The sequence below is a fragment of the Sporomusa sp. 246TCP1 genome (assembly GCF_057319775.1).
Genome location: NZ_CM170492.1, coordinates 507,517 through 565,187, shown reverse-complemented (window position 1 = coordinate 565,187; position 57,671 = coordinate 507,517). Strand labels below are relative to the sequence as shown.

General features: G+C 42.3%; 51 protein-coding genes (2 of these 51 only partly in view). 7 read left to right on the top strand and 44 right to left on the bottom strand.

Going from position 1 to position 57,671, the window contains the following annotated elements:
- Positions 1 to 210 carry the start of a pyruvate:ferredoxin (flavodoxin) oxidoreductase gene (gene nifJ, locus AC1ECB_RS02770; RefSeq protein ID WP_485667358.1) on the bottom strand. It extends 3,294 nt beyond the left edge of the window, so only the first 210 of its 3,504 coding nucleotides appear in the window; it begins with the start codon at positions 208 to 210; its stop codon lies beyond the left edge, outside the window.
- A gap of 422 nt (positions 211 to 632) precedes the next feature.
- Between nifJ and AC1ECB_RS02765 the strand changes: the two genes are divergently transcribed.
- The gene (locus tag AC1ECB_RS02765) at positions 633 to 1,733 is read left to right on the top strand and encodes a sugar diacid recognition domain-containing protein (protein WP_485667357.1); all 1,101 of its coding nucleotides are present in this window, start codon (positions 633 to 635) and stop codon (positions 1,731 to 1,733) included.
- Here the strand turns inward: AC1ECB_RS02765 and AC1ECB_RS02760 are convergent.
- The 3 genes from AC1ECB_RS02760 to AC1ECB_RS02750 form a co-directional block, all read right to left on the bottom strand.
- A complete protein-coding gene (locus AC1ECB_RS02760; protein ID WP_485667356.1) occupies positions 1,723 to 3,027 on the bottom strand; it encodes a (Fe-S)-binding protein in 1,305 nt (434 codons plus the stop codon). The genes AC1ECB_RS02765 and AC1ECB_RS02760 overlap by 11 nt on opposite strands.
- A gap of 2 nt (positions 3,028 to 3,029) precedes the next feature.
- The gene (locus AC1ECB_RS02755) at positions 3,030 to 4,412 is read right to left on the bottom strand and encodes an FAD-binding oxidoreductase (RefSeq protein ID WP_485667355.1); all 1,383 of its coding nucleotides are present in this window, start codon (positions 4,410 to 4,412) and stop codon (positions 3,030 to 3,032) included.
- Positions 4,413 to 4,635: 223 nt separating this feature from the next.
- The gene (locus tag AC1ECB_RS02750; protein WP_485667354.1) at positions 4,636 to 5,292 is read right to left on the bottom strand and encodes a response regulator; all 657 of its coding nucleotides are present in this window, start codon (positions 5,290 to 5,292) and stop codon (positions 4,636 to 4,638) included.
- Positions 5,293 to 5,859: 567 nt separating this feature from the next.
- On the opposite strand from AC1ECB_RS02750, the gene AC1ECB_RS02745 reads away from it, so the two are divergent.
- On the top strand, positions 5,860 to 7,515 hold the full coding sequence (locus tag AC1ECB_RS02745; protein ID WP_485667353.1) for an L-lactate permease: 1,656 nt from the start codon (positions 5,860 to 5,862) through the stop codon (positions 7,513 to 7,515).
- 183 nt (positions 7,516 to 7,698) lie between these two features.
- Here AC1ECB_RS02745 and mutY read toward each other — a convergent pair whose 3' ends face one another.
- Entirely contained in the window at positions 7,699 to 8,751 is a 1,053-nt protein-coding gene (mutY, locus tag AC1ECB_RS02740; protein WP_485667352.1) for an A/G-specific adenine glycosylase, read from the bottom strand.
- Positions 8,752 to 8,906: 155 nt separating this feature from the next.
- Between mutY and AC1ECB_RS02735 the strand changes: the two genes are divergently transcribed.
- Complete coding sequence (locus AC1ECB_RS02735) at positions 8,907 to 9,812, top strand: RluA family pseudouridine synthase (protein WP_485667351.1); 906 nt, start codon at positions 8,907 to 8,909, stop codon at positions 9,810 to 9,812.
- A gap of 161 nt (positions 9,813 to 9,973) precedes the next feature.
- Here the strand turns inward: AC1ECB_RS02735 and AC1ECB_RS02730 are convergent, their stop codons facing one another.
- The 26 genes from AC1ECB_RS02730 to AC1ECB_RS02605 all read right to left on the bottom strand — a co-directional run bounded on the left by AC1ECB_RS02730 (position 9,974) and on the right by AC1ECB_RS02605 (position 39,028).
- Positions 9,974 to 11,134, bottom strand: coding sequence for an HD-GYP domain-containing protein (locus tag AC1ECB_RS02730; RefSeq protein ID WP_485667350.1), 1,161 nt, complete (start codon positions 11,132 to 11,134; stop codon positions 9,974 to 9,976).
- 127 nt (positions 11,135 to 11,261) lie between these two features.
- The gene (gene bioA / locus AC1ECB_RS02725; RefSeq protein WP_485667349.1) at positions 11,262 to 12,644 is read right to left on the bottom strand and encodes an adenosylmethionine--8-amino-7-oxononanoate transaminase; all 1,383 of its coding nucleotides are present in this window, start codon (positions 12,642 to 12,644) and stop codon (positions 11,262 to 11,264) included.
- Positions 12,619 to 13,383 carry a dethiobiotin synthase gene (gene bioD, locus AC1ECB_RS02720; protein WP_485667348.1) on the bottom strand — a complete coding sequence of 255 codons (765 nt, stop codon included), beginning with the start codon at positions 13,381 to 13,383 and terminating at the stop codon, positions 12,619 to 12,621. Before bioD ends, bioA begins: the two co-directional genes overlap by 26 nt.
- Positions 13,384 to 13,387: 4 nt before the next feature.
- Positions 13,388 to 14,560 (bottom strand): 8-amino-7-oxononanoate synthase, encoded by a 1,173-nt coding sequence (bioF, locus tag AC1ECB_RS02715; protein ID WP_485667347.1) that lies wholly within the window; start codon positions 14,558 to 14,560, stop codon positions 13,388 to 13,390.
- Positions 14,544 to 15,329 (bottom strand): 6-carboxyhexanoate--CoA ligase, encoded by a 786-nt coding sequence (locus tag AC1ECB_RS02710; protein ID WP_485667346.1) that lies wholly within the window; start codon positions 15,327 to 15,329, stop codon positions 14,544 to 14,546. Before AC1ECB_RS02710 ends, bioF begins: the two co-directional genes overlap by 17 nt.
- Positions 15,313 to 15,810, bottom strand: coding sequence for a hypothetical protein (locus AC1ECB_RS02705; protein WP_485667345.1), 498 nt, complete (start codon positions 15,808 to 15,810; stop codon positions 15,313 to 15,315). Before AC1ECB_RS02705 ends, AC1ECB_RS02710 begins: the two co-directional genes overlap by 17 nt.
- Positions 15,800 to 16,801 carry a biotin synthase BioB gene (gene bioB, locus AC1ECB_RS02700; protein WP_485667344.1) on the bottom strand — a complete coding sequence of 334 codons (1,002 nt, stop codon included), beginning with the start codon at positions 16,799 to 16,801 and terminating at the stop codon, positions 15,800 to 15,802. Before bioB ends, AC1ECB_RS02705 begins: the two co-directional genes overlap by 11 nt.
- Positions 16,802 to 17,047: 246 nt before the next feature.
- Complete coding sequence (locus AC1ECB_RS02695) at positions 17,048 to 17,266, bottom strand: hypothetical protein (RefSeq protein WP_485667343.1); 219 nt, start codon at positions 17,264 to 17,266, stop codon at positions 17,048 to 17,050.
- Positions 17,250 to 17,378 (bottom strand): hypothetical protein, encoded by a 129-nt coding sequence (locus AC1ECB_RS02690; RefSeq protein ID WP_021166997.1) that lies wholly within the window; start codon positions 17,376 to 17,378, stop codon positions 17,250 to 17,252. Before AC1ECB_RS02690 ends, AC1ECB_RS02695 begins: the two co-directional genes overlap by 17 nt.
- Before the next feature lie 210 nt (positions 17,379 to 17,588).
- A complete protein-coding gene (locus AC1ECB_RS02685; protein WP_485667342.1) occupies positions 17,589 to 19,529 on the bottom strand; it encodes a molybdopterin biosynthesis protein in 1,941 nt (646 codons plus the stop codon).
- A gap of 12 nt (positions 19,530 to 19,541) precedes the next feature.
- Positions 19,542 to 20,780, bottom strand: a complete 1,239-nt coding sequence (locus tag AC1ECB_RS02680; protein WP_485667341.1) for a molybdopterin molybdotransferase MoeA — start codon at positions 20,778 to 20,780, stop codon at positions 19,542 to 19,544.
- A gap of 2 nt (positions 20,781 to 20,782) precedes the next feature.
- Entirely contained in the window at positions 20,783 to 20,986 is a 204-nt protein-coding gene (locus AC1ECB_RS02675; protein ID WP_485667340.1) for a hypothetical protein, read from the bottom strand.
- Positions 20,987 to 21,490: 504 nt separating this feature from the next.
- Positions 21,491 to 22,651 (bottom strand): iron-containing alcohol dehydrogenase, encoded by a 1,161-nt coding sequence (locus AC1ECB_RS02670; protein ID WP_485667339.1) that lies wholly within the window; start codon positions 22,649 to 22,651, stop codon positions 21,491 to 21,493.
- A gap of 405 nt (positions 22,652 to 23,056) precedes the next feature.
- Positions 23,057 to 25,054 (bottom strand): sigma-54-dependent Fis family transcriptional regulator, encoded by a 1,998-nt coding sequence (locus AC1ECB_RS02665; RefSeq protein ID WP_485667338.1) that lies wholly within the window; start codon positions 25,052 to 25,054, stop codon positions 23,057 to 23,059.
- Positions 25,055 to 25,104: 50 nt separating this feature from the next.
- Positions 25,105 to 25,341, bottom strand: a complete 237-nt coding sequence (locus tag AC1ECB_RS02660) for a MoaD/ThiS family protein (protein WP_485667337.1) — start codon at positions 25,339 to 25,341, stop codon at positions 25,105 to 25,107.
- 60 nt (positions 25,342 to 25,401) lie between these two features.
- On the bottom strand, positions 25,402 to 27,141 hold the full coding sequence (locus AC1ECB_RS02655; protein ID WP_485667336.1) for an aldehyde ferredoxin oxidoreductase C-terminal domain-containing protein: 1,740 nt from the start codon (positions 27,139 to 27,141) through the stop codon (positions 25,402 to 25,404).
- 460 nt (positions 27,142 to 27,601) lie between these two features.
- Positions 27,602 to 28,801, bottom strand: coding sequence for a tungsten cofactor oxidoreductase radical SAM maturase (locus AC1ECB_RS02650; protein WP_485667335.1), 1,200 nt, complete (start codon positions 28,799 to 28,801; stop codon positions 27,602 to 27,604).
- A gap of 48 nt (positions 28,802 to 28,849) precedes the next feature.
- Positions 28,850 to 30,280 (bottom strand): ThiF family adenylyltransferase, encoded by a 1,431-nt coding sequence (locus AC1ECB_RS02645; protein ID WP_485667334.1) that lies wholly within the window; start codon positions 30,278 to 30,280, stop codon positions 28,850 to 28,852.
- A gap of 80 nt (positions 30,281 to 30,360) precedes the next feature.
- On the bottom strand, positions 30,361 to 32,100 hold the full coding sequence (locus tag AC1ECB_RS02640) for an aldehyde ferredoxin oxidoreductase C-terminal domain-containing protein (RefSeq protein ID WP_485667333.1): 1,740 nt from the start codon (positions 32,098 to 32,100) through the stop codon (positions 30,361 to 30,363).
- Positions 32,101 to 32,618: 518 nt separating this feature from the next.
- A complete protein-coding gene (locus AC1ECB_RS02635; RefSeq protein WP_485667332.1) occupies positions 32,619 to 33,896 on the bottom strand; it encodes an L-cysteine desulfidase family protein in 1,278 nt (425 codons plus the stop codon).
- A 69-nt stretch (positions 33,897 to 33,965) separates the two neighbouring features.
- The gene (locus AC1ECB_RS02630; protein WP_485667331.1) at positions 33,966 to 34,439 is read right to left on the bottom strand and encodes an L-2-amino-thiazoline-4-carboxylic acid hydrolase; all 474 of its coding nucleotides are present in this window, start codon (positions 34,437 to 34,439) and stop codon (positions 33,966 to 33,968) included.
- Between the two features lie 69 nt (positions 34,440 to 34,508).
- On the bottom strand, positions 34,509 to 35,213 hold the full coding sequence (locus AC1ECB_RS02625) for an ABC transporter ATP-binding protein (protein WP_485667330.1): 705 nt from the start codon (positions 35,211 to 35,213) through the stop codon (positions 34,509 to 34,511).
- On the bottom strand, positions 35,201 to 35,977 hold the full coding sequence (locus tag AC1ECB_RS02620; RefSeq protein WP_485667329.1) for an ABC transporter ATP-binding protein: 777 nt from the start codon (positions 35,975 to 35,977) through the stop codon (positions 35,201 to 35,203). The genes AC1ECB_RS02625 and AC1ECB_RS02620 overlap by 13 nt, the downstream gene beginning before the upstream one ends.
- Positions 35,958 to 36,959 (bottom strand): branched-chain amino acid ABC transporter permease, encoded by a 1,002-nt coding sequence (locus AC1ECB_RS02615; protein ID WP_485667328.1) that lies wholly within the window; start codon positions 36,957 to 36,959, stop codon positions 35,958 to 35,960. The genes AC1ECB_RS02620 and AC1ECB_RS02615 overlap by 20 nt, the downstream gene beginning before the upstream one ends.
- A complete protein-coding gene (locus tag AC1ECB_RS02610; protein WP_485667327.1) occupies positions 36,960 to 37,832 on the bottom strand; it encodes a branched-chain amino acid ABC transporter permease in 873 nt (290 codons plus the stop codon).
- A 65-nt stretch (positions 37,833 to 37,897) separates the two neighbouring features.
- Positions 37,898 to 39,028, bottom strand: a complete 1,131-nt coding sequence (locus AC1ECB_RS02605) for an ABC transporter substrate-binding protein (RefSeq protein ID WP_485667326.1) — start codon at positions 39,026 to 39,028, stop codon at positions 37,898 to 37,900.
- A 365-nt stretch (positions 39,029 to 39,393) separates the two neighbouring features.
- Here AC1ECB_RS02605 and AC1ECB_RS02600 point away from each other — a divergent pair, with 365 nt between their 5' ends.
- On the top strand, positions 39,394 to 39,942 hold the full coding sequence (locus AC1ECB_RS02600) for a helix-turn-helix domain-containing protein (protein ID WP_485667325.1): 549 nt from the start codon (positions 39,394 to 39,396) through the stop codon (positions 39,940 to 39,942).
- Between the two features lie 19 nt (positions 39,943 to 39,961).
- Here the strand turns inward: AC1ECB_RS02600 and AC1ECB_RS02595 are convergent, their stop codons facing one another.
- The 6 genes from AC1ECB_RS02595 to cooS form a co-directional block, all read right to left on the bottom strand.
- The gene (locus tag AC1ECB_RS02595) at positions 39,962 to 41,659 is read right to left on the bottom strand and encodes a methyl-accepting chemotaxis protein (protein ID WP_485667324.1); all 1,698 of its coding nucleotides are present in this window, start codon (positions 41,657 to 41,659) and stop codon (positions 39,962 to 39,964) included.
- 603 nt (positions 41,660 to 42,262) lie between these two features.
- Positions 42,263 to 42,385 carry a hypothetical protein gene (locus AC1ECB_RS02590; RefSeq protein ID WP_485667323.1) on the bottom strand — a complete coding sequence of 41 codons (123 nt, stop codon included), beginning with the start codon at positions 42,383 to 42,385 and terminating at the stop codon, positions 42,263 to 42,265.
- Between the two features lie 29 nt (positions 42,386 to 42,414).
- Positions 42,415 to 42,657, bottom strand: a complete 243-nt coding sequence (locus AC1ECB_RS02585) for a hypothetical protein (RefSeq protein WP_021166982.1) — start codon at positions 42,655 to 42,657, stop codon at positions 42,415 to 42,417.
- A 257-nt stretch (positions 42,658 to 42,914) separates the two neighbouring features.
- Positions 42,915 to 43,094, bottom strand: a complete 180-nt coding sequence (locus AC1ECB_RS02580; protein WP_485667322.1) for a hypothetical protein — start codon at positions 43,092 to 43,094, stop codon at positions 42,915 to 42,917.
- Positions 43,095 to 43,263: 169 nt separating this feature from the next.
- Positions 43,264 to 45,390, bottom strand: coding sequence for an acetyl-CoA decarbonylase/synthase complex subunit alpha/beta (gene acsB, locus AC1ECB_RS02575; RefSeq protein WP_485667321.1), 2,127 nt, complete (start codon positions 45,388 to 45,390; stop codon positions 43,264 to 43,266).
- A gap of 79 nt (positions 45,391 to 45,469) precedes the next feature.
- Positions 45,470 to 47,413 (bottom strand): anaerobic carbon-monoxide dehydrogenase catalytic subunit, encoded by a 1,944-nt coding sequence (cooS, locus tag AC1ECB_RS02570; protein ID WP_485667320.1) that lies wholly within the window; start codon positions 47,411 to 47,413, stop codon positions 45,470 to 45,472.
- A 1,043-nt stretch (positions 47,414 to 48,456) separates the two neighbouring features.
- Here cooS and AC1ECB_RS02565 point away from each other — a divergent pair.
- Both AC1ECB_RS02565 and AC1ECB_RS02560 read left to right on the top strand, forming a co-directional pair.
- Positions 48,457 to 50,121, top strand: a complete 1,665-nt coding sequence (locus AC1ECB_RS02565) for a c-type heme family protein (protein ID WP_485667319.1) — start codon at positions 48,457 to 48,459, stop codon at positions 50,119 to 50,121.
- A 43-nt stretch (positions 50,122 to 50,164) separates the two neighbouring features.
- Positions 50,165 to 50,854 (top strand): response regulator transcription factor, encoded by a 690-nt coding sequence (locus tag AC1ECB_RS02560; RefSeq protein ID WP_485667318.1) that lies wholly within the window; start codon positions 50,165 to 50,167, stop codon positions 50,852 to 50,854.
- Between the two features lie 185 nt (positions 50,855 to 51,039).
- Here the strand turns inward: AC1ECB_RS02560 and AC1ECB_RS02555 are convergent, their stop codons facing one another.
- The 7 genes from AC1ECB_RS02555 to AC1ECB_RS02525 all read right to left on the bottom strand — a co-directional run bounded on the left by AC1ECB_RS02555 (position 51,040) and on the right by AC1ECB_RS02525 (position 57,147).
- Positions 51,040 to 52,047, bottom strand: coding sequence for an agmatinase family protein (locus AC1ECB_RS02555; protein WP_485669260.1), 1,008 nt, complete (start codon positions 52,045 to 52,047; stop codon positions 51,040 to 51,042).
- Between the two features lie 37 nt (positions 52,048 to 52,084).
- Entirely contained in the window at positions 52,085 to 52,555 is a 471-nt protein-coding gene (locus AC1ECB_RS02550) for an L-2-amino-thiazoline-4-carboxylic acid hydrolase (protein ID WP_485667317.1), read from the bottom strand.
- 22 nt (positions 52,556 to 52,577) lie between these two features.
- Positions 52,578 to 53,285 carry an ABC transporter ATP-binding protein gene (locus tag AC1ECB_RS02545; protein ID WP_485669259.1) on the bottom strand — a complete coding sequence of 236 codons (708 nt, stop codon included), beginning with the start codon at positions 53,283 to 53,285 and terminating at the stop codon, positions 52,578 to 52,580.
- Between the two features lie 19 nt (positions 53,286 to 53,304).
- Entirely contained in the window at positions 53,305 to 54,084 is a 780-nt protein-coding gene (locus AC1ECB_RS02540; RefSeq protein WP_485667316.1) for an ABC transporter ATP-binding protein, read from the bottom strand.
- Positions 54,068 to 55,060 (bottom strand): branched-chain amino acid ABC transporter permease, encoded by a 993-nt coding sequence (locus tag AC1ECB_RS02535; RefSeq protein WP_485667315.1) that lies wholly within the window; start codon positions 55,058 to 55,060, stop codon positions 54,068 to 54,070. The genes AC1ECB_RS02540 and AC1ECB_RS02535 overlap by 17 nt, the downstream gene beginning before the upstream one ends.
- A gap of 64 nt (positions 55,061 to 55,124) precedes the next feature.
- Positions 55,125 to 56,003, bottom strand: coding sequence for a branched-chain amino acid ABC transporter permease (locus AC1ECB_RS02530; RefSeq protein ID WP_485667314.1), 879 nt, complete (start codon positions 56,001 to 56,003; stop codon positions 55,125 to 55,127).
- A gap of 19 nt (positions 56,004 to 56,022) precedes the next feature.
- Positions 56,023 to 57,147 (bottom strand): ABC transporter substrate-binding protein, encoded by a 1,125-nt coding sequence (locus tag AC1ECB_RS02525; RefSeq protein WP_485667313.1) that lies wholly within the window; start codon positions 57,145 to 57,147, stop codon positions 56,023 to 56,025.
- Positions 57,148 to 57,469: 322 nt separating this feature from the next.
- Between AC1ECB_RS02525 and AC1ECB_RS02520 the strand changes: the two genes are divergently transcribed.
- A protein-coding gene (locus AC1ECB_RS02520) for an IclR family transcriptional regulator (RefSeq protein WP_485667312.1) crosses the window boundary here: on the top strand, positions 57,470 to 57,671 show its 5' end (the start). The gene runs 569 nt beyond the window's last position; only the first 202 of its 771 coding nucleotides appear in the window; its start codon is at positions 57,470 to 57,472; the stop codon falls past the right edge of the window.

Below are 57,671 nucleotides of genomic sequence, written 5' to 3'. Positions count from 1 at the left end.
CACTGCACCGGCAGCACCACCCTCAGATTGCATTTCTACTACTTTGACAGGTTGCCCAAAAATATTCTTTCTGCCTTCCGCAACCCACTCATCAACGTGCTCAGCCATTGGCGAGGACGGTGTAATCGGGTAGATAGCGGCGACTTCAGTAAATGCGTAAGAAATATGAGCTGCAGCAGTATTTCCATCCATTGTTTTCATTTTTGCCATCGGGATATCCCTTCCTTTACATATAAAAATATATTAGAAATAGTAATTACTAGTTCTTAATGACCTAATAACCACAAATGAGCCACGCAAAATTGAAATTCTTAACATTACTGTTTTATACATTCTTTTTAAAAAAGCAGAATCCTGCTTTTAAAGTATTTTTTGTGCAAAAATACTTATTTTTTTTTGTTTTTCAACGTTTCACAATTGCAATTGTTTGTTGATTTCATAATTGAAATATGATACAATGTATTCTGATTATTTAAAATTAATGTTATCTTTATTTATGTGAAATTTTTCTTTATTTTTATCCCCTCCATTTCATCCTAAAAGACATTACCAACTATATTTTATAAAGTTTTTATCCTGCGATTTATAGCATGGTGGGTGCGCCACGGAATCAACAAGGAGGAACTCTCTCATTGAAAAAAGATAACTACCATGTTCTTGATTCAACCTTTGCTCAATCGCTTACAAACATTATTGCAGCCGAACTTAACCAAAACATAATTATTTGTGACCACCACGGCGTAATTATTGCGGCTTTTGACAGAAAGCGCATATCCCAGGTGCATGAAGGTGCCGCTAACATGTTAAGTTCAGGTAATATCCGCGAATTTTCGATTAGCTCTACTGATGAAAAGCTCTTAAAAAATGTGCGTAGAGGATATGACGTGCCTATTGTAGTCGAAGGACGTTGCATCGGTGTTATCGGGGTTACTGGTGAGCCGGAAAAAGTGGCACTTTATGCCCGATTGGCGGCTCGCTTTGTACAAGCAACCTTAGAATCTAATTCCCGCCAGCAAAAGTTAGTCCAGGCCTTAAAAGAGAAAGAAGAATTGCAGTCAATTTTGCTATATAAAATGATCGATGTACAGGAAGAAGAGCGCAAAAAGATTTCCCGCGAACTGCATGATGAGATTAGCCAGTCACTTACCTCAATTATCGTTGGTCTCAGAGTACTTTCTGAGCAGGTCTGTGGCTCTAAGGAACAAAAATTCGTACTGGAGATGCGGGATGTTGTATCCAAAACACTAGATAATGCACACCGGCTGGCGGTAGAGTTGCGTCCGGCACTACTTGACGACCTTGGGCTGGTTGCCGCAGCCCAACGTTATATCGAAAATTATTCCCGCCAATATGGCATTACGGCGGACATCAATTTTTCCGGGTTGTCGCGCGAACGGTTCAGGCCTGAAATTGAGATTACGCTATACCGAATTTTGCAGGAAACGCTGACTAATATTGCCAAACATGCTCAAGCTACCAACGTTAAGGTAGGTCTGAAAAAAACGCGCCTGGAGATCCATTTTAGTATCACTGATGACGGCATCGGCTTTACTCCTAAGTCCTTGCGAACAGCCTGTGAAAACAGCAGTCTCGGTATATACGGCATGCGTGAACGCGTTGCTTTACTTGCCGGTAAGTTCACCATTCAATCATCAGAAGGAGCCGGAACGACTGTTACAGTTGTGATTCCACTCAAAGACACAAGAGACAATACCATCAGCATCAATAGCTAACACTTTTTTTGTTAGTACCAGCTTGATAGGCTTTATCCAGCAATTGTACGACATGGAAACACTCCTGTTGCATGCTGTTTTGTACCAGGCCATCGGTTATATGCATCCGGCAAGAACCGCAGCTGGTGGCAACGGTATCAGCATTAGTGGTCTTAATATCAGCAATTTTCCGGTCATTAATTTTTCGTGAAATTTCATAATTCGCCAGACTGAACGAACCACCGGCCCCACAACAACGGGCCGGTTCTTTCATTTCCACGAGTTTTAGGCCGGGGATGGCCTTGAGGATTTCCCGTGGCTGCCTGGTAACCTTTAGGCCTCTTGCCATATGGCAGGGATCATGCACAGTTACGGTGGAGTTGACAGCTCCCAGGTTGTCTGTACGAAAATGAAGTACATCAGTAAGAAATTCACTAATTTCATAGGCTTTAGCCGCTATATTTTTGGCTTGTTCATACACAGCCGGATCGTCATGAAACATTTCAGGATATTCGAGCTTGAACGCCTCGGCGCATGAACCACAGGCTGCTACGATATAGTCCGCGCCGGTTTGCGCGAAAGTCTCAATGTTATGCTTAGCAAAGGCTCTCGCCATTTCCACATCACCTGCCATATAAACCGGTGTTCCGCAGCAGTGCTGCAATGCAGGCAATATAACCTCCACATCATTAGCTTTGAGAACATTAATAACAGATTGTCCAATATCGGTATAGACATAATTTATGGTACAACCGGCAAAAAAGGCCACTTTCATTTTGGGATTAGATACTTTTACCGTTGTAGGAAACTGCCCCAGGAGCGGCGTAGCGGCAAAGGGAGCTAAGACACGCTTTCGGTCAAGGCCAGGTACTGGAAAGCGAGCTATAACAGCCATCCTTCTGGGTAATTTTTTCATCTGTAATGGACCGAATAGCCCTGCCATACGCAAAGTGAAGTCAAATAGTTTTCGATTAGATAATAACTTGAATATATTTTTTTTGATCGGGTGCAGACCGCGTGCTTTTACAGCAGCCTGACGGCCACGCAGGATTAATTCGTCAGCTTTGACACCACAGGGACACTTATCTGCACAGGCCTTACAAGACAAACACATTGCCATGCGTTTATCAAAACCATCTGAAATATCAGCCTTACCTGTTAAGACCGCCTCTATAAGGGCCAATTTTCCCCGGGCTACTTGTGACTCAAGGTTTAGCTCCTTATAGACGGGACACACTTCCATGCAGTTGCCGCACTTCATGCAATTGGCAATAGCATCTTGAATATCTGTCAGCAATTCTTTATCCTCAGTCATCTCTAACACTCCCCGACAAGTTTTCCTGAATTAAGGATACAGTTGGGATCAAGTGCCTTTTTGATGGTTTGCATCACATTCATACCGTCAGCACCAAACTGGTCTTTCATGTATGGAAGCTTACCAAGACCGATTCCATGCTCACCGCTTAATGTGCCACCAAGGGCAATCGCAGCAGCAAAAATATCGTCCATGGCCTTGTGAACACGGATCATTTCTTCTTGGTTTCGCAAATCACAGACAATTGTCGGGTGCATATTACCATCTCCGGCATGACCGAAGGTGCCAATAGTTACCTTATGCTTAACAGCAGCGTTGTTTACCGCCCGAATCATATCAGGCACTTTGCTGCGGGGAACAGTAGCATCCTCGACGAAAGTAGTTGGCCGCAGTTTGGCCAATGCTGGCAAAGCAGCACGACGGGCAGCCCAGATTCTGTCACGCTGGACAGCATCCTTGGCAACCTGAATATCGTCAGCTTTATTGGCTTTTAGTACTTCAATAACTTTTGCAGCTTCCTTTTCCACTACTTCGGCAATTCCATCGACTTCAATAAGCAGTACAGCTTCTGCCTTCACAGGAAGACCAACATGGGCGTAGTCTTCTACTGTGCGAATAGTGGCGTTATCCATAATTTCCAGGGTAGCCGGGATTACCTTGCTGGCAATAATCGCTGATATGGCGTTGCCGGCATTTTCTAGCTTAGAGAAAATCGCCATCATTGCCTTTTTAGCCTCAGGAGCCGGAACAAGTTTGACAGTAATTTTAGTAATAACCCCCAATGTCCCCTCGGCACCAGTAAACAATTTCGTCAGATCATAACCAGCTACGTCTTTAACATTTTTACCACCGCAGTGAATTACTCTGCCATCGGCAAGAACAACTTCCAATCCCATGACATAGTGTTTGGAAACGCCATACTTGAGACCGCGCAGCCCCCCAGCATTCTCGGATACTGTCCCACCAAGGGTGGCAGTGGCCACAGTGCCAGGATCAGGCGGATAAATAAGACCAAATTCTTCAACAGCCTTATTCAAATTGCTGACCACTACTCCAGGTTCGGCTACTGCTACCAGGTTGGCAGCATCAATTTCGATAATGTCCCGGAAGCGGGTCATAAGTAAGACTATGCCGCCCTTCATGGGAACAGTACCAGCACTCAGGTTAGTACCTGAGCCGCGGGGGTAAACTGGAATTTTCTCCTTGTTGGCCAAAGCCAACACTTTGGAAACCTCCTCTGTGTTGCCTGGAGATATGACCACGTCCGGCATATGCGAATAACCTGGGGTTGCATCATATGAATAGCATAAAAGATCTTCCTTGTTTGTCAGGACATGTTCGTCACCAACAATTTTTTTAAAAGCAACGATAAGTTGATTTTTCATTATCTCTCCCCTTTTTCTAAAGATCGAAAATACTGAAATCCCAGAAAATATTGAAATCCCTAAAAACTCTGATCTGTTTATTATTATTGCCTCGAAACCGCCTTGCTGTAAATCAGGCGAAAACAGTAAAAAAACTGTAGGAATATCCCCACTATGCTGAGGGATAAATTCCTACAGTTTGCAAAAAATTTCACAAGAAAGTCACACATACACAAAATGGCATTTATGTATTAATTAGTTTATACTTTATCGCATAATTCACAAGCTCCGATTTACGGCGTACCTTTAGCTTATCCATAATGCGCGAGCGGTAGGTGTCAATCGTTTTGGGGCTGAGTGAAAGCCTTGCGCCAATTTCACCATTGGTGTATCCTCGGGCCAGATATCGGATAACTTCCCGTTCGCGACTACTAAGAAGATAATAGGGATCTTGATGGTCTGGACCTTCGTCCGAAGCCCGCAAAAGGTTTTCCATCAATTTTTCCGACAGATTTTCATTCAGAAATTTCTTGCCGGAATGAACCCTGAGAATGCCTTCAATAAGCTCAGTGTCTGCCGATTTCTTTAATATATATCCATCTGCCCCTGCCCGCATGACTTCTTTGACATACTCCTCATCATCGTACATAGTTAAGACCAATATCCGGCACAAAATCCCGCGATGGCGAATTTCCTTAACACATTCAACACCACCCATCACCGGCATTGCTAAATCAAGAATAAGTACATTAGGGTGGCACTTTTCCATCATATCTAAAGTTTCCAATCCATTGGCGGCCTCACCTACGACTTCAAACTGGGGATGATAATTTAACATTGCCTTAAGACCGGATCGTAAAACAGTATGGTCATCGGCAATGGCAATACGAATTTTTTCCATAATTTTCTCCTCACAATGCAAGCGTTGTTAGTTATCAGGCCGTTACAAACTTTTGTAACAGCACCAAAAAATACCATGTATAATTTAAAATATCACAATTTTCTTAATTAGTAAATCCCGAAATGGTAAATTGCAAAAATGCTGTCATTAATAGTAAACTATCTGAAAATAACATGCCTTTGGTGAAATTTTTCTTTAATTGTAAGAAATATCCTACAAAATTCATAGGATATTTCTTACGTTATTTTTACTGTGTATACCTGATTTACAACGACCATGCATAACGGGCATAATTTAGAAAGATTAGTCTAACATTTCTCAATATTCTGCAGACATATATTGTGATCAAATTAGCTGTTTTTGACAATATTATTTCCACTCGCAAAGTCTTTCATTCTTTGCTGCACTACTGGATATGAACTGATAGAAATGAGCAACTCTACAAGCCTCCAGGACTATCTGGAAATAGTTGATTGGTGAATCATAATTTGAAAGGGGGGATCTGTCTACAATTTACGGTGGGAGCACTATTTTAATACGCAAAATAATTTAAAGGGGTGTATGTACATGACATGGATTCAAGATTATAATCCGTTGGGAAACATCGGTCTCTCGGCTCTTATCGCCGCTATCCCGCTATTCATCTTACTATACATGCTGGGTATCAAGCGTTCAAAAGGTCATAATGCCGCATTTTTTGGTCTATTTTCAGCAATTTTAACGGCTATTTTTATCTTTAAAATGCCAGCCGCCCGAGCACTCAGTGCTACTCTTAATGGTGCCTTGGTAGGTATTTTCCCAATAATATGGATTGTTATAACTGCCATCTGGGTCTACAATATGACGGTTGAGTCCGGTGAATTTGAAATCATCAAGAATTCGCTTGCTTCAATCACCGATGACCGCCGGTTGCAAGCACTCTTTATTGCCTTTGCTTTCGGCTCGTTTATTGAAGGTACAGCCGGTTTCGGTACTCCGGTGGCCATCACGGCTGCCATGTTAGTAGGTCTCGGCTTTAACCCGGTATACGCAGCCGGTATATGTCTTGTTGCTAATACCGCTCCAGTTGCCTTTGGTGCCATCGGTATCCCAGTAGTCGTACTTGGACAAGTTTCCGGTATTGAACCAATGACCCTGAGCAAAATTATTGGTCGACAACTACCTTTCCTCTCTTTTATTGTTCCTTTGTGGGTAGTTGTGTTGATGTGCGGCTGGAAACGAGCTATAGAAGTGTTACCGGCAGTCCTGGTAGCAGGTATCTGTTTTGCCGGTACCCAGTTTTTTACTTCAAACTATATCAGCGTCTACTTGCCAGATATAACCTCTGCCGCTGTCACTATCATTGGCCTGCTGATTTTCCTCAAGCTATGGAAACCATCTAAAGTCTGGCATTTCCCCGACGAAATACCCTCCGCTGACGGAAAAGTTCAATTACAGTACTCGATCAAGGAAGTTTTACGCGCTTGGGGTCCTTACATTTTGTTAGCCGTCTTGGTCTTCATGTGGGCTGATGATAAATTTTTCGGCTTTAAGAACATTCTGGTAGGTTGGGAAAAGTCTTTAGGTTTGACATTCTTTGCTTGGCCCGGCTTGCACAATCTGGTTATTAAAGCGGCTCCAGTTGTAGCTAAAAATACTCCGTACGCAGCCAGTTATGCCATCAACTTCCTATCTGCCGCCGGAACTGCTATCTTCCTTTCTGGTATCTTGTCGCTGTTTATCATCCCTAACTATGGCCCTGGACGGGCAGCCTCCTGTTTCTTCAAAACAATTAAAATGCTCATTTACCCAATTTTCACCATTGCCATGATTCTTGGTTTAGCCTATATTATGAACTACTCCGGCATGAGTTCAACATTAGGTCTGGCATTTACTGCCACCGGCTCAGCTTACCCATTTTTTGCACCATTTCTTGGCTGGCTGGGAGTGCTTCTTACCGGTTCAGACACCTCGGCCAATGCTTTATTCGGCTCAATGCAGAAGACAGCAGCCCAGCAGATTGGTATTGACCCTAACCTTACTGTAGCTTCCAACTCGTCTGGCGGTGTTTGCGGTAAGATGATTTCTCCGCAAAGTATTTCGGTTGCTACTGCTGCTACTGGCTTGGTAGGACAAGAATCAACCATCTTTCGTTTCGCGTTACCCAGTAGTATTGCCATGATTATTATCATAGGCATTCTAACTTATCTCCAGTCAACTGTATTACATTGGATGTTGCCATAGCGAATAACTTCACCATTTTGAGGGCATCCTACTTCCTAAATGATTTTGGAGGTGACGGGTATGGGCGATAAGAAACCTGGTCGCGGCCCTAAGAAGAGTGACAAAAAATCCTCAATAGCTAGTCCTCAGGAAAGTGCGGCAAAAAAATAAAAATATAACCTGCAAAAATACTCCCAACCTATGTTAGTTGGGAGTATTTTTGCAGGCCAGAACAACCTTATGATGCGGCCCCGCCCAAGGCACACTCGATAATTCTAATGAACTCAGCCAGCAAGCCGCCGTTGGTAACTTATCACCGGCTAGCCACTCACACTGATAAAAAGAAATATCCCATTTTCGATGACTAAAAGTATGTATATAATGAAATACGCTTTTTCCAACACGAATATCCTGCCTGAACTCCTGTAATAGCCCAGTCTGCAAACGTTCAACAGCGCCTTCACCATCAGCCAGTTCCACGGTAGGAAACTCCCACATCCTGGCTAACATTCCTGTTGCTGGTCGCTGATGCACCAAATAGCTGGCATTCTTCACTACTAACCCGGCCGCCAGCCTGATCAGTTCCGGAAGCTTTTTAGAAGGCCGCACCGGTAGCGTATCTTGCACTTCCCGCATATAAGCTTCGCACAGATTGGTCAACGGGCACCTTTCACACCGCGGCTTCCGGGGAATACACACTAAGGCACCTAAATCCATTAACGCCTGATTAAAGTCACCGGGATATTGAGTAGGCATGTGCGTAAGTACCAGGCGCTTAACCTCCCGCTTGGTTGCCTGCTTGGTAATGTCACCAGCCAAACAAAACAGACGGCTAAAAATTCTCAGGACATTACCGTCGATGGCCGGAGCCGGGCGATTATATGCAATACTAGCAATCGCACCCGCCGTATATTCACCCACTCCCGGCAAACTCTGGATCGCAGCCTGGTCGTCTGGTACTCTGCCTCCATAGGCTGCACATACTTCCCGGACACCGGCTAACAAGTTACGCGCCCGGCTATAATAGCCTAGCCCCTGCCAATAGTTGAGCACCTCTTGCTCTGAGGCTTCCGCCAAAATCACCGGTGTGGGAAACCGTTCTATCCACCGCGTATAATAGTTTTTCACCGCTTCAACCCTTGTTTGCTGCAGCATAATTTCCGAAACCCAGATCTTATAAGCATCTTTATCTGCACGCCAAGGCAATTCCCTGGCACTTTGGTGATACCAATCCAGCAATTGCGCTGCTAATGTCATAGTTTTTTCCTTCCTCTTTAGAAATAGTTATTTTAAAACCTTCTTTATTATAATCTATAATCAAAGCCTCTTTCTCACGCAAAATTTGCCAAATCGATATTTTTCATTTATATTAAATTCATAAAGTAAGACCAATCAGGAAAGAAGGCTGCCTTTTGAAATCTTTTCAGACCCACAAAATTTCTTCTGAACAGGCTGGGCTAACTGTCGAAAACTATTTGAAACAGATCCTCCATCAATCTGGGCGAACAATCCAAAAGCTGACTCGCAAAAAAGGTATTTTTTTGAATGGCAAACCTGTTTTTTTGCAAAGACCGCTCAAAACAAATGATAGTTTACGTGTCCTGGTTTTGGAAGATGCGTCTTACGGAGTTCAGCCTGAGCCAGGTACTATTGAAATTCTTTATGAAGATGCCTATTTGCTTGTCTTAAATAAACCGCCTTTCCAGCTTGTCCATCCCACAGGCCAAACAACAACCGGCACCTTAGCCAACCATTTAGCTCATCATTTAGCTGAGCAAGGCGTAGTAAGCACGGTTCGCGCTGTCCACCGTCTGGACAGGGAAACATCGGGCTGTGTAATTTTCGCTAAAGATGCCCGCAGTCAATCCTTGTTAGAACAGCAATTGCAAGCCAGAACCCTAAAGCGCACCTATTGGGCATTAGCCAGCGGCCTTGTTGAACCGCCCTCTGGAACCATTGATGCCCCCATCGGCCCACACCCAAGTTTACCTAACCGACGTGCTATCAGCCTGCAAGGCGAGACAGCGGTTACCCATTACCAGACTATCCGCAGTTTTTCGGATACATCGCTGCTTGAGCTTACGCTGGATACTGGCCGAACCCACCAAATACGAGTACATTTAGCACATCTTGGATACCCCATCCTGGGCGATAAAATGTACGGATTGCGCTCCCCCCTTATATCCAGGCAAGCATTGCATGCCACTTCAGTAACCTTTGAGCATTTAGAAAATAAACAGCCAGTAACTGTTGCTGCCCCCTTACCTGCGGACATGGTACGAATAATAGATTTTAGCGACAGTAACGAACTCAACTAAAGCGAAAGCACTATTTGTCCCAATATAGACAAATAGTGCTTTCGCCTTTTATCTTTTTTATCTCCGACTGCCAAAATTCTGCTATTCCTTTATAGTAATTTATAGAGTAATCCCAGCCAAGGAAAGTACGAGGTGTTTTTATGCTATAAAAATTATCATACTCAACAAACCAACTTAACGACCTTCAGTTTATTCTGATTCATAATATCAACTACCTGGCCATCAGGAAACCTAATTAGACACGTTTCTTTCCCGTTGCGATTCCAAAACACAAGCTGCCCGGTACTGCCGTCATTTAATGTTACATACCGTCCAATCAGTGTTTGGCACAACTCATGAAGAAAGGGTGTAGAGTATTTAGGTGAAAATTTGCCCGCAAAAGAGTCTGCCTGGATGGTATCTAATGCTGCAAATGGCGATACTTCTTCACCATACACCTTTTTGGAGGTCATTGCATCATAAACATCAGCTATACCAAGTACTTTGGCAATCGGGTGGTTCTTAGCACCAGCGGTTTGTAGCGGATAACCAGAACCATCGTCGCGTTCATGATGCTGGAGAACCCCCAAACGAACACTTTCCGGAATCTCTTTGAAGCGACGAAAAAACTTAAAGGCAATAGCTGGATGCTGGCGAACCATATGCAGTTCGTCTTCATCTAAGCTCCCCTTCTTATATAAAACATGTACCGGTATCTCCAGCTTGCCAATATCGTGCAAAATGCCGGCTAAAATTAGGTTTCTCTGTTGACTTGGCTTAAAGGCCCCACTTAAGTTTCCAATAACATTTGCTAAAATACCAACATTAATAGAATGATGGTATAAATAATCTTCGGAGCGAGTTGCAGTATTTAGCAAAGCGGTAGCGCCAATCCCCCGCTCAGAAAGGGTAAGTAAAGCATCGACGATAGAATGCAGCAATTCACAATCCAAATGCTTTTCCAGGCGAACAATTGTGAAACATCTTTTTAAATCTTTCACCACATTGCCATATATACTTGCAAACTCCGTTTCCTGTTCCGATACAGTTGCAGCCATATCTGCTTCGTAATATTCGTGACTAACAATCAATTCTTCCGGTTCAGCGTTCCCCCTCTTCCGTTGTTGATTAGTATCGAAACCCGTTCCAACACCTGACTGAAATTGCCTGACGCGAACACCATCGCAATTATAGTAACTTAGTTTTTCGATATGCTTTTCTGTTAGTATTGTGCCAGCATACAGCAACACTTTTCCATCAGGAGCTAATACTGTTTCTCCAAGCTGCAAACCCGGACGAAGCTGAGAAATAAGATATCTAGCTATACTATAATTGTCAGACATATGCTTTTTCCCCTTTGAACATTGCAACTACAAATACTATCGAGTTAAGTTACATAATATTCTCACTTAATTATATTATTGATTATATCATGACGGAATTTTCTAAACAAGAACAAAAAAGAACACATTATAAATCAGTCGGCTGAATACGGCCATAATTGGCAATGTCTACTTCCGTAATCTCTTTAATTGAAGATTCAATAATTGTCAGCATCTGTTCAAGTTCATCAACAGAGCTAACCAGCGGCGGCATGAAGACAACCACATCACCAATCGGACGAATCAAGAGTCCGTTCCTGCGGGCCTGCAGACATACACTAGCACCCATAGCTTGTTCCCAAGAATACGAAACCTTGCTGTTTTTATCTCGCATCAATTCAATACCGATAATCAGACCACATTGGCGAACATCACCCACATGGTCAAGACTGGCTATTTTTTGTAGCTTGGCTGTAGTGACTGCTATCTTGGGAACAAGCCCTTCTAATACCTTTTCTTCCTGGAATATTTTTAAATTAGCCAAGGCCGCCGCACAGGCCAGCGGGTTACCAGTGTAGGAATGACCATGGTAAAAGGTTTTTTTATCACTATAATCACCTAAGAAAGCATTATATATTTCATCAGTGGTCAGTGTCGCTGCCAGCGGCATATAGCCGCCGGTTATTCCTTTGGAAAGTACCATCAGATCAGGGGCTACACCTTCATGCTCACAGGCAAACATTTTTCCCGTTCTACCGAAACCTGTGGCCACTTCGTCAGCGATGAACAGTATGTTGTATTTCCGGGAAATCTCCCTTATTTTAGCCAGATAGCCGGGAGGTGACATTAGCATGCCTGCCGCCGCCTGCACCAGCGGTTCAACAATCAAGCCGGCAATCTCCTCATGGTGCTCAGCCAGTACCTGTTCCAGCCTGGTGGCACACTGCATTTTACAAGTCACCGGATCTGTCGCCAGCGGGCAGTGATAACAGGATGGAGTTGGGATATGGGCCGAGGTAAACAGCAGTGGCTTGAATATCCGGTGAAATAAATCAATCCCGCCAACACTTACTGCCCCTACTGTGTCCCCATGATAGGCCTGCTCTAGGGCGATAAATTTTTGTTTACCCGGTTTACCCTGCTGCTGCCAATATTGGAAAGCCATTTTTAGAGCAACCTCAACCGCTGTTGAACCGTCATCTGAATAAAAGACCTTACTTAGACCGGCAGGAGCTATATCGACAAGCTGCTTAGCCAGTTCGGCAGCTGGAATGTTGGCCAAGCCCAGCAGTGTCGTATGCGCTACTTTGCCAAGCTGGTCAATAATAGCTTGGTCAATTGCCGCCTTGCGGTGACCATGAAGATTGACCCATAAAGATGATACGCCATCATAAAACTCGTTGCCCTCAGTGTCAATAAGCTTAATGCCGGCAGCAGCGGCAATAACCTTTTGCGGTCTTGCGGCCCATTCCTGCATTTGAGTAAAAGGATGCCAGACATACTGCTTATCTTTTTGTTCCGTTTTCTCCAAAGCTTGTTCCTCCTTGCATCAGACTAACTAATTCGTCAATAGCCACATGCTGTTCTGCCAATTGCCCCAGTCGGGCCAGTGATGCCGAATCTGCAGCAACTGCCGCAACTGAGGGAAACCGCCCTAACACCGGCAAACCGGTGAGCCGTTCGATGTAAGCCAGATTACTGCGTTCCAATACGGTAACCTGGTCTTCATCCCAGCGGTTAATAATAATTCCGCCTAACTTGATGCTCCGCTGCCGGGCATATGAGGCAGTAAGGGCAGTATGATTAATTGTCCCTAGATTAGCCCTGGTAACAAGGATTGCCGGCAGCTTAAGCTCCAGCACCATATCGGCAACAAGATAGTCTTCCCAAATAGGTGCTGCGATACCACCCACCCCTTCAACCAGCGTTAGCTCCGCTTTGGTCAGCATACTCCGGCAAATAGCAATTAGCTTTGCCCTGTTTATCGTCACACCACTCACAGTCGCTGCTACTGCCGGCGTCAGCGCCGGAGCCAGACATACAGGATTAACCTCCTGCCGCCATTCTTCACTAAGCCCGGCAGCTGCCATTAAAAAGCTGGCGTCTTCCGATACCAACTGCCCATTTATATTAGTTACGCCGCCGGAGGCTACTGGCTTTACCACGCCAACATTCATACCCCTTGCCTTGAGTGCGGCGACAATAGCTCCACTAATCAACGTCTTGCCAACATCGGTGTCTGTTGCCGTAATAAATAACCCTTTTTGCATTCCTTTACCTCACCCTCATTCCAGGCTGACTAATCGCAGCAGTAATTATGTCCACAGCCCAAGCCAATTCATCCCGCTCATGCGCTGCATTAACAGTCAGTCGTAGTCGACTTGTGCCTGCAGGCACTGTCGGTGGCCTGATAGCAGTAATGATAATGCCCTGCTTCTTAAGCTCAGAAGCCAGCCTAACGGCATCTTCCTCTGCCCCCGCTATAATCGGTATTATTGGCGTCACACCGTTAACTACAGGCAGCTTGGCTGCCTGTAGCAGCCTTCTTACATATTGAGTATTATCAGTTAACCTTGTCACCATTTCTGGTCTGGTCACCAACTGGCGAAGTGCTGCTAATGCCGCAGCAATAGTTGCCGGCGCCAAGGCTGTTGAAAAAATAAAACTACGCGCCTTATTCTTTATGTAATCAATTAACTCCTTTGACCCGGCGACAAAACCACCTTCTGCACCAAGCGCTTTACTCAGTGTGCCAATCTGCACCTGCACTTTATCACTTACACCAAAATGCGCAGCCGTCCCTTTGCCGCCTGGCCCAATCACACCAGTAGAATGAGCATCGTCAACAACAATAATTGCATCATATATCTCACCCAAGCGAGTAATTTCCCCCAGGGGGGCTAGATCACCATCCATGCTAAATACACCATCGGTGACTATCAGCCTCTTACCCTGGCATACTGTATTTTTTAGCAATCTGTGTAAATGCTCCACATCAGCATGCCGATATACAGCGGTCTGCGCCCGGGAGAGACGACAGCCATCAATGATACTGGCATGATTGAGTTCATCGCTAAAAATAATATCCCTGGGTTCGGCCAGGGAGCTAAGAACACCCAGATTAGCCATATAGCCGGTATTAAATACCAGAGCCGCTTCGGCTTCTTTGAACCGGGCTAGTTCCTGCTCCAGTTGATCAACAAGCAGATACGTTCCGGTAGTTAACCTGGCACCGCCTGACCCTGTTCCATACAAGCGTATCGCATCAATGGCAGCCTGCTGTACTGCCGGGTCATGCGTCAAACCCAGGTAGTTATTAGAAGCCAACATTAGGTAACGCCGGCCATCCATTTGTACACAAGTCGGACTAATCGGATTGTAGGTTACCGTTTTTCGATACAAATTGCCTGCTTTTGCCTGTTCTAAATAATCAGTCAAAAATTGCATCAACATTGGCCTCCTCTGCGGGGACATTGATAAATACAGGCTGATATTGCAAATAATGCACCAGTTGCTCCAAGTCAGTCTTTTCCTTTATGAAAAAAATCCGGCCTCCAATAGGACTACCATAAGGCTTCAACTGCGTGAACCGGGTATACAACGTTGGTGTGGCTACATAGCCTGTTACATATTCAGGGTCATCTGACCAGCATAACTCGGCAGCTACCCCAGGTGCCGACATAACCTTAGAAGCCAGCACTACTGCCTCCTGAATATGGATATTGCTGTGCCCCTGACGGCTCAGCCAACATAAATAGGCTTGCTCATCAGCAATATCCATCCGGGACACACGAATTCCCCGTTCACCATTATCATCAAGTCTGACACCAGTTTGAGCATCAACTAACATAGCGCCCCTCAGACTTCCTTTTAATCCTGCTAAGGCTTTTATCCCCGCAGCCACAGCTGCCGGTGCCACACCGGCCTTAATCAGTTCAACCTGTGCAGCCTCCCGGCCTGCAACTACACTAGGAACAGCAACAGTTGCAATTGGCAGGCAAGTTACTGCTTGTATGTTTTCCTTCAGTACTGTCTCGACAGTAAGATTGATAAAATCAGCCGTTCCCCGACTATGAAACAAGGCCCGCCTGAGCATAGCTGCCGCTACAGCCGGCAGTTGTTCCTGCCTTACCAGCCGCTCGGCACCCGAGATATGCTTGCCGCCCTTCTCATGCGCATCACCTTGGGCTGCCCGCATTCTAACGCTGTACAACATGACGCATTACCTTCTCCCTTTGTTCTTTCACCCGTTGCAGCAAAGCTGTTATAGGATAAGCCAATAAAGCTGTATAAATCATTCCTGGAAAAGCTGCCAGCAAAAGTGGAATTACCGCCTTACCAATAATTCCACCCAATACCAGTCTGCCAATCGCCGAACCTATCGGTCCAGCCAGCACAATTACCGGCCAGGAGCGTCCTAATAGGCCCACCAGCATGCCGACAATGACACGAAATACCATGGCAATAAACACATTTAGCAGTGACTGGGTACCAAGCATTAAGCCCACCACACTGGACAGCAAACCTGCCGTAATATATTTGCTAAACCCAAATACCACACAGATAGCTACAGCCAATGGCGCTGATAATTGAAATTCTGTTCCCGGCATCAGTCCTGGGAGCTTGAAGGCGCTGGTTATTGTTATAAAAGCGGCCAACATACCAACTTCAGCTACCCAGCTAACTCTACTTTGCATCTTTTGCCGCTAAGGGACTAAGCCCCAAGTCTTCCACCATAGCTACATCCATTTCATAATTGCGGCCGCCTGTTGTTAGATAACCACCAATCAGCATCCCATTAATTCCACCCATTAAACTGATGGCCTGTAAATCCCGCAGGTTAACTTCCCGCCCGCCTGCGGTGCGAATTCCCTTATCAGGCATAATAAACCGGAACAGTGCAAAGGTTTTCAATATTTCACGTGGCGGCACAGGTGGCTGCCCGGCTAAAGCGGTCCCTCTAATGGGGTTTAATATATTCAGCGGCACAGAATGAACACCAAACTTCTTAAGTTCAAAGGCCATATCTATTCTATCCTCCATGCTTTCACCCAAACCGATAATGCCGCCTGAGCATACCTCCAACCCCACTTCATGAGCAATAGCAATAGTTGCAGCCCTGTCATTATAAGTATGAGTTGTACATACCTTAGAATAAAAATTACGGCTACTCTCCACATTATGATGGTAACGACTAACTCCGGCGTCTTTTAGTGCTTTAGCCCGTTCCAGTGTCAATGTACCAAGTGAAGCACACACTTTCAGGTTAGTTTCCTGGTTAATGCGCTTTAGCGCACTAACCATCTTGGGAAAATCGCGATCCTGCTCTACACCTCTACCGCTGGTAACTATACTAAAACGCAAGGCACCTCCGGCCTCGGCCTGCTTAGCAGCAGCAATAAGCTTTGCTTCACTAAGAAGCGGATATATTGGAATATTGGCCTGATGATGGACTGACTGTGCGCAAAAACGGCAGTTTTCAGAACACATACCTGAGCGACCATTGACAATAGCGCACAAGTCCACGTCGTCCCCCACAAACTGCTGTCTGATTTTATCAGCCATTGCTAACAAAAACGGCACATCTTTATCCTCAACTGCTCCTAGTTTCGCCGTATCTTCCTTTACTATTTCCCCACCCAGAAGCACTTTGGTACCGATTTTCATGATAAACTCAATGTTAGTCACTGCTACTCCTCCCCGCTTATTGTTAACTGTTTTAAATTTTATTAGTTAACAATAACTTTATCAGTTAACGGTTCGTAAATTATATGGTTAACAATTAGAATTGTACTACAGTTTTATCTATCATGCAAACAGAAAAATAACCAAGAGTTGGATAGTATTGCGATAAGAAAAGCCCCAGCTTTGAGCTAAGGCCTTACCGAATCGTGTCATATTGGTCGGAAATGTTTCAGCTATGCCGAAACGAATTCACTCATTATTAGGAATTCGCGCCGCTACTTTGTGCCAGGCAGGTTTCTCCAGGAAGCTGCCTGGCACATTGGCTTCCATTTCCTTGAACATGACAAGCGGCACACTAAAGGATAACAAATCAGCATCAATAACTGGTCTTGCCGAAATATCAGTACCAATCCTGCCATTTGCAAAATTAATGGGAGCCAATTTTAGCACATTAATCCTTAGTCCCAAAATGCATGGCCTTTTTGCGTACCTCTTCATCAGATAATTCCTTATTCCCTTTTTCGTTCTTGACTTCATGCTCAATGCCAAACTTATCAACCCCTGTTTTAGGTACAGGCATTTTTATCACCTCCACCAATAGTCTTACCTTATTACCATTTTAAAAACCCCAGCCGAAAATCCGGCCAGGGTTTTATGTATATGGTGCTTACTATATGCGCATTTATCAATTATAATGTTTCGCAATCTCGTTTCTCTTCGAGGACACCGCTACACAACTAGTATACCCTCTTAAGTTATGTTATATACATGTGCCTGATTTTTTTCAAAATCAACTCAGAGCCATCAATTTCCCAGCATCTGACAAATCATATCCACCAAGCGCCTCAACTTGCTGCCGAAACTCTGGCGACTGTAAAATCTTTATAATTAACGCGGGCCTTTCATCTTCAGGTGCAAAATTCAAAATAAGATCATACCGCTCTTGAGCTACCGGAATAAAATCCAGTCCAAGTGCTTTAGCTGCAGCACGTATACCCATACCAGTATCAGCAGAACCGCCTGCAATTGTGGCTGCTACTGCCATATGAGTGCCAACCTCTTTTTCATAGCCGACTATTTTACTAGACTCTATATTCATTTTTTGCAGCTGATAATCCAGTAACATTCGTGTGCCAGCGCCCCGCTGGCGATTAACGTATTCAATATCTGAGCGTACTAAATCACCCAGTCCCTGAATTCCTTTTGGATTTCCTGCCAAAACCATTAACCCTTGATCTCGCATAGCTAAATGCACCAATCGCCAGGATTCATTATTTTTTAAATAGCGATTTACATAAGAAACATTAAATTCACCAGTTATTTCATCAAGCAGATGTATCCCCGCAATATGCGCCTCATTATTGCGTATCGCCATAATGCCACCCATGCTGCCAACGTTGGCACAGGACAACGAAAGGCCTGCCTGCCTGCCTAAAAATACGCCCAGAATCTCGAGTGCAAGGTCATGACTGCCTATTGACAAAATATTTTTACTAGCCTGTTGTCTGCCAAATAGTTTAACCTCTGTAACAGTTCCCGCAGCCAGACCATCTTTAGTCTCTTTAATAACCACCATCCCCTGAGACTTAGTTAAGGAACTTATTAAGCCAGCTCCGCGTCCTAACGGTGCAGCAACAAATTTTCCCTGAACTTCGCCTAGTGACACCCTAACATATTCTTCTACACCAATATGCGAGTAAACTTGTCTGGACATGGTGGCTGCCACTGTTTTAACCTCCGGTTGAGGCAGTTTCTGCCTCGCATGCAGCACTTTACGAACAAATAGATCAGCTGTCAACATCGCTGATACCGGATATCCAGGAAGCCCGATGACAGGTTTTCCCTGGCAGATGGCCAGTACTACCGGTTTACCTGGTTTAATTGCTACACCATGTACCAATACTTCACCGAGCTCTGAGAGTATATCGGCAGTAAAATCTTCCGTACCAGCTGATGTTCCAGCATTAGTAATGACCATGTCACTGACTTTCAAACTATCAACAATAGCTTTTTTAATCTTTTGGTAATCATCATACACGATCTCATGGCGTGTCGGCTCACCGCCCCAATTGGTTACAGCCGCACACAACATATGAGAATTAACATCTAAAATAGCCCCTGGCTTAAGCTCCTGATGAGTTGCCACCAATTCACTGCCTGTAGGAATAACTGTCACTTTGGGCTTAGCGACAACTGCTACACTATCCAGTCCTGCAGCCAGCAAAGCCGCAATATCCGAAGGAGTAATAACATGATGCTCTGCCAATACCATTTCATTAGCCACAATATCTTCGCCAATAACACGAACATGCTGCCACGGCGCAGCAGCCGCAATAATATCAGCATAGCCATATGATAAATGTACATCCTCAACCATTATGACCGCATTAGTACCAAGTGGCATTAAGTCACCTGTGTCTACAATATAGCAGCCTGCATCAACAAATGGCTCGCCGGCCTTCAGCACCAGCAATTTTTTAGGGGTAGTTTCTCCTGCCCCAAAGGTATCCTGGGCCCTTACCGCAATACCGTCCATTGCCGCCCCATTATAATGTGGCACTGACTGCCTGGCATACACGCACTGAGCCGTTACCCGTCCTAACGCATCACTGATACTAACTTCTTCCACTGGAAAATTGGTGAAATAGTCCACAGCGAGAAGTTTTTCCCACCATAACTTCTCAGCCTGATCCCGGGGCAGGCTATCTAAATATGCTTTAACTTTATACAAAATGCCTCATCCTTACTGTTTTGTAATAAGCTCCACTTGCACCATTTCCTCACTATATAAGCCGCCTTTGTCAGCTGCAATATGTACAATGCCGTCAGCCTCAGACATGGTACTAATTAAACCCGATTTTCCCAAAACCGGCTCAGCCCAATATTCATTAGCCTTCTTAATTAATTGCACTCTAATATAATCATCTCTGCCCGGTACCGAAGCCATACTGCGCAACATCCGGGCTGGTATAGTATAAACATCTTTAATCGTCTGACCAAGAAGTATTTGTATTGCTGGTTTTACTATTTGACTACATACAGTCATCGCAGCCACTGGATGCCCTGGCAAACCAAATACCGGCACTTTTCCAATCATACCAAAAATAGTAGGCTTACCAGGTTTTATTGCCACCCCGTGAAACACTACATCAGACTCGCCCAGCTCTTTAATGACTCTAACAGTATGATCCCGCACCCCAACCGAACTGCCGCCTGATACAACTATCATATTACAACGGTTTACCGCCTGCGATAAGGCTGCTAACAAATACTCATATTGATCTTTTACTATTCCATGACGCTTAACTATACACCCGGCGTCTTCGAGCATTGCTGCCAACGCATAGGAATTAATATCACGAATTTGACCGCTTACCGGAGTACAAGCCACATCCACCACCTCATCACCGGTGGAAATAATTACGACCTCAGGCTTCTGTCGTACTAACACTGCTGCACAACCGCAGGCGGCCAACGCCCCAATATCCTGCGGCAGAATTTTTTGCCCTTGATGCAGCAAGTGGCGTCCTGCACTAATATCTTCACCTTTAACAACTACATTTTCTCCGGGTGCAACTGCCTTTAGAACTAGCAGACTACTACTATCAGGTCGTTCTGCATGTTCCAGCATAACGACAGCATCTGCTCCAATTGGCAACATACCACCTGTAGGTATAGTCACAGCCTGTCCAGGTTTTAACTGAACATCGGTCTGCTGCCCCATAGCCACTTCACCCACAATATCGAATAACGCAGGTACACCTTCACCCGCCCCAAATGTATCCATGCCACGTACTGCAAACCCATCAACAGTTGACCGGCTAAAAGGCGGCAAATCTTCTTTACTAACAACATCTTCCGCCACAATGCGTCCTAAAGCTTCAACCAAAGAGACTTGTTCACTTGCAACTATAAGCCCGTCTAATTTGTTCACTATCAATTGTTCTGCCTCTTTTAAAGCTATACAATTAAAATACTCCATAATTAACGCTCCTTATACTTCCCAAAACAGCCTAACTGGCAATCGTTAATTCTTATCCCAGCTTCTACAGCCACTTTGCCTATGATTACTAGCGGCACACCCTCAGACTCAGCTAACTGATGAGCTTCTTCACAAGTTAGCTTTCCTTGTTTCGCTAACTCAATAATTTTATTTTTAAGCTCTTCATGGTTTGCAATTGATTTCATAATAATCGAAAGCCGTTACAAGAAACTCATCAAAAACTTATAGCTTCGGATAACAAAATTACACTACCTGGGATAAATTTTGTTAATTTCCCCTTCCAGTTTAAGTAAGTTTGCGCTCTTATTTCGGCTTCTCAACTCCTTTATTTTTAGATAAAAACGGCTTACGCGTCTTTGTAACCGTCTCGTTTTTCACTAGCTTTCTTCGCTGCTTTGGTATTGAATAGTTTCTGCTCTCTGGTTATCAGTGGTTGCGACAGCAGTTTCTATACCTACAGATATAAACTGCTGCAAACCATCAAATGTTATACGCTTGTTCCATTATACCACAAAATAACATTGAAACGACCTGTTAACGAAAAATCAAATGTCATATTTTACTATACTCGTACTCACTGAAAATTAAATCAGGTTGGTTTATATCATACTATGATGAATATAAACCAACCCTTTTTACTAACAAATGGTAACTATTTTAATTTTCTTTGATTATATAATTCTACTTAATTAAATAGCAGCTTTGTAGATACCAGTGATTTCTTCAGGAGTAGCTTGTTTAGGATTAGTAAGACCGCAAGCATCTTTAAGCGCATTGGCAGTAAGTGTTGGAATATCGCTTTCTTTGAAGCCTCTAAGATCTTTCAGGCCGGCAGGAATATTGATGTCAGCAGAAAGTTGGCGAATAGCAGCGATACCCTTAGCAGCAGCATCTGCAGCAGATAAGCCGGCAACATCTACGCCCATAGCTTTAGCAATATCGACAAATCTTTCAGGAACAACTTTGGCATTGAAGTCCGAAACAGCCGGGAGCAAGATTGCATTGCAAACACCATGTGGAAGATCATAGAAACCACCAAGTTGGTGAGCCATTGCATGTACATAACCTAAGCTAGCATTATTGAATGCAATACCAGCAAGATATTCAGCATAGGTCATCATTTCTCTAGCTTCAATATCTTTACCGTCTTTAACAGCTCTTCTCAAGAAACCAGAAACTAATTCAATAGCTTTGATAGCTGCGCAGTCAGTAACAGGGGTAGCAATTATGGAAACATAAGCTTCTACTGCATGAGTCAAAGCATCCATACCGGTAGCAGCTGTAAGGGAAGGAGGCATAGCAAGCATTAAATCAGCATCATCAACAGCAATAATAGGAGTTGTATGCCAGTCAACGATAGCCATTTTAACGTGTCTGGTTTCATCGGTAATGATACAGAAACGAGTCATTTGGCTAGCAGTACCGGAAGTGGTATTAACTGCAATCAAAGGCATTTGCGGTTTAGCTGATTTGTTAACGCCTTCATAATCTTCGATCTTACCGCCGTTAGAAGCAACAAGAGCGATACCTTTAGCGCAGTCATGTGGTGAACCGCCGCCGAAGGACATTACAAAATCGCAACCATTGTCTTTGAGTATTTTCAAGCCAGCATTAACGTTACCAACTGTTGGGTTTGGTTGAGCGCCATCAAAAATAGCATAACCTACGCCAACTTTATCAAGAACATCGGTAAGTTTTTTGATAAGTTTGATTTCAACAAGTACTTTATCGCTAACGATTAACGCTTTTTTGAATCCCATAGGTTTAATGTAATCAGCTATATCCTCAAGACACCCAACGCCCATGATAGCTACTGGCGGATTAAAATACCCAAATGATTTTTTTTCCATACTTAACAATTCCCCCTTAATTTTTTATAAATAGGCTCAAACGAAGTTACCCTAAGTTTCGACTCCTTAGTTTTAAATTCAGTTTATCCTAAAGGTAATCGCCTGCCCACTTAGCTATTTGACTTTCCACAATATAGTATCGCAATTGTTATGCCAACTATTCAAAAAATTTAAAATAAAGTGAAATTGGTCTTAAACCCGGCAATTTTTGCCTATCTTGGGGTTGGATTAATCCAATGCGCTATACCAGCTGCTATTCAGCTGCACCATAAGTGTTACCTTGGAGTGTGTAAAACTGTGCAATAAGGTTACACTTTTTACACACTTTAAGGTAACACTTACTTTAGAGCAATTAGCAGCCTCTTGATTCAGCACATAATAAGAGATTGGCCAACATTGCTTTAGCTAATTTTTGATAGCGTGCAATCGCATCTTATTATATAAAGTTTTTCGAGATATCCCTAATTCTTTCGCTACCCGGCTAACATTTCCAGCAAAGGCATCAAGCTTACTAATTATCTTATATTTCTCCGTAAATTCCGCCATCTGCTGTCTCTGTTCCCTGCTAAAAATAGTTTCATCTATTTGTGGTGATGCTAGTACCATGCGTGATTCTGGTGCAAAAAGCATTTCAGGTAAATGACCAACCGTAATAACTCCATTTTCTGCTAAACATGCCGCATGTTCGATTACGTTTTGCAGCTCGCGGACATTACCTGGCCAGTGGTATCCAGTTAAATAAGGAATGACTTCGTCTTCCACAGAAAATTCGCATCCCTGCTCGCGACTTAACTTTTCTAAAAAGTGTTCAAAAAGCGGTTGTATATCCTCACGGCGCTCCCGTAACGGCGGAATAATAATTGATAACACATTTAATCTATAAAAAAGATCAAGTCGAAAGGCCCCTTTTTCAACTTCTTCCAGCAGATTCTTGTGTGTGGCACAAATCAAACGAATAGTAACCGGAATCATCTTATCACTGCCAATACGCGCCACTTTTCTTTCTTGTATCACTCTTAGTAAAGCGGTCTGCTGTTCAAGTGGCATATCACCGATTTCGTCCAGGAAAAGAGTTCCACCTGAAGCTAGTTCGAATTTACCTGGTTTTCCGCCTCGTTTCGCCCCCGTAAAAGCCCCTTCCTCATAGCCAAATAACTCACTGCCAATCAACTCCCGTGGGATTGCCCCGCAATTGACAGCCACAAATGGTCCGTTATGTTTGCAACTTTGATTGTGAATGGCCTGAGCAAATATTTCTTTACCTGTACCACTTTCACCATGTAGCAAAACATTTGATGTCGTGGCCGCAGCCCGTGTTGCAACATGTATAGCTTCGCGTATTTCAACACTTTTGCCAATAATATCGCTGAACTGTAATGTTGCATAGTTGCCGTTACTATGATTTAGATTTACCATATTTTTCACTTGTATACTATGTCTGAGAAAAATAATCCCACCAGTTATCACGTCATGATCATTAATTATAGGCTCCCGGGAAGCTATAAAATGGCCGTCTCCTTTAGTATCTACAATTATTTCGATATTATGATACCGTTTACTGTTAGTTAACAGCGCTCCCGATTTATTGTCAAATAACCGCTTAAGTTCTATCCCGACAACATATTCCTCCGACTTTCCGAGCATAGCTTTGCCGGCAGGGTTTATTTCAACTACTACCTCATTATTATCCACGATAAGCACACCATCAGAAACAGTATTAAAAAACTTGGCCATCCTTTTGCTAAGCAGATCCAATTCACAGTTTTTTTGCCAAATTCCTAACTCTGCAGTAATAGCTTCAGCAATAACTGCTACAATTCCCAATGTATGCAAATGGGACACACTGGACGCGTAGGATATATCCAGAACGCCAATAATCCGGCCATTAGAATCAAAAATTGATGCTGCTGAACAGACAAAAGAATGGTTTTTTTTACAATAATGCTCCGCACCCGATACCTGAAGTGGTTCTCCCAGCTTGAGTACCGTTCCAATGGCATTAGTCCCTACCGCTTCTTCCTGCCAGCTGCTGCCAGGATAAAAACAGCTGGTCATCGGATGCTGCCGCGTATCTTCGTCGCATAACATTTCTAGAATGCACCCATTTTCGTCAGTTAATACAACGATAAAGCCCGCTCCTTTAAAAAATTCATGAAGCTTAGACATAAAGGGTTTTGCTATCTCAATAAGTTTTTCTTTTTCTTTTAAAACTTTATGTAGGTTCAACTCATCCAACCTTTGGAGAATTTTATCATCATACGGATCTACTCCCCCATGATAACACCGTCCCCACGATTCAACAATCTGCTGACGAGCGTTGCACTTATAAGGATTACCTGTTTTTAGAAAATTTTTCCATTCAATATAAGCAGGGTCCATCATGGGCAAAGCAACAATCGTCATACAATCCACTCCTTTCTTATTAATCATTCACTTATGCTATAATTTAACGGCTAGCCGCCACCTACTGGTGGGAACAAGCCAACCCGATCGCCATTACATATTATCTTCTCAAACTCACACCCTATACCATTTATCATAATCAAGTGAATCTCTGTCGGATCAATTGTAATTTTTTTCACTAAATCAAGCGCAGTAATCCCATCAGGTACGTCTACTGTTATTACACCATTCGGACTTGATGGCGTATAACGCCTCAACGTTGCATATAAACGCACTTCCACTACCATACAAATCCCCCCTATACTTATTTTAATAAAAAGCCGGGCCTAAGCCCGGCCTTTTATCGGCTAGAAATTGAAGACTTCGTCGATTTCTTCCGGTGTGAAGTCCCAAACAGCATTATGTGGTGGGCATGGCTCATATTCAAAGAATTCCGGCAGCCGGTCATGCGCGTTCGTAAAACCAGCTGCGGCATTAAAGGCCCGTTCAGCTTTAAGAATTGATTTTCCAAGGGCAGTTACGTCGTCTGCTGTCAATGACAGGCCATAGCGGGCATTGATCATATCGACCAGCGCGTTGAAGCCTTCAGGAATATCCAGGATAGCGAAAGCAATAAAGAGACACATACCAGTACTATCAACAGCAGCTGTGGCAATTTGCAGATTACGGGAAAGTTCTACTTGACCTTCCTTCTTAAGCGGATCTACATAACCGCCGACTTTTAGGATGTTTGTAGCAATACAGTAACCTGATGTATGGTCGGCTCCCATTGGAGTAGTAGCATACGTCAGACCGATACCTTTAATGGCACGCGGATCATAGGCCGGGATAGCCTGATCTTTAACAACAGGAGTACGGAACAGACCGCAAACCTTGCCGACAATGGCTGTACCACCACCAATTATCCGGCCAAGTGGAGTAGGAGTGGCGATTTGCTTGATAGCTTCTAAAGTAGCCTTGCCATCACCCCAAGGCAGCAAGCCACCTTCCATAGCGGTCGCTACAGCAACGGAAACGTCGATAGCATCTACGCCGACATCATCCATGGCGCGATCGATATAAGCGATATCATCCAGATCCTGAATACCAGCGTCAGCGCCAAGAGCCCATACAGTCTCGTACTCAAAACCGCTCGTAACGTATTTGCCGTCCTTGTCCGGATACCACTGTGAACAACGAATGATGCAGCCGGCGTGGCAGCCGTGAGATACTTTGCCGTCCCCGCCACGCTCGGTGATCGTGGCATTCATGGTTTCACCGGAGATTTTGTCATTCCAATCAATGCGGCCTGCAGTAAAGTTCTTCGCAGGCAAACCGCCAGCTTCGTTTAAGATGTTAACCAGCACGTCTGTGCCGTATGCCGGCAATGCCTGACCAGTAACCGGATGAGTAGTCAACGCCTTGGCAAACGCTTTGGCTGCTGCTCTGAATTCCTCTGGCTTCGCAAGGGTAACCCCAGGTGCGCCAGCATCATCAATTACAAGAGCCTTTACTTTTTTTGAACCCAGCACTGCACCCAGACCGCCACGGCCGGCACTACGGATGTTGCCTTCAGGATCTTTAAAGGAAATATTAGCAGTAGGCAGTCGATATTCACCAGCCGGACCTGCCAGCGCGATACCAACTTTAGCACCATATTTGGCACTTAAGACTTTAAGCGCTTCATAGTTGCCACAGCCGCCGAGAATTTCAGCCGGAGCGTCCTCAATAATTACACCATTCATATCAATTTTAAGCACATAAAATTTGTCTTCTTCAGGCATTCCCTCAATAACCAGAGCCTTAATCCCCATTTTGGCCATCTTTTGGGAGAACGTTCCACCTGTGTTGCTTTCCTTGATGGTACCAGTCAGTGGGCTCTTGGCACCTACTGAGAGTCGACCCGACTGGGAAGCACTAGTGCCGCTAAGAAGACCGGGAGCAAAAATCAGCTTGTTGTTTTTCCCCAACGGATGACAGGTAGGTTTAACTTCGTCGTTAACAAAGTTTGAAGTAAGCGCACGACCTGCTAAACCTGCATACTTCTCTGGAGCCTCACCTGTTACAACTTCCTTGGTTGTCATGTTTACACGGATAAACTTATTCATAAAAAACCTCCTACATAATATTTAATTTTAGATATAAAAAAGAGGTGCTAAAAAATTTTAGTACCTCTTCCTTTGCGCATTGGCGGGCATGATAATTGCTTATCATACCTTACGGTTTATCACCTCCCAGTGGGATAATAATAAATCGGAAGCAACTATTAAGTTTTCTCGTCTCTGACTTACATCACATAATATTCACAAAACATTAGTCGCATGTCGGATAGGATAGTGAACTCATTTCAGCATAGCTGAAATAAACAAAGGAAGTCCGTGTTAACGGACTTCCTTTGCGCAATGGCTGGCACGAAAATCCCTTCTCGCACCCACGTTTACTATCACCTAGCTGGCGATAGCAACTCGGAACTCTTTAGTGATATATATTCGCTGTACATTTTTATATTCCTGCAAACCTTTTATAATATTTATAATTTTTTAATAATTACTTATAATTTATATTTGTTTACGGACAAGCAATGATTTGTCTAGCCCAAAGGCAATCAGAACATGACGGACTGTTGGCCCAGCAATCCATTTCGTTACTTTCTGTATAATTACAACCATCCTGAAATTTGCAGTCCGTACAGGAAGGGAAGTGATTTTCATCGACAGTCTTTCTGAAATTGACGTACCCGGAATCCATCCATATATTTTGAAGTTTTTTTTCATTAATATTACCTAAATAATACGGGTACATTTGTTTCTTTCTTCCGTAGATATAACACTGATAGGTATGCATAAAGGCATAACAGGGGCTGACATTGCCTTTATAGTTGATGCACAACGATTTATCCTTCACAAACTTACAGTTACGTTCTGTCCTCAATTTCATATTCGACATATGAGCCCGGATAGAGGTCAACAACGATTCATGACCAAACAGACACCCCGTGTCATCAATATCGTAGACTATTTCATCCTTCATGGATTCGTGATAAGGTAATAAGTTAGACACAATGACCTTGCTGGCATTTAGTTCCCAGGCCATCTTGATCAACTTTGGCAGCCTGGCATAATTCTTTTTCATCGCTACAAATTCTATTCCAAGCTCCGGCTTCTGAACCTTTTGTTCCTGCTTCATCGCTTGCAAATTTTTTACATTATAAAAAACGTCCTGAAAGTCGCCTCCTGGCCGGATTTGGTTATACTCTTCGGCCTCAGGGCTGTCTAAGGAAGTAAATAGAACATCCAATTCTAGATCAATCAATTTTTGAATCGTTTCCTCACATAAATAAGAACCGTTAGTAATCATTTCTACCTTCAGTCCAAGTCCCTTCACTGCTCTTATCATGTCAAAGATCCTTGGATGCATCAACGGCTCACCAAAACCGCCAAAGTGAACCGACTCTAGCTCCGGCAATTCTTTGAGGTTTTCCATTATGGTTTCGAAGGTTTCCACTTCCATGTGCGCCAGCTCATCTTGCCAGGAACTACGAATACAAGTTATACAGGAAAAATTACATTTCGTAGTAACCTCAATATATACTCTTTTTATATCCGTTAGTAGCGGGATTAGCCGATAACCACCTTCTGTTTGAATGAATAGTACCTCTTGTTCCTTTTCCAGAGATACAGGCAACTTCACACGGCCATCTTTAGTAATCCGAACCTTCTCTCCTTCAGCAAAATTGCTACTTCCCTTATATTCGAACGATTTTTTCATGCTTTATCCCCCAATGATCAGTACCTTGCTGCAAAATCATAGAAATTCTCAATTGCTGTCTTTATCAACATCATCCGGACACATAAATACATATTCCTGGAGCTCATGTATAGTCGGGTCTGCGCCGCATAACGGACAGGCATTGTTTTTGTTTATTTTTATGGTACAAAAATCAGTAAACAGTCCATCAAAGAAGATCATTCTGTCACTTAAAATATTTCCCTGACCTAATAAGAATTTTACAGCCTCAGCCGACTGGATAAAGCCCATTATTCCTGGTACCGGCCCAAGCACGCCTGATTCGGCACATGACGGTATACTGTCTGAAGATGGAATTTCAGGAAGTGTACAGCGATAACAGGGGCCTTTTTGAGGTAAAATGGTTCTGAAAGTACCGTCAAATCTGATTACACCTGCATCTATCATCGGTTTTTTTGCAAAAAAGCAGGCATCGTTTAATAAAAACCGGGTTGGAAAATTATCAACTGCATCAATTACAACATCATAGCCTGCAATAATATCAAAAATATTATCCTTACTTAGACTGGTGTTGTAGCGATTTATAGTAAGACCCGGATTCATACTTTTTAAAAATGTGGCGGCAGATTCCACCTTAGGCATTCCAATTCTTGACATAGAATGGAGTATTTGACGATTGAGGTTGCTTATCTCAACAGTATCATAATCGACTAAACCTATTGTTCCAACGCCTGCTAGTGCGAGCGCATACGCGGCAGGAGATCCCAGTCCGCCTGTCCCCACAATTAACACTTTGCGATCGCCTAATGCAGCGTCTAGGCAATCTACCGGCTTCAGAATACATAGCTCATGTAATGTATGTTCAAGTTCATCTTTGCCGGATTTTACAAATTCCATAGTTAGAAGATTGAAGTATAAAAAATCATCTACTGATCCGCCGATACCAAGTAAAAGCTTTATAACTTCCATCGCGCATAGCGCACCTGAAACACAGTTTGAGACTATATGCCCATTGCTAGTGCTATCCTGCAATTCACTTCCCGCTCTTTGCTGGACATCGGCTAGCTTTGATACAAAGAATTGAAAACAATCCCTATTTTTAAAATATTGCAGGCCTCCCTGCCAGCCTCGACAAAGAGCTATTACTGAAGGTACAAAACCAGTATCTACAAGGTCTTGTTTGTCGGTAATAAACTCCGGCCTACCTAAAAAAATCCGGAAATCACTATTGATACCGTCTGATAATCCAATAGTAACATCCTCATTTAAATCGTGTATGTTGTCAAATAGCCTGTCAAGCCCTCTGGCGTCCTCAATATGACAGCCTATATGACCTACACCCGCTGCGGCAAGGTAGTATATAGCAGGGGCAGTGTCGGTTACATTTTCTCCACAGACGAAAACTGACGAACCCAATATTTTTTTCTGGCCCGGACCACTTATTTCAGGTATTAAAATATGCCTTAAATATCTATTTATTTGTTCCCGCTCAAGTATCACCTAATTGCCTCCCCTCTAGTAGTTATTATACACTAAAAACCTTATAAAAAGCCGGGCCTAAGCCCGGCTTTTTTAGTTAACTAGAAATTGTAGACTTCGTCGATTTCTTCCGGCGTGAAGTCCCAAACAACATTATGTGGTGGGCAAGGCTCATATTCAAAGAATTCCGGCAGTCGGTCATGCGCATTCGTAAAACCAGCAGCGGCATTAAAGGCCCGTTCAACTTTAAGAATTGATTTTCCGAGGGCAGTTACGTCGTCTGCTGTCAATGACAGGCCATAGCGGGCATTGATCATATCGACCAGCGCGTTGAAGCCTTCAGGAATATCCAGGATAGCAAAGGCAATAAAGAGACACATACCAGTACTATCAACAGCAGCTGTGGCAATTTGCAGATTACGGGAAAGTTCTACTTGACCTTCCTTCTTAAGCGGATCTACATAACCGCCCACTTTTAGGATGTTTGTAGCAATACAGTAACCTGATGTATGGTCGGCTCCCATTGGAGTAGTGGCATACGTCAGACCGATACCTTTAATGGCACGCGGATCATAGGCCGGGATAGCCTGATCTTTAACAACAGGAGTACGGAACAGACCGCAAACCTTGCCGACAATGGCTGTACCGCCACCAATTATCCGGCCAAGTGGAGTAGGAGTGGCGATTTGCTTGATAGCTTCTAAAGTAGCCTTGCCATCACCCCAAGGCAGCAAGCCACCTTCCATAGCGGTCGCTACAGCAACGGAAACGTCGATAGCATCTACGCCGACATCATCCATGGCGCGATCGATATAAGCGATATCATCCAGATCCTGAATACCAGCGTCAGCGCCAAGAGCCCATACAGTCTCGTACTCAAAACCGCTCGTAACGTATTTGCCGTCCTTGTCCGGATACCACTGTGAACAACGAATGATGCAGCCGGCGTGGCAGCCGTGAGATACTTTGCCGTCCCCGCCACGCTCGGTGATCGTGGCATTCATGGTTTCACCGGAGATTTTGTCATTCCAATCAATGCGGCCTGCAGTAAAGTTCTTCGCAGGCAAACCGCCAGCTTCGTTTAAGATGTTAACCAGCACGTCTGTGCCGTATGCCGGCAATGCCTGACCAGTAACCGGATGAGTAGTCAACGCCTTGGCAAACGCTTTGGCTGCTGCTCTGAATTCCTCTGGCTTCGCAAGGGTAACCCCAGGTGCGCCAGCATCATCAATTACAAGAGCCTTTACTTTTTTTGAACCCAGCACTGCACCCAGACCGCCACGGCCGGCACTACGGATGTTGCCTTCAGGATCTTTAAAGGAAATATTAGCAGTAGGCAGGCGATATTCACCAGCCGGACCTGCCAGCGCGATACCAACTTTGGCACCATATTTGTCACTTAAGACTTTAAGCGCTTCGTAGTTGCCACAGCCGCCGAGGATTTCAGCCGGAGCGTCCTCGATGGTTACACCATTCATATCAATTTTAAGCACATAGAATTTGTCTTCTTCCGGCATTCCCTCGATAACCAGAGCTTTAATCCCCATTTTGGCCATCTTTTGGGAGAACGTTCCACCTGTGTTGCTTTCCTTGATGGTACCAGTCAGTGGGCTCTTGGCACCTACTGAGAGTCGACCCGACTGGGAAGCACTAGTGCCACTAAGAAGACCGGGAGCAAAAATTAGCTTGTTGTTTTTCCCCAGTGGATGGCAGGTAGGTTTAACTTCGTCGTTAACAAAGTTTGAAGTAAGTGCACGACCTGCTAAACCTGCATACTTCTCTGGAGCCTCACCTGTTACAACTTCCTTGGTTGTCATGTTTACACGGATAAACTTATTCATAAAAAACCTCCTACATAATATTTAATTTTAGATATAAAAAAGAGGTGCTAAAAAATTTTAGTACCTCTTCCTTTGCGCATTGGCGGGCACGATAATTGCTTATCATACCTTACGGTTTATCACCTCCCAGTGGGATAATAATAAATCGGAAGCAACTATTAAGTTTTCTTGTCTCTGATATCACAGAATATTCACAAAACATTAGTCGCATGTCGGATAGGATAGTGAACTTATTTCAGCTATGCTGAAATGAACAAAGGAAGTCCGTGTTAACGGACTTCCTTTGCGCAATGGCTGGCACGAAAATCCCTTCTCGCACCCACGTTTACTATCACCTAGCTGGCGATAGCAACTCGGAACTCTTTAGTAAAATATATTCGCTGTATATTTCTATATTCCTGCAACCCTTTTATAATATTTATAATTTTTTTAATTATTATTTTTTTCAGTATACAAGGCAAATTTGGTCCCATGCGTACTACTATCAGGGCATTCCTCTGGCTATGATAATGCTGTTATTAAACTTCTAACATTATTTTGATAATCTCTGTATCAGTAGTTCGCATACCGTTGCAGGCTATCCGGCCTACAGCTGCAATAGTTTCTTCTATATCGTTTTTTAAAATACCATTACCAGCCTGATAATGCCTTCCATTCACAGCTAACACATGAGACATATAGGCAGCCTCCAAGCAAGAAGCTATTTTAGCGGCACAAGAGGGTTTTGCACCGTCGCAGACAATTCCCACCACATTAGCCAAAGTATTGCTAATCGTCAAATTGATCTCTTCTAAACTGCCGCCTGTGAGATAAGTAAACGCCGCTCCGCTAGAGCAAGACGCACTAACTGCTCCACAAAAAGCTGATAAGCGGCCAATCAAAGTTTTCTGATGAATTGTCAGTAAATTCGAAAATACCAGCCCTCTATACAACTTTTCTTCCGATAGGCCATGCTCTCTGGCGAAAACAATAACAGGAATTGACGTTGCGATGCCCTGGTTGCCGCTGCCAGAGTTGGTTATAACCGGCAATGCACAGCCACTCATCCTGGCTTCAGAAGCAGCCGCAGTATAGGCTATAATCTTAGCACGTAATGGCTCATTACGCCCTAGATCTAGTAATGTTTGACCGATATTTATACCGTAATCGCCCGCTAAACCTTCCTCGGCAATTTGGATATTGTAATCAATTTGCTGCGCAATAAGATCACGAACTTTTTCCAAAGGAACAGTGTTAGCAAATTCATAAATGCCCCTTACCGTTAGTACGCTGCGATCGGTAAAATTCCCCAAATACTTTGTAGAGTCAGCATGATTTTGGTAAATTACGCTACCATTTTTTTCTATTTTGCAGATATTGGTATGAGTGTGCTGGATTTCTACTGTCACACAGTCCGACTTTGCCATTAATCGCAATTTCAGGTGCAGATTGATATCTGTTGCTAGCAATCGAACTTCACCAAAATCACTATCCAACAGGTTTTTAACTGAAATAAGATGCTCACTGCTCATTTCGGATAGAACTTCCATTCCCTTATCCGCTTTACCGCCAACCAGTCCTGCCAACATACTGGCTCGTATTCCCGTCAATCCTTCGGTATTAGGAACAGCAACACTTTTGACATTTTTTACAATATTACCACTACATTCCAGCAATGCTTTTTCGGGAAAAACACCCAATATATCTCTGGCTTTAGCTACCGCATAAGCAATAGCAATAGGTTCTGTGCACCCTAATGCAGGCACCAGTTCTTCCTTCAATATTTCAATATAACTGTTGAATAATTTATTTTCCATTGCGTGTTCGTCTACCTTCACTCATTATTTATGCATACTTGCTTCTACTGCACCTTACCTTGAAAATCTTTACTTTTTGGTGACAACCATTTCACAATAATCTGAGCCATCAGCAATGGTACAATTAAATTTAAGTTTTAAAGGATATGAACTTACCAATCCATAATCACCCTCGGAAGCTATTTCACACAAAAGCTTAACCTCTTGAGGAGTACAGCCAAGTTCCCTCCAGGCATCACACAAAGCACATTTATGGAACCTGTACATGCCTTTATCATCCTCAACCTTTATTTCTTCCATAGCAAACGCCAAACGAGTATTTTTTGCTGCTAACCAGTCAAAAAACTCCCGGGGTGTTTTAAGTATACCGGTTTTAGCACCTTTTAACTGGCCATACTTAAAAATAGCTTTTTTCCCAGCTTCATCCGCATCTACACTCAGCTTTTTTGCTTCCTTTAATAGTAAGTAAAACCAGGTAGCCCGATCTTTAATACACCCTCTTATTGCCTCAGTTAATTCTTGATTATCACAACAGTTTGACATTATAAATCCCCCTTAGAATGAATTTTATATTATTAACTTCTTTCCATCGTTAATGTAACTTACAAACTACTACTCACCCAAATATGCCTTACGCACGACGTCACTTTCCAAAAGCGCTTGCGCTGCATCATCAAGTATAATTTTTCCTGTTTCCATCACATAACCGCGATGAGCAATCATTAGCGCCATACGGGCGTTTTGTTCGATCAATAGCACAGTAGTTCCCTGGGAACTAATCTCCTTTATCAATTCAAAGATAGTATCAATTAGTAGTGGCGCTAGACCCAACGAAGGTTCATCCAGGAGCAGCATTTCCGGCTGAGACATAAGAGCCCGGCCAATAGCCAGCATCTGCTGCTCGCCACCGGAAAGTGTTCCCGACTGCTGTTGCCGACGATCAAAAAGTTTGGGAAATAAACTATATACGCGCGCAAAATTATTCTTAACCTCAGCGCTGCTTGTACGGGAATATGCTCCCATTTCCAAATTCTCCAGTACTGACATAAAAGGAAATACCTGCCGCCCCTCAGGAACCAGGGCAAGTCCCAGCGGCACCAGCTTATTGGCACTCAGTCCGGTAATATCATTACCACGGAAGAAAACCGTGCCTGATGTCGGCTTTAACAAGCCGGCAATGCTTTTTAAAGCAGTGGTTTTTCCTGCACCATTACTGCCGATTAAAGTAACTATTTCACCCTTTTTTACTTCCAGATCAATACTCTTAAGGGCGTGAATATGACCATAATGCGAATTTAATCCCGTTACCCTGAGCATTGTGCAGCCCCCTTACCAAGGTATGCCTCAATAACACAATCGTTATTTTGCACCTCATGCGGCAACCCTTCGGCAATTTTTACACCGTAATCGAGCACCACAATCTTCTGACAAATATTCATAACTAATTTCATATCATGTTCGATAAGTAAAATAGTCAGCCCCTTGGCATTCAGCTTGCCGATAAAGCCAGTTAATTCCTTAGTTTCCTGTGGATTCATACCAGCAGCCGGCTCATCGAGCAGCAACATCTCTGGCTCACTTGCCAGTGCCCGGGCAATTTCCAGCTTTCGTTGCAACCCATAACTAAGATTAGTAGCCAGCTCATCCTTGCGGTCTAACAACCCCACATCAGCCAACAACTCCAGTGTCTTATCCCTTATTTCGCGCTCTTCCTGTCTGGTTTTTCGATTATAACTTAGCGCTCCCCACACGCCGGCAGTTCCCCGGCAATGCCGCCCTATGCGCACATTGTCATACACACTCATCTGATTAAATAGCCTGATATTCTGAAATGTTCTGGTTAACCCGGCTTGAGTTATCTTAAACGGTGGCCTGTTGGTGATAGCCTGACCGTTAAAAACAACCTGGCCTGATGTAACAGAATAAAGACCTGTAAGCAAATTAAAAACCGTAGTTTTTCCGGCGCCATTTGGCCCAATTAGTCCTGTAACTGTCCCTTTTTCAATAGTAAGAGATAAACCGTCAACCGCTGTCAAGCCACCAAATTTTTTACTAACCGCATCAACCGCCAACAACGCCATGTTCACCACCACCTTGTTTCGTTGCTTTAGACTTTTTTTTGCTGGTGTCATTATTTTTGCCTAAAAGCCCCTGTGGTCTTATCAGCACAACCGCCATCATCAGCAGACCATAAACAATCATGCGATATTCAGCCATGTCCCGCAGTAGCTCTGGTAATAACGTCAACAGCACTGCCCCGATAATCGCCCCGGGAATACTGCCCATCCCGCCTAGTACCACCATTGCCAAAATAACAATGGATTCACTAAAAGAAAATGTATGCGGATCAATAAAAGTAGTATAGTGAGCATAGAAACTTCCGGCAATTCCGGCAAAAAAGGCACCAATAGCAAAAGCAATAACTTTGTACCGGACAGTATCAATTCCCATACTTTTAGCTGCCAACTCATCCTCACGGATAGCTACCAACGCACGGCCTAGCCGGGAGTCAATAATCCGTACCATCGCCCCGATGCTTGCAACTACTAACACAACCATGAAATAATAGTAAAAATACTTATTATCAAGAGAAACACCAAACAAGCTGGGTGCTGGTATACCCGGTAGTCCCATAGCTCCGCGAGTCAAACTAGTCCAGTTCATCAAAATCAAGCGAATAATCTCGCCAAATCCCAGAGTAGTAATTGCTAAATAGATATCGCGCAAACGCATGGTAGGAATACCTAACACAACACCAAACAATGCGGCAACAATACCACCCATCGGTAAACCCAGCCAAAAACTCCAGTTTAGCTTCAATGCCAACAACGCTGAAGTATATGCCCCAATTCCATAAAAAGCAGCCCACCCCAGGCAAAATTGTCCGGCATAACCTGTTACCAAATTCAGCCCCAGACTTAGGATAATATAGCCCCCGGCCACCACTGCAATGCGGATAACATAATCATTAGTAATAACTAGCGGCAAAATTAAAACTGCTGCCAAAATAAATCCATAGATCACCTTGCGATTCACAGTAAAACCAGTTAACAACCTCACCACCTACACTTTCCCCTGAAATCCCCGGCCAAAAATTCCCGACGGTTTAATCAGCAATACCAAAATCAGAATAGCAAAGGCAATTAAGTCCCGGTAACCAGAAGAAATGTAGGCCGCCCCTAAATTTTCAGCAATTCCAAGAATAAGGCCGCCGAGCATGGCGCCAGGGACGCTCGTCAGCCCGCCTAACACAGTCGCGGTAAACGCTTTCAAACCAGCCATAAAACCCATCGTCGGGAAAAATGCGTTATAGTATATCCCCACCAGTACACCTGCAGCGCCGCCCAACCCTGAACCCAACGCGAACGTAGCTGAAATAATCCGGTTGATATTTACCCCCATCAATGCGGCCGCTTCTTTGTTTTGTGCCGTAGCTCGGATCGCCTTACCCATTTTTGAACGGTACAGGATAAACTGCAGTGCCGCCATTAAAGCTACCGCAACACCAAAGATAATCACTTGCGACCCAGATATCTGCGCTCCGGCAAATGGAATAACCATGCTATCAATAACATCGGGTATAGATTTGGTATCACTGCCCCATATCAGCATAGCTACATTTTGCAAAACGACAGATAATCCTAACGTGCATACCATCGGAGCTACATCTGGCGCTTTTCTAAGTGTCCGAAAAGCAACCGCCTCAATAATAACTCCAATAACCGCCGAGCCGATAATTGCGATAATCAGGGCTGAGAAAATATCCAGGTGAAACGCCGTTATGAGAAAAAATCCGAAAAATGCCCCCAGCATATATACCTCACCATGCGCAAAATGCACCAGTCCCAAAACCCCAAAAATCAGCGCAAAACCTATTCCGATTAATGAATAAATACTTCCTTGCGCTAATCCATTAATAACTTGTTGCAGTAGCATGAAATATCTACCTCCTTTTCGGGGTTAGCGCGGCATTGATTTAGACATCTACCGCGCCTAATCATTTAAAGTTTGTAGGGGATGTATTTACCGTCTTTAACCATCAGCTTAAACAGGCCTTTATCCACATCGCGGTTTTCATCAAAAGAAGTACTACCTGTAACACCAGGATAGTTTTTTATTGCCGTCAATTTATCACGCAGCGAACTACGGTCCTTAGCCCCATTTTTAAGTGCCTCGATAATCAGGCCGGCGGCATCATAAGCCTGTGCCGCAAACATGGTTGGTGCTTTGCCATATTGTGCTTGGTATTTGCTAACAAAATCCTGCACTTCCGGGCGTTGATCCGCCGGATAAAAGGAGCAAGTGAGATACAATCCTTCAACTGCACTGCCGCCCAGCTTAAGCAATTCCTCGGAAAACAGCGAGCTGGTTCCAATAAGCGGTACATTCATGTTTTGTTTGCGCATCTGCTGTGCTAATAAGGCCGCATCGGTGTACATCATGCCCAGATAAACAATGTCTGGTTGTTGTTCCTTTACCTTAGTAATAATAGCGTTAAAATCCTTACCTTGCTCCGGCAGGAACGACTCAACAGCAACAACATTGCCACCAAGATTTTCCACAGCCTTCTGATAGTTTTCCTGCGCAACAATGCCCCAGTCATTTTTAATATAAACAATAGCTACCCGCTTTTTATTTAAGTTATTAACTGTATAGTCGGCAACAATTGGTCCCTCTTTTGCCTGTGTGGCAATGTTACGAAAAATATAATTACCCTGTTTCGTAAAATCCGGGTGCGACGAAGTAGGTGATAATTGCACTAAACCACCCTTTTGATAAATAGGTGCACCGGCTAAGGCTGAGGTAGTGGTAAAATCTCCAATAACAGCCATAACACTAGCATCAGATACAAACTTTTGGGCAATATTTGCTGCTTCTTTAGGATCATTCTTACTGTCACTGACTACCAGTTTAAGCTTCTTCCCATTAATGCCGCCGTCGTTATTGACCTTGTCAATAGCTAGTCCTACAGCATTTTTGAATGAGTTGCCGTATTCGGCATAATCACCGCTCATTGGCGCGGTTAACCCCAAAACAATTTCATCACTCTGCCCCTTTGTTGATGTGCCACAACCTGATCCCACCAAAGCAAACAGTAACATTGTAACTAAGGCAACCAATTTTCTAATCATTTTTTATCCCTCCAATAATAAATACTAACCCCAAAATCCGACTTGAAATTCCCTCCTTTTCCAATAACAATCCACGAAATTAGGATACTGCTTTGTGAATGCGAATAGCAGCGATAGACGGGTAGGTAACCTCAGACTGCTTCACTGATAGCTTTAGAGATTAACAGAAAAAGGCTAAGGTTTCCCAAGAGAGAAATCTTAGCCTCATTGCTAATAGTAACCAAAGCAACCATATGAAATTCACTTGCTTATAATTGTTCTTAAGTACTTTATGTGTTATATTATACACAGGTGCGTTATATTGTGCAACCTTTTTGTGCGTTATATTGCATAAAATACTTTATATTGTATTGTGAGGTAATATAGTGAACGATTTAACTGTAGTAATCGGCAATAATCTTGCTCAGCTTCGCCGCCAACAAAAATTAAGCCTTGACAAACTGGCTGAGCGCTCTGGTGTCAGTAAAGCAATGCTGGGGCAAATCGAACGAGCAGAATCAAATCCAACTGTCAACACTTTATGGAAGATAGCTTCCGGACTCCGCGTACCTTTCAACAGACTTATGGCTACCAATAAACCTCCAGCTGAATTGGTTCGCCTCAATGAAATTGAATCCATCAGTGACGCTGATGGGATGACCATATTTCCACAGTTTTCCTTTAATCAGGAAAATCACTTTGAAATATTCCTCATCACGTTAGCCGCGCAGTGTTCACATTCTTCCGACCCTCATGACGTAAATTCCGAAGAATATGTATTACTCCTTGATGGACGCCTGGAAGTTGAAGTCGGAGATCAAAATTATCAATTAACCACTGGCGATGCCATCCATTTTCAAAGTGATCAGCCACACGCTTACCGCAATCTTACAGATAAACTGGTACGTTTTCAAAATATTATCTATCACCACTAATACACTTTATGCTTGGTTTTTATACTCTAAGATGTGATACAACACTACGTAACTCTTCCGCCATTTTAGCCAACTCCTGGCTGGACGATGCAATCTCTTCCATCGAAGCCAGTTGCTCTTCGGTAGCGGCAGACACTGTCTGCGTATGCATTGATGCCTCTTTACTAATTATATTGATCTCTTTGACCGACCCCACTATATGCTGACTACTAGCAGCCATTTGCTCAATTGCCGCTGAAATATCATTCACCTGATCTGATACGCGCCCAATCAGGCTCACAATTTCATTAAAAGTTCTGCCAGCCTCATTGACCACTTCGGTACCTGTCTTAACTTCCTGCGTTCCCTCATTCATCGCATTTACCGCCTTATCGGTATCCTCCCTAATTTGACCGATAAGCCCGGCTATTTGTTTCGCCGCGTCTTGTGATTGTTCAGCTAGTTTTCGCACTTCTTCAGCCACAACTGCAAAACCACGTCCCTGTTCTCCCGCCCGAGCTGCTTCAATAGCTGCATTCAGCGCCAAGAGATTCGTTTGCCCGGCTATACCAGAAATTGTATCAACAATCGTTCCTATTTCTTGAGAGCGGTCACCTAGTTTGCTTACTAACTGTGCCGAATCATCAACCGTTTTTTCAATTTCTGCCATCTGGCTTGTTGCCTTCTGTATTGCCTTACCGCCTTCCTGAGCCGCTGTAGATGCCTGTTGAGCCGTAGCAGCGACATTACCAGCATTAGCAGCAACTTCTTGTATACCAGCAGATAATTGTTCCACAACATTGGTGGTTTCATTTACTGCTTTTAGTTGATTTGTTGCCCCTGTTGCTACCTCGGTAATAGCCTCTGCCACCTGGTTAGCTGCCTGAGCCGCCTGTTCAGAACTAGCGGTTAGCTGTTCAGAAGAAGCCGCTAATTGCTCGGAAGAATGAGAAACCTGACCAATAACACCCCGCATCGCTTTAAGCATGTTATCCATAGCATGCGCCATAATACCTATTTCGTCTTTCTTAGTAAGAAATACTTCTGGAACAGTAAAGCTGTAGTCACCTTTAGCTAATCTGGTAAGGTCATCCGTTACCGCCCGTAATGCGCCAACAACTGAACGGCTTATAACAAGTCCGATGCCGATACCTGCCAGCAAAGCAATTACGCTAATTATACCAACCATAGTACGTGTATAATCACCGGTTGCCTTCGATTGCGCAAAAGCATTTTCAATCTGTTTTTCTCTAAACACTACATATTCTTCCACTTTACCATTTAGCGCCTTGGCAACAGGAGTCGCCTGATCCCGCAGTAGTATGATCGCTTCCTGGTCTTTACCTGCTTTTTTCAAAGCTACAATTTTTTCGATATACTGATCATACTCATTGTCCAGGGTTTTCAATTCCTGGGCAAATTTTCGGCCTTGTTCTGTTATTGCTTTTTTATCTAACTCATCCTCAATCTGCCCAGCTTCATCACTATACTTTTTATATTCCTCAATATAGCTGTCTTGTCCTGTTATCAAATAAGCGCGAAGGGTCGCTACCTGATTAACGCTAAGCTTAGCAACCTTGGTTGTCTTCATCATCAAAGGAACTGCATTTTCACTGATTTCTTTCGTTGTCGCATTCATTTGCCCAATCATATAGAAACTGATTCCAGAAACTAATAGGGTAAACATTACTACAAGTAAAAATCCGCCAACCACTTTTGTTTTTAATGTCATGTTCATAATTTAATAGCCCCTCCTTAGATAAGTGTCACAATATGTATAATTTTATATAAAAATCTCAAATTCCTGCTTTTCTAACTTATTTTTAAGAATTTTCCCTATTTTCGGTGAAATAATGAATTACGGCAACTACAAATCCAAGAACAAACAAAATATCGAATCCACAAACCTGCATACACTAGGTTTTATGCCCTTCTTCGCGGAAAACTCATATGGTTTTGAATGAAGTAGTAAAAGCTCCACTATAGCCATCAAAGATCATTATTGAACCAGCACAGTATCAACACAAACCGTAATTGTCTGGGTGCAAAACCGCAGGCTATCTGCTAGCAGAAAACACTTCTTGGATTATTAAGGGCTATGGCTAGAAAGCCGAAGGGGCCGTGTTGAACGTAAAAGTTTCAACACGGCCCCTTCTATAAATGGGGAGGAGGTTTCTATATAACCGAATGGTGTTACCGTCCGGATCACTTTATCCATCTACTCTTCTGACCTTTAGCCTTGCAATTACATAAATATCAATAATTTTGGAACCAACGTGTTTGATATCTTTCACAGCAGAAAATCTTCACCCATGTCCGGCGAAGCCTTTCTTGTCAAACATCAAGATACCTTTTCCTTAACAACATTCTCATTCAATTCTTGGAGGATAACCGGTAGATCACGTAGCAATTCTTCCATTTCTTCCGGTGTTATTTCAATATCTAGCTTATTCAGATCAGTCACTTTCACACACTCTCTTCTATTCTTATTCATCATGAAAGTTCTCCACGTAGCCGAGCCAACTCTGCTTGACTCTCCATATAGTACCAGCGCACCGACTTTCCGATAGCACATTGTACCGCATGAAGCTTTCCCTCTGTAGCCATTTGTCTCATTTTTTCTAAAGAAAAACCATTAGAAGCAAAATAATGTGCTGAACTAAAGCCCCGTTGATTTAACCATTTCCGATGCCGGTTAACTTCTTTATTATCGACTTCAACTCGCCAAATCGCCATAGTTTCACAGCCTTTCTTTAAGTACTTAACTTTATTTTATATGGTCTTTACATTTTATGTGTTATCAATATGTAAAACTACGGTAAAATTATTGTTCTAAATTCAACTTCAGAAAGGCACATTGAATATCTTCAACCTGCGCTACACGTACAATCCATGTTCTAAGATAATATTTTCGTGTGAGTCAGTATGCTACGGGACCTGCCTGAGACTTCGTTGGCTTGTCCTCCTTTATCTCAGCCGGATTAACCGGCTAGTTAATTTTTGATACGCCTGTTTAGTGTCATTTCCATTCGTTTAACCGCTGATTTGGCAATATTCCGCTTAGAATACGTCATCATTCCCCTGCAGTGCGCTATGTAGGTATTACCTTCAGGTGTTATCGGCACAATTTCAAACCCTTCTCTGCCGATGCAGATAATAGCGAAGTGAGACAAGTTAGTGGCCTCCTTATCTAGCAGTAATCTGCAATATCCTATTCATCTCACGGCTAAATTGAAAGCGCCAATATGATTAACCAGCATTTTTTTTGTAAAACATGGAAGAGCCATCACTCAACAGTTAAGTGAGGATGGCTCTTCCATGTTTGCGCAGGTAAGTTTCCGCTTACATCAAAGAATCCAATTTGAGCGCAGGATGTTGTTTTTCTTCCAGGAATGGCAGGATTTCGTCTTCGCTAATGCCAACAGTTTCATCAGCAATCTTATCAACAAAATCTGCGCCCAAACCTTCAGCTACTGCAACATCAATAAGGTCTTGACCTAAGAATTCTTTGAGTTCTTTCGGCATCCAGACAAGACGTGCAAGGCCACCGTCTGCTTTGATAAACTTTTTACTGGTAATGTACCGACGACCAAGACCCATAAAACCAGGAGTCTGCATACCGCCACCACAAGTACCAGCCAAAGCGGAGAAGGTCATGCCGCAAGGAGTTTCGCCAGCATGTTCACGAGTTGTAATCATGACACCATTACACAGCGGCAAAATCGCCATAATGGCTTCGAAGCAACCGCAAGATGTCATCGGGTTTTCCATAAGCGTATAGAAGTTTACGGCTTCGACCGTGTTGTGGGAATTAGCATAAATGAAATCATTAAGGTTTTTCCACTGACCTTTTTCAGCATCAAGGCATTCCCCTTTTTCAATCGGCTGATTTGGGCCAAGAGGATTGATTTCGTTAGAAGCTTTTGCGTCAAGCCAGCTAACAGCACCGCATAAACCTAAGCGTTCTGGCGATACTACGCACACATGGTTTGGTGCAAAAGACTGACAGAGCAGGCAAGAATAATATGTTTCAACATCATCAGTAAGGCCTTTGAGACGAGCATCACGGGTAGCATATTTTTCAATAGCAATTTTAATTTTATCTTCAATAACATCTTTATCGGTAATAATGGTAACTTGTACACGGTCAACGATAGCGGGGAAATCAGATTTGAATTTAGCAATAAGAATTTCACCAAAGTCTTTGATTTTGAAGCCGGCTTCTTTGGCATTTTTACCAATACGCACCCACATCATGTTACGTTGGGCTACATGCCACAAGCCTTCACCATAGTTAAGGTTGTAGTGGATACGACGTTCGAGCACGCCTTCGAAGTCTTCCTGCATTTTACGTCCATAGATATCAATCATAAAGCCAAGTGGGAAGACACTGCCTTCCGACATCTCGTTAATTTCTGGTCCAACAACTTCAATTTTACCATCTTCAACTTCATCAACGCCGCACATCCGAACAAGCTCAAAGCTGGTAGAGCGACCACCACCAAACTCAACCCAAGCATCTTTCTTACGGATGGTTTCGCCTTCGAATGCAGGTCCAATGGTAATAGGTACAGGGATATCAACAATCTTAATTTTTACGCCGCGGATCTCAAGACCCAGTTTGCCGATTTTTTCATAATCAGGCTCAGATTGATACCACTCAGGAATTTCTTCGGCTACCGGCTGATCGGTAACTGTCGGGAAGCCCATGAACATAGCACCAAATTCAGCAGCAGTTTTAACAACGTCATTAGGTCCAAGCTGAATAACAAACGCGAAAACGCGTTTCAATTGATATTCTATAGCCCGTTCACGCTGACCGGCAGGAATACCACCGAAAGCGAGACCAGCCCGGAAAGCGAAGTTAACAGCGTGGATAACCTGGGTAAAGTTACCGACTGGAAAGGTAATGAATTCAGAACCGATTTTAACGTTTTCTTCAATACATTGCTCAATTACTTCGTTAACCAAGAAAATCATAATACCTTTGGACTGAAGTTCTTTTACCAGTTTGGCAGTTGATTTACTGTCTTTACCTTTACCAACAATAACGGCAACGCCCGGAATTGTCTGGTCAACCAAAGGTACGCCGAATTTACGAAGAATCGGGTCAGTAACAAAGCCGCAGTACGGAAATACGTCAGGTTTTGCACCATTAATATACCGTAGAGCTTCGATAATTTCAGCAGCATACAGGGTAGCTTCACCGTTAAGTTTCGCATTTTCCAAATTCAGTTCTTCACGAATATTGGTGGTACGAATCCGGTTAAGAATCGGAGCAAGATCACCAATGGTATTTACTTCTTCACCGCTCAGCGCAGTGATTACAGGCAATCTGTAGGCTGTATCGGGATATTTTACCGGGCAATCAGCACCGTGTACCTTAATCGCTTTAGCCAAAAGAATTTCTGCATAGCTGGTAGCTGTGACAGCACCTTCATAGGCGCCTTTAAAAAGCTCTATAGACATATTGCTTTTCGTCCTCCTTCATAGAGTCAAATTCTCATTATCTTCTATTGATAGTTGATAATATAGTCCGAAACAGTGATTAGTTAGCCGCTTTAGCATCACGGGCTTTTTTACGCATAACATTTTTCCAATTACGTTCTTCGAGAATGTCGATCATTCTAACCGAAGCTTTATGGGGATCTGGTTCCCAGAAGAAAAATCCACCAAATACATCTTCCGCAATTTTGGTTACAACATCATCAACAAGTTGGCTGCCAACAGTAGGACCACTAACACCAACATGCATAGGATTACCGCAACAAACATTCCAAGAACCGATAGCAACAGCCTTTTCGGACATAGCTTCCGGCGCACTAACAGCATACGGAAGTTCAGCAAGATCTACGCCCATTTCTGCTGCTAACAGATTAGCAAAAAGCTGCATGCGGCTATAATCAACGCAAGAGCCCATATGGAACATCAATGGTAGATCTTCAGTTAAACCTGATACTTCATTCAGGCGAGCAAAGAATTTCTTCAGACCCTCACCAGCATATTTCTGTACAGCTTCGCCATTCATCATCCCGGATAGAGCGTGAGCCTGGGCAGAGCAGCCACCGGCGAGCAACAATACATCATTTTTAGCTAATTCTTGAGCGATGGTGGTGTGACTGTAGTTATGGGTAACTTTTTGGTTATTACACCCAATAAGAGCAGCAACACCTTTAATTTCACCAGCTTCGATAGCATCTGCGATAACCCGCAATGGATGTTCCGGGTTAACTTTCTTGAAGATATTGAGCATAGCCTCAACACTGAAACCTGCAACAACTTTATTTGTAACATTAGGAATGTTAACTTTCGCCTGATCACGTTGTTTATACGCGTCAATTGCCAAACGAATGATTTCTTTCGCACTATCCATGGCATGAGCTTCATCAAACGCATAATGGTAAGATCCAGGAATTTTCATAATTGGCGAAGTGGTAACAATCTTAGTCTGGAAACATTCAGCTACTGAACGTAAGCTTGGCATAATACACTGAACATCAACAACCATCGCATCCATAGCACCTGTCAAAACTGCTAATTCTTGGGTAGCAAAGTTAGTGGCAATAGCAACACCCTCACGCATAAGAACTTCGTTACCGGTACAGCAGATACCAACAAGGTTGATGCCTGCTGCGCCGGCAGCTTTAGCTTCTTCCTGCATTTCCTTGGCAGCTTTAACAATCATTTGCGAAAGCAACGGATTATGGCCATGAACGGCAATATTCACTTTATCAGCTTTGATAGCCCCCAGATTAGCTTCCGTTACTACAGGTACGCCTGTACCAAAAAGAATATCGGATAAGTCAGTAGCAACATGTGATCCATCAAGGTCACACAGTGCAACCTTCAGACCACCAAAAGTAATATTAATGGGGTCAGAATCATTACCAACATGGGTTTGATGCAGTAATTTTGCCAGACTAAGATTGATACCAGTAGGCATAATCGTTGTTTTACGCCAAATAGCAAGAGTGTTCTCAGGAATATACGATTTCAGCCAGGTAACTTCTTCATTTTCATCAACGCGCCTATATTCCTCCAGTGCAGCGTTAGCAACATCTTTAGCTATAGCATTTATTTCACGGCCTTCGGTTTCAACACCGATATTTTTAGCCACATACATAAGCTTGTTAGTATCAGTAATTTGATAATCTTTAAAATGACCTTCGGCAGTATGCAAAAGAGCTTCAGAAATTTCACGGCCATGATCGGAGTGGGCGGCAGCGCCGCCAGCAATATAACGAACCGTGTTACGGGCAACGATAGTGTAATCACGTGCACCGCAGATACCTTTGTTGCCGCCTGGTTTCTTCGGCAGTATACGGCAAGGGCCTTGCAGACAAATACGGCAGCAAATACCGGTATTACCGTAAGTACAACGTGGCTCTTGCGCTTTTGCTCTATCAAAAGTAGTTAGAAATCCTAACTCTTTCGCTCTATCCAGCATGGGATAAGCCGCTATATCAATCGTATATTTTTCAAATTCGGACATTTTCTTTACCCCCATATATTCATCATTGGATATCAATTATCAATTAGAATTCCATTTGAAATTACGTATCTATTCAGTGCCATTTTTTTGCATTTAGCTAGTTTTCACTAACCATAATCCAATTGAGATCATAGGTAACTTTCTAAAGGGTGCTACTTGGTCACAAAGGCATATCACATATGTTAAGATACTGGCTCCGACTGTCAGTACCTCAACATGTGCTGCAATAATTTCTGAATACATTACAACAGTTATATGGCAAGGTAATGCCGGCTCCAACGGCAGTACCTTGCTAAAAATGATGTTGTTACCAAAATTGCTGAAAATGGTACAACCCTACATGCTAAGTTACTATCGGCTCCTAACGATAGTAACTCAACATACTTATGACCGAAATCAAAGAAACGCAGTTGGCGGTTTCCTCATTCGGGAGAGTTATTATCCTCATATAACTCTGATGTGTCAATAGGCAACTGAAAACTATTAACACTGTGTAAGTACACGGTTCAGGCCACACATAAAATTTTTTTGAACCCTAGTGAACATAGGAAGGGACAAATCGACGTGATGCGCAAAAATCCTTGAGCTTATACCTCCCTTTAGAAATTACTCTCATATACTCAATACCCGGGATAATAAGCATATTTAAGTTAGTTAAATTATACACAAACTTTATTTCATTAAACTTTTCATAAGCGTAACAGATGCAAAACAAAATATAAAAGTTAGGTATTATTTCCCTTAACTAATCATTACTCAATCTTGCATTTAGCTAAACAGAAGATTGTAGAAACATTATCAGCAGATAAGAAAAATGTCATTTTATTTAAGAATACAGATAGGAAGGGCAGCTAGTCATTGACTATTGACTCAGCCTCTGCTAAGATATGGGCATCATAGTTACGTACAGGTATTGTCAATATTGATAGAATTGGTTACTGGCCTGAAACCAAACTTACCTATTCTGTTTAGCTAGCTTTTTTCGGGCAATTCCGGAAAAGCTTTATTTATTTAGAAGGTATATATCCAAAGGTGGCAAAAAAATGCTAAACCGAACGCGTCTTAACACCCAAATTATGATACTTCTAACCACAACTATAACTATATTAATGTTACTTTATCTTGCCTGGGATAGTTACGTTCAACGCCAGCAAGCATTAGAGGATTTACATGAAAGCACTGCGGTACTGGCTAACTCCTTACTTTCTACCCGGACTTTCATCGCCCAAAAGCAAGAGTTAATCAACAAAGACCAAAATGGCGCCCTGCATTTTAAAAATCTTAATCCATCTGTTGCTATTCGGAGCATATCTGAATTGTTTAACGGTACAATGGGATATACTTTCAAGCAAACTAACTTAACTGTACGAAATCCTCAAAACTCGCCAGATAAATTTGAAGTGGAAATGCTAAAAAAGCTGTCAGGTGATAGAAATCTTGATGAAGGATGGGCTGTTGATACGCTGAACGAGAAAAAAGTCTTTCGTTACATGCGCCCTTTATACTATGATAGTAGCTGTTTAACCTGCCATGGTGAACCCGCGGGGCAACTAGACATCGCTGGTTTCCCTAAAGAAGGCTCAAAAATAGGAGATTTCGCCGGAGCAATAAGCATTGTAGCGCCAATGGAACAAATGGAAACTAATTACCAAAAGATGCTTACCGGCCGCTTACTGGCCATGTTTGCACTTTGGCTGACTCTGACTTCTATAACCTACCTTCTTATTCGAAAAAGTTTCGTTAAACCCATCGAATACATGACAGCGCTAGTACAAAAAATTGGGCACGGCGATCTAGATGTTCGTGACCCGCGAGCAATAGGAAACTTCGAAATCCAAACGCTGTATGATAACTTTCAATCTATGGCTATGAACCTTAAAGAACTGCACGATAATCTAGAAAATAAAGTTAGTGAAAGAACAAATGAATTAGCTTCAGCATACCAAGTCCTGCAAGCACATCAACAACAATTGCAAGATATTAATAGAAAGTTGGCCGAAGCAAGCGAAGTTAAATCCGAGTTTATTGCTACTATGAGTCATGAACTGCAAACGCCGCTTACAGCGATGATTGCCTATGCTGAAATCATCCTGGAATACGGAACAGAAAAACAAGAAGTAACAGAATATGTATACGACATCTATCAAAGTGCCCACCATCTACTGGATTTAATTAGAGATATATTGGATTTGTCAAAAGTGGAAAAAGGGAAATTGCTTCTTCATCCTGTTGTCTTCGATATAACTGAAATTACTGCAGTATTGGAACGAATTTTCCAACCTCTAACCAGCAGAGCCGGTTTGACTCTTACTACTGAAATATCTAATGAACTCCCAGTAATTCAAGCTGATAAAAATAAAGTAAAACAAATCATAATGAATTTATTATCCAATGCCGTAAAGTTTACACCAGTTGGTGGAAGTATTCATTTAAAAGTAAGCTATCTGGACGATGAGGAGAAGCTATTGGTTTCTGTGAAGGATACTGGAAAGGGACTGTCCAAAGACGATCTTGCGTTTATCTTCGATAAATTTTTCCAAGTCGATTCCGGAACTACCAAGGAATATGGAGGAACTGGCTTAGGCTTGGCAATTACTAAACACCTGATCGAACTTCATGGTGGAACCATTGGGGTAGAAAGTACACTTGGAAAGGGAAGCACTTTCTACTTTACCTTACCGATACAACAAATCCCAACTGAAGCTTAATTTGTTTTTAAATTACTGGTATGTCAAAAAAGGGGCGATTCTGGTGCCTACAATTTTGGTTGTAGATGACGAACCAAAAATCTTGAGAATTATTGAACATTGTCTAACGCGAGAAGGCTATGAAGTTACCACTGCCATTGACGGTCAGCAAGCCATTGAGCAATTTCAACGCCAGGACTATGACTTAATTATCCTTGATCTTGCGCTACCTAAAGTGGATGGTTTCCAGGTATGTCGGACCATTCGCGAAACCTCTTCTCTACCAATCATCATCCTCTCTGTTAGAAATCAAGAGGTAGATAAAATTCTAGGATTCAATTTGGGCGTTGATGACTATTTAACAAAACCATTTAGCCCAATCGAATTATGCCTAAGAGTAAAAGCTATCCTTCGGCGTACTAAAGTGGAAAACCATTCGTCAAGTATTGACGGCTCGAGCTACAGTCATAATGGATTAACTATCAATCCTACATCCCGGGAAGTATACTTGGATGATCAGCCTATTGAACTAACCGCTAAAGAATTCGATATCTTATGGTTTATGGTAAAACACCCCAACAAAGTATTTACGCGAAAACAATTGCTATACCAAATATGGCAAAACGATTACATAGGAAACGAAGATACTGTTACCGTTTTAATAAGCCGATTACGGGAAAAAATCAAACGAACAGATTCTCAGTTTTCTTTTATTCAAACACTCCGGGGAGTAGGCTATAAGTTCGTAATTTAGAATTAACCCTATCCCCTCATAATAAAAACTCCCCTTAAAAGAGACAGTTTATTATTTCAACTGTCTCTTTTAAGGGGACATATCACTTGCAATAAATCCTTCCTGGCAAATGCCTGGAAGGATTTATTTTACTGGAGCGGACAACGGCTCCAAACTTGTGACCCACAGCATGGAAATTCGATAGATCAATAATTAGAACAATTACTTAATTTTTGATTTTTCTCCAAACGATTTCTGGCTACACCATTCATAAAATACAAGGCTAAACAGGTACCAGTATGTGCTGAAACATGTGCACCGGAAGTTTCCGGATAAATTTCGACAAAATCAAAGGAACCTGCACCGGCATATGCACACTCATTCACCATCATAGCCAATTCAAATGAAGTTAAGCCGCAGGGATCTATAGGTCCTTGTGGATTGAAAGCTCCATCCAATACATCGGAACATACCGTTACATATAAGACATCTGTATCCTTCTTAGCAATTGACAAGGCTTTTTTTACGGAAGCCATATACCCATTTTCCTTTATCTCTTTGGCCGTAATCACCGATGCACCATACTTACGAGCCTCCTTACGTTCTTGTGGATGATTTCTTGCTCCCCGAATACCAATATGAACGATTTTAGTCGGATCCATATTTTCATCCTGATATAATTGATTAAAGGGTGAACACCGAGAATATAAATCATCACCAAACGCCGGATAATTATCTAAATGAGCATCAAAATGGATTACACCTACTCTTTTTTTATGCTTTTTGGCCAGCGTCTGGATAAGGGGATAGGCTATCGAATGATCTCCGCCAAACACAATCGGAATTTGTCCACCTTCGATAATATCCGCATATTTTTCTCGTATCGAGTTAAAAGTTAATTCATAATTTCCATTCTGTACTACCGTATCACCATAATCACAGCCAGTTAAACTGTCAAAAGTATCAATATCATAATCGGGTAAATAGCCGGTATATCTCGATGATACGGACCGAATTGTTTTAGGTGCTATTACGCAAGAAGAATATCCTCCATAAGTGCATCCACCTTCCCAGGGAACACCTAAAATAGCGAAATCATAAAGTTTTAAATCCTCTTTATTTTTTGCAACCGGCAGCCCTAAAAAAGAAGGAACGCCACTGTAAATTTCTCTTGACTTACTAGTAGGATCATAAATTACAGGTCTTGTTTCCATATCTCTCACCCTTCTGACTCAAATAACTACATTTTCATTATTTCATTTTGAAACAAAATGTGCATTTTTTATCATCATACATGATTTTTTCATGCTTACACTCTAAATTTTCATTATATCCGTAAGCAATAGCCGGATCGATATTGTTGCAATAAATTCTCCCATATTTCTCCTCACCGGCTTCCATCCATGTTTCTGCAAATATACATTTTGTAAATTCCTGAAAAACGCAATCTGGTTTGTATTCATTGGTATAGCCGAAAAGTTCACTTCTTTCCATATCATAGTTGTCCAAATAATTTTCTACTGTATTCTTTTGGCCGCGGGCTGCAGCGCGACAGGCAATATCCTTTCCTCTCATCACACCGAATTCCTTTACAGAATCCGCTAAAACATCCAATCCCTTTTGACCAAATTCTTTCTCTAAATGTTTAGCAGTAATAGAAAACATCTGCGCAAATAAAACAAACATTGATACCGGATCTTTCATTTTTTGATCTTCCATCATTACATCTCCCTTATCTAATTGTTTATTGGCCCAGATATGATTTTCTAATAAAATCATCATTTTTCATTTCTTTTGAATTACCACTATAGACTATTTGCCCTGTTTCCATGATATACGTACGATTGGAAGCCCATAACGCCATTTGCGCATTTTGCTCTACAAGTAAAATAGTCATTTTATTTTCTTTATTTAATTTTTTTATTGTCCTAAATATATTTTCCGTAATTAACGGAGAAAGTCCCATTGACGGCTCATCTAAAAGCAACAGCTTGGGCCGCGACATCAACGCTCTGCCAATCGCTAACATTTGCTGCTCACCACCGGACAATGTACCCGCAAGCTGTTTTTTTCTTTCTGCCAGCCTGGGAAATAATTCATATATAAAAGCAAAGTCCTTAGCAATTTCGGCTTTATCATTTCTTAAATAAGCCCCTAATTGCAAATTTTCCAAAACACTTAGATTGGAAAATACACCTCTGCCTTCCTGTACTTGTGATATTCCCCTGGCCACAATTTCATGTGCCGGATTATTTGTTATATCTTGCTCCTGGAAGAATACATTGCCGCCACTTTTAGAAACGATGCTGGATATCGCGTGAAGGGTTGTCGTTTTTCCGGCTCCATTGGCGCCAATAATCGCAACAACTTCACCATGCTCAACAGAAAAAGATATCCCCTTCAGTGCTGGAATAACCCCATATTTAACTTGTAAATTTTTTATCTCTAACAGTGCCATACTAATTCACTTCCTATTCATCATCAGGAATACCCTTGCCTAAATATGCTTCTATAACTTGTTGATTGTTTTGTATCTCCGCCGGTACACCTTCTGCTATTTTTATACCATGGTCCAATACTACAACCCGATCAGAAATCCCCATAACGAATTTCATATCATGTTCAATTAGCAGCACATGTTTCTTCAGATCCTTGGTAATATAATGAATCACTTGTGCTAATTCGTCTTTCTCCATACTATTCATTCCTGCACCAGGCTCATCAAGCAGCAGAAAATCTGCTCCTGTTGCCAAAGCTCTGCCTATCTCAAGCAGGCGCTGTTTTCCATAAGGAAGATTGCATGCCAATTCATCTATTTTATCTTGCAGCTTAAGAGTTTCAAGAATCGATTCACATACAGCTACTACATTTCTACGTTTCGCCTTTAATTTTTCTCCCCCAAAAATTGACTCAAAAACACCCTCATCCTTACAATCCGGATTAGCAATTAAGAGATTTTCTAATGTAGTCATATCGTTAAATAGTCTTATATTTTGAAACGTTCTTGAGATACCTTTTCTGACTAATTGATATGGTTTAAGCCCTGTAATATTTTCACCATGATAAAAAATTTGTCCGGACGTTGGTTTATAAACACCAGTCAAAATATTAAAAAGAGTAGTTTTTCCTGCGCCATTGGGACCTATCAAAGATAAGATTTCTCCATCGTTTTGCGTTATATTTACATTATCAACCGCAGTTAAGCCGCCAAACTGCATTGTAATAGTAACTGTTTTAAGTATCTGATCCATGATCAGTACCTCCTGCATTGATTTTATAAATATTTTTTCTTCTTTTACTGGCCCCCCAAAAGCCCTCCGGCTTGTAAATCATCATGAATACCATCAGCGCACCAAAAATCAGCATACGATAATCACTCAAGAATCGTAACATCTCAGGTAATATAGTTAATATAGTCGCTCCCAGTATCGATCCAACGATACTTCCTAATCCGCCTAATACAACCATGGTAAGAATCGTCATCGATGTATTATAAACAAAAGCTGTTGGACTTACATAACTAAGATAGGAGGCATAAAAACACCCAATGATACCGGCAAAAACCGACGATATAACAAATGCCAGCAGTTTATATTTTCGAGGTTGGATACCAATGGCTTCAGCAGCAATTTCATCATTTTTTACTGTTTGCATGGCCATACCTACACCGGAATTAATCAACTTAACCATAAAGAAAATTGTAAAAACCGTTAAAATCAAGGCCAGATAATAGAATGCGGTACGTCCATTTAACGTAAATCCTACTATTTCAGGAGCCGGGATACTAGGCAGCCCAGCCGGTCCGCGTGTAACAGCCTTCCAATTTACAAATACCAAACGTACGATTTCACCAAATCCTAACGTTACAATGGCTAAATAATCGCCGCGCAATCGTAAAGCCGGAATTCCTAAAAGAAACCCGAAGATGCCTGTCACTAATGCACTCCCTACTAGTGCTATAAAAAAATTGACATGAAAAACCAACATTAACAAGGCGCCTGTATATGCCCCAATTCCATAAAATGCTGCATGCCCTAATACCAATTGACCGGCATAACCTGTAACTAAATTTAAGCTCAAGGCTAATATAATGTAAATACAAACTGTAATACAGATATGCAAATAATATGAGTTGGTAACAATAAACGGCAGCACCAATAATATTACAGCCCCTAATAACGATACGATTTTTTTATTTTTCAAAATAAATTGCTGCACTTTATCCATTGTAGCCTCCATTCTGCCCCGTCAAGCGGCATAAATACAATCAAAACAAAAAAAAATTAACTCATCATACTTTATCGATTTCTTTTTTACCTAAAATACCGGCGGGACGAAAGATTAATACAATGATTAAAATAGCAAACGCAAATGCATCTCTATACCCGGTGGAAATGTAGGATGCCCCAAGAGTTTCGACAATACCCATTACAAAACCGCCAAGCATTGCACCTGGTATACTGCCAATTCCGCCAAGAACAGCAGCAGCGAAGGCCTTCAATCCATAAGAATATCCTATTAACGGATATACCGCATCATAATAGATCCCAACTAACATACCAGCTATACAAGCTAACGCGGAGCCAATTCCAAAGGTAAAAGAGATAATTCGATCTGTATTAATTCCCATCAATTTTGCGGATTTAATACTATGTGATGTTGCCCTCATAGCAACACCGATTTTCGTTTTATTTACGATAAAATACAGGCCTATCATCAGCAAAATAGATAAAACAATAACACCAATTTGGATATTAGATAAAATCACCTTGTTGAATTCGTAGGTGGTGATTGTAATACCGCTTATGCCGCTGAAAGCATGGGTACCGGTTCCCCATAATACCATTGCCAAATTCTCTAAAAACATGGATACTCCTAATGCACTGATCATAACCGCAAGACTATCCGCCACACGAATAGGGCGATACGCAACACGTTCCATAATGATCCCCATAACCGCTGTTGCAATAGCTGCTACGGGGAATGCCACCATATATGGCATTCCCAATACCTGCATGCAAAACAATCCTAAAAATGAACCCATCATAAATACATCGCCATGGGCAAAATTTACTATTTTCAGTATTCCGTAAACCATAGTATAGCCGAGGGCAATCAATGCATAACTCCCACCAACAGTAATTCCATTTATCAATTGTTGAAAAAACATGTAGAGCTCCCCTCTAATACTATTTTTCAGTTATAGTAAATTTCCCATCTTGTATGACTAAACGTAATGGTTGTTTAATAACATCTCCATTTTCATCAAAACTATTGCTCCCGGTTGCCCCTTTTAAATCCTTGATATTAGCCATATAATCCCGAATTGCTTTGCGATCAATACCGGCTTTTTTGATCGAATCAATAATTACCAAGGTAGCATCATATCCATACGCAGCATAGGTGCTTGGCGTACTATTATAAGCTTCCTTATATTTACTAACAAAATTTTGTGTTACAGAATCCTTACTTACTTCTGAGAAATAACCTGTCAGCTTAATACCATTTACTGCAGCTCCTCCTAATTTAATCAACGCATCAGAATAAATTGCATCAACACCCATGATTTGCATTTTACTTAAACCATAATTGTTTTTCTGTTTTGCAATCAAAGCAGTTTCATTGTATAAACCACCAACAATAATAACATCTGCATTGCTATTGGCAATCTTAGTTAAAACAGTGCTAAAATCAGTTGAGCCAACTTCATAAGCTTCTTTGGCGACAATATTAGTACTTAAATCAGCGGCAGCTTTGGAAACTACATCTGCCAATCCTGCACCATAATCTGTATTTTCATATACGATAGCAATATTTTTATAACCTAAATCTTTTACTGCCCAATTCATTAATGAACTTCCTTGCACTGCATCTGTCGTAATTACACGAAAAGTGTAATCTCCAGCTTTGCTGACTGCAGCTGCACTTGAGCCAGGTGATACGTTAACTACCCCAACTTGGTTATAGATTGGCGCAGCAGCTAATGTGCAAGAACTATTAAAGTGACCAACAATGGCAGAAATATCTTTGTCTTGCGCTAATTTATTAGCAACTGTTGCCGCTTCCGAGGGATCTCCTTTATCATCTTCCACTACTAATTCAATCTTTTTACCATTAATTCCACCCTCATCATTAATTAATTTAGTGGCCAATTTTACACCATTCTTAATGGCTTCGCCGTCTTGTGCACTAGCGCCGGTTAACGGAATTGCAACACCTATTTTAATCGAATCGGATTTTGAAGAACTGCAGCCAAATAAAAACAGGGAAATAATCATTAAACATGCTGACAATACTATTAAAGTTTTTTTCATAGTAACATTTCCTCCACTAATTTTCTCCTGTATCCATTGTTAGAACTAGTATTTACTGGTACTTAGTATAGTCACCTCCTAAAAATTTTGACGACAATGTAGTTTTTTTGTTTGCAATATCGTTTGACAAGTTTGTTATACCATGCTACATTATATTTGTCAATAAATATTTTACTTCTTTACCACGGCAAACGGTAGCGGTCTTGAAAATTCCTGTGGAAACAGTCGATACAATGGACTTTTAAAAAAATTGTGTATTTTTTACATTATTCAAGTTATAATCTGTGTAATATTTCGTTTATTCTTATGGGGAGGTATTTTTATGTTAAATCAGTCGATAAAAATAATTCAATCAGTTCAAAGATCCATAGATATATTAAATTGTTTCAATGATACTTCACATCATTTATCTTTAAATGATATAAGTCAACGGGTAAAATTAAATATCAATACGACACGTGGTCTTATTAATACATTAACAGTCAATGGATTATTGATACATGACAAAATAAATAATTTATATA

Coding starts and splice junctions, on each gene's coding strand:
- AC1ECB_RS02760 (WP_485667356.1), bottom strand. CDS start 3,027: ATGACTGAGGATAAAGAATTGCTGACAGATATTCAAGATGCTATTGCC.
- AC1ECB_RS02755 (WP_485667355.1), bottom strand. CDS start 4,412: ATGAAAAATCAACTTATCGTTGCTTTTAAAAAAATTGTTGGTGACGAA.
- AC1ECB_RS02750 (WP_485667354.1), bottom strand. CDS start 5,292: ATGGAAAAAATTCGTATTGCCATTGCCGATGACCATACTGTTTTACGA.
- AC1ECB_RS02745 (WP_485667353.1), top strand. CDS start 5,860: ATGACATGGATTCAAGATTATAATCCGTTGGGAAACATCGGTCTCTCG.
- mutY (WP_485667352.1), bottom strand. CDS start 8,751: ATGACATTAGCAGCGCAATTGCTGGATTGGTATCACCAAAGTGCCAGG.
- AC1ECB_RS02730 (WP_485667350.1), bottom strand. CDS start 11,134: ATGTCTGACAATTATAGTATAGCTAGATATCTTATTTCTCAGCTTCGT.
- bioD (WP_485667348.1), bottom strand. CDS start 13,383: ATGCAAAAAGGGTTATTTATTACGGCAACAGACACCGATGTTGGCAAG.
- bioF (WP_485667347.1), bottom strand. CDS start 14,560: ATGCAATTTTTGACTGATTATTTAGAACAGGCAAAAGCAGGCAATTTG.
- AC1ECB_RS02710 (WP_485667346.1), bottom strand. CDS start 15,329: ATGTTGTACAGCGTTAGAATGCGGGCAGCCCAAGGTGATGCGCATGAG.
- AC1ECB_RS02705 (WP_485667345.1), bottom strand. CDS start 15,810: ATGCAAAGTAGAGTTAGCTGGGTAGCTGAAGTTGGTATGTTGGCCGCT.
- AC1ECB_RS02690 (WP_021166997.1), bottom strand. CDS start 17,378: ATGCCTGTACCTAAAACAGGGGTTGATAAGTTTGGCATTGAGCATGAA.
- AC1ECB_RS02680 (WP_485667341.1), bottom strand. CDS start 20,780: ATGGAGTATTTTAATTGTATAGCTTTAAAAGAGGCAGAACAATTGATA.
- AC1ECB_RS02675 (WP_485667340.1), bottom strand. CDS start 20,986: ATGAAATCAATTGCAAACCATGAAGAGCTTAAAAATAAAATTATTGAG.
- AC1ECB_RS02670 (WP_485667339.1), bottom strand. CDS start 22,651: ATGGAAAAAAAATCATTTGGGTATTTTAATCCGCCAGTAGCTATCATG.
- AC1ECB_RS02665 (WP_485667338.1), bottom strand. CDS start 25,054: ATGACGATTGTTGCTTTGCCCATGATGGACCCTGCTTATATTGAATGG.
- AC1ECB_RS02660 (WP_485667337.1), bottom strand. CDS start 25,341: ATGGTAGTGGAAGTGCGTTTATATGCAACGTTGAGGCGTTATACGCCA.
- AC1ECB_RS02655 (WP_485667336.1), bottom strand. CDS start 27,141: ATGAATAAGTTTATCCGTGTAAACATGACAACCAAGGAAGTTGTAACA.
- AC1ECB_RS02650 (WP_485667335.1), bottom strand. CDS start 28,801: ATGAAAAAATCGTTCGAATATAAGGGAAGTAGCAATTTTGCTGAAGGA.
- AC1ECB_RS02640 (WP_485667333.1), bottom strand. CDS start 32,100: ATGAATAAGTTTATCCGTGTAAACATGACAACCAAGGAAGTTGTAACA.
- AC1ECB_RS02635 (WP_485667332.1), bottom strand. CDS start 33,896: ATGGAAAATAAATTATTCAACAGTTATATTGAAATATTGAAGGAAGAA.
- AC1ECB_RS02630 (WP_485667331.1), bottom strand. CDS start 34,439: ATGTCAAACTGTTGTGATAATCAAGAATTAACTGAGGCAATAAGAGGG.
- AC1ECB_RS02625 (WP_485667330.1), bottom strand. CDS start 35,213: ATGCTCAGGGTAACGGGATTAAATTCGCATTATGGTCATATTCACGCC.
- AC1ECB_RS02620 (WP_485667329.1), bottom strand. CDS start 35,977: ATGGCGTTGTTGGCGGTTGATGCGGTTAGTAAAAAATTTGGTGGCTTG.
- AC1ECB_RS02610 (WP_485667327.1), bottom strand. CDS start 37,832: ATGCTACTGCAACAAGTTATTAATGGATTAGCGCAAGGAAGTATTTAT.
- AC1ECB_RS02605 (WP_485667326.1), bottom strand. CDS start 39,028: ATGATTAGAAAATTGGTTGCCTTAGTTACAATGTTACTGTTTGCTTTG.
- AC1ECB_RS02595 (WP_485667324.1), bottom strand. CDS start 41,659: ATGAACATGACATTAAAAACAAAAGTGGTTGGCGGATTTTTACTTGTA.
- AC1ECB_RS02585 (WP_021166982.1), bottom strand. CDS start 42,657: ATGGCGATTTGGCGAGTTGAAGTCGATAATAAAGAAGTTAACCGGCAT.
- acsB (WP_485667321.1), bottom strand. CDS start 45,390: ATGTCTATAGAGCTTTTTAAAGGCGCCTATGAAGGTGCTGTCACAGCT.
- cooS (WP_485667320.1), bottom strand. CDS start 47,413: ATGTCCGAATTTGAAAAATATACGATTGATATAGCGGCTTATCCCATG.
- AC1ECB_RS02565 (WP_485667319.1), top strand. CDS start 48,457: ATGCTAAACCGAACGCGTCTTAACACCCAAATTATGATACTTCTAACC.
- AC1ECB_RS02555 (WP_485669260.1), bottom strand. CDS start 52,047: ATGGAAACAAGACCTGTAATTTATGATCCTACTAGTAAGTCAAGAGAA.
- AC1ECB_RS02550 (WP_485667317.1), bottom strand. CDS start 52,555: ATGATGGAAGATCAAAAAATGAAAGATCCGGTATCAATGTTTGTTTTA.
- AC1ECB_RS02540 (WP_485667316.1), bottom strand. CDS start 54,084: ATGGATCAGATACTTAAAACAGTTACTATTACAATGCAGTTTGGCGGC.
- AC1ECB_RS02535 (WP_485667315.1), bottom strand. CDS start 55,060: ATGGATAAAGTGCAGCAATTTATTTTGAAAAATAAAAAAATCGTATCG.
- AC1ECB_RS02530 (WP_485667314.1), bottom strand. CDS start 56,003: ATGTTTTTTCAACAATTGATAAATGGAATTACTGTTGGTGGGAGTTAT.
- AC1ECB_RS02525 (WP_485667313.1), bottom strand. CDS start 57,147: ATGAAAAAAACTTTAATAGTATTGTCAGCATGTTTAATGATTATTTCC.